The organism is Streptococcus sp. X13SY08 (assembly GCF_001182825.2).
Taxonomy (GTDB): domain Bacteria; phylum Bacillota; class Bacilli; order Lactobacillales; family Streptococcaceae; genus Streptococcus.
Genome location: NZ_LFYO02000004.1, coordinates 1 through 57,671, shown reverse-complemented (window position 1 = coordinate 57,671; position 57,671 = coordinate 1). Strand labels below are relative to the sequence as shown.

At 41.9% G+C, this 57,671-nt stretch carries 48 protein-coding genes, 3 tRNA genes, 16 pseudogenes and 1 riboswitch (1 of these 68 running past the window's edge); of the genes and pseudogenes, 15 read left to right on the top strand and 52 right to left on the bottom strand.

Annotated features, from left to right (window positions below):
* On the bottom strand, positions 1-707 hold the 5' portion of the coding sequence (locus AEX56_RS09155; protein ID WP_236683034.1) for a hypothetical protein. The gene continues 142 nt to the left of window position 1, outside the view; 707 of the gene's 849 nt are visible here — the first part of the coding sequence; its start codon is at positions 705-707; its stop codon lies beyond the left edge, outside the window.
* 169 nt (positions 708-876) lie between these two features.
* Complete coding sequence (locus AEX56_RS07675; RefSeq protein WP_049618650.1) at positions 877-1,371, bottom strand: DUF536 domain-containing protein; 495 nt, start codon at positions 1,369-1,371, stop codon at positions 877-879.
* A 95-nt stretch (positions 1,372-1,466) separates the two neighbouring features.
* Between AEX56_RS07675 and AEX56_RS07670 the strand changes: the two genes are divergently transcribed.
* Positions 1,467-2,648: an NAD(P)/FAD-dependent oxidoreductase gene (locus tag AEX56_RS07670; RefSeq protein ID WP_049618603.1), complete on the top strand. Its 1,182-nt coding sequence runs from the start codon at positions 1,467-1,469 to the stop codon at positions 2,646-2,648.
* A gap of 161 nt (positions 2,649-2,809) precedes the next feature.
* Here AEX56_RS07670 and tsaD read toward each other — a convergent pair whose 3' ends face one another.
* From tsaD to tsaB, 3 genes are read right to left on the bottom strand one after another with little or no spacing between them, the layout of a single operon-like run.
* A complete protein-coding gene (gene tsaD / locus AEX56_RS07665) occupies positions 2,810-3,820 on the bottom strand; it encodes a tRNA (adenosine(37)-N6)-threonylcarbamoyltransferase complex transferase subunit TsaD (RefSeq protein ID WP_049618602.1) in 1,011 nt (336 codons plus the stop codon).
* Entirely contained in the window at positions 3,817-4,230 is a 414-nt protein-coding gene (rimI, locus tag AEX56_RS07660; protein ID WP_330218261.1) for a ribosomal protein S18-alanine N-acetyltransferase, read from the bottom strand. Before rimI ends, tsaD begins: the two co-directional genes overlap by 4 nt.
* A 1-nt stretch (position 4,231) precedes the next feature.
* Positions 4,232-4,924 (bottom strand): tRNA (adenosine(37)-N6)-threonylcarbamoyltransferase complex dimerization subunit type 1 TsaB, encoded by a 693-nt coding sequence (gene tsaB / locus AEX56_RS07655; protein ID WP_049618600.1) that lies wholly within the window; start codon positions 4,922-4,924, stop codon positions 4,232-4,234.
* Positions 4,925-5,174: 250 nt separating this feature from the next.
* Between tsaB and AEX56_RS07650 the strand changes: the two genes are divergently transcribed.
* The 4 genes and pseudogenes from AEX56_RS07650 to AEX56_RS09560 all read left to right on the top strand — a co-directional run bounded on the left by AEX56_RS07650 (position 5,175) and on the right by AEX56_RS09560 (position 6,816).
* Positions 5,175-5,405 (top strand): DNA-directed RNA polymerase subunit epsilon, encoded by a 231-nt coding sequence (locus AEX56_RS07650; RefSeq protein WP_049618599.1) that lies wholly within the window; start codon positions 5,175-5,177, stop codon positions 5,403-5,405.
* Positions 5,406-5,408: 3 nt separating this feature from the next.
* Positions 5,409-5,735: an MBL fold metallo-hydrolase gene (locus AEX56_RS09570; protein WP_443031024.1), complete on the top strand. Its 327-nt coding sequence runs from the start codon at positions 5,409-5,411 to the stop codon at positions 5,733-5,735.
* Positions 5,736-5,890: 155 nt separating this feature from the next.
* A pseudogene (locus AEX56_RS09565) lies at positions 5,891-6,453 on the top strand (MBL fold metallo-hydrolase RNA specificity domain-containing protein); the annotation flags it as partial.
* The gene (locus tag AEX56_RS09560) at positions 6,445-6,816 is read left to right on the top strand and encodes a hypothetical protein (protein WP_443031025.1); all 372 of its coding nucleotides are present in this window, start codon (positions 6,445-6,447) and stop codon (positions 6,814-6,816) included. The pseudogene AEX56_RS09565 and the gene AEX56_RS09560, both read left to right, overlap by 9 nt.
* Positions 6,817-6,933: 117 nt before the next feature.
* On the opposite strand, the gene AEX56_RS08310 is transcribed toward AEX56_RS09560, so the two are convergent.
* The 7 genes and pseudogenes from AEX56_RS08310 to AEX56_RS07610 form a co-directional block, all read right to left on the bottom strand.
* Positions 6,934-7,524, bottom strand: a complete 591-nt coding sequence (locus AEX56_RS08310) for a CHAP domain-containing protein (protein WP_236683033.1) — start codon at positions 7,522-7,524, stop codon at positions 6,934-6,936.
* Positions 7,525-7,722: 198 nt separating this feature from the next.
* Positions 7,723-9,014: pseudogene (gene glnA, locus AEX56_RS07635) on the bottom strand (type I glutamate--ammonia ligase).
* 30 nt (positions 9,015-9,044) lie between these two features.
* Complete coding sequence (locus AEX56_RS07630) at positions 9,045-9,410, bottom strand: MerR family transcriptional regulator (protein ID WP_049618598.1); 366 nt, start codon at positions 9,408-9,410, stop codon at positions 9,045-9,047.
* Positions 9,411-9,501: 91 nt separating this feature from the next.
* Positions 9,502-10,014: an FUSC family protein gene (locus tag AEX56_RS07625; RefSeq protein WP_049618597.1), complete on the bottom strand. Its 513-nt coding sequence runs from the start codon at positions 10,012-10,014 to the stop codon at positions 9,502-9,504.
* Positions 10,015-10,410: 396 nt separating this feature from the next.
* A complete protein-coding gene (locus AEX56_RS07620; protein WP_049618596.1) occupies positions 10,411-11,607 on the bottom strand; it encodes a phosphoglycerate kinase in 1,197 nt (398 codons plus the stop codon).
* A gap of 173 nt (positions 11,608-11,780) precedes the next feature.
* The gene (locus AEX56_RS07615) at positions 11,781-13,001 is read right to left on the bottom strand and encodes a hypothetical protein (RefSeq protein ID WP_049618595.1); all 1,221 of its coding nucleotides are present in this window, start codon (positions 12,999-13,001) and stop codon (positions 11,781-11,783) included.
* A 413-nt stretch (positions 13,002-13,414) separates the two neighbouring features.
* Complete coding sequence (locus AEX56_RS07610) at positions 13,415-15,286, bottom strand: heavy metal translocating P-type ATPase (protein ID WP_049618594.1); 1,872 nt, start codon at positions 15,284-15,286, stop codon at positions 13,415-13,417.
* 186 nt (positions 15,287-15,472) lie between these two features.
* Between AEX56_RS07610 and AEX56_RS07605 the strand changes: the two genes are divergently transcribed.
* Positions 15,473-16,021 carry a TetR/AcrR family transcriptional regulator gene (locus AEX56_RS07605; RefSeq protein ID WP_049618593.1) on the top strand — a complete coding sequence of 183 codons (549 nt, stop codon included), beginning with the start codon at positions 15,473-15,475 and terminating at the stop codon, positions 16,019-16,021.
* A gap of 76 nt (positions 16,022-16,097) precedes the next feature.
* Here AEX56_RS07605 and gap read toward each other — a convergent pair whose 3' ends face one another.
* The 8 genes and pseudogenes from gap to ssb all read right to left on the bottom strand — a co-directional run bounded on the left by gap (position 16,098) and on the right by ssb (position 23,764).
* Positions 16,098-17,108, bottom strand: a complete 1,011-nt coding sequence (gene gap / locus AEX56_RS07600) for a type I glyceraldehyde-3-phosphate dehydrogenase (protein ID WP_049618592.1) — start codon at positions 17,106-17,108, stop codon at positions 16,098-16,100.
* Between the two features lie 200 nt (positions 17,109-17,308).
* Entirely contained in the window at positions 17,309-19,387 is a 2,079-nt protein-coding gene (gene fusA, locus AEX56_RS07595) for an elongation factor G (protein WP_049618591.1), read from the bottom strand.
* A gap of 231 nt (positions 19,388-19,618) precedes the next feature.
* Complete coding sequence (gene rpsG, locus AEX56_RS07590) at positions 19,619-20,089, bottom strand: 30S ribosomal protein S7 (protein WP_049618590.1); 471 nt, start codon at positions 20,087-20,089, stop codon at positions 19,619-19,621.
* Positions 20,086-20,544, bottom strand: a complete 459-nt coding sequence (gene rpsL, locus AEX56_RS07585) for a 30S ribosomal protein S12 (protein WP_049618648.1) — start codon at positions 20,542-20,544, stop codon at positions 20,086-20,088. The genes rpsG and rpsL overlap by 4 nt, the downstream gene beginning before the upstream one ends.
* Positions 20,545-20,760: 216 nt before the next feature.
* Positions 20,761-21,138: a GNAT family N-acetyltransferase gene (locus tag AEX56_RS07580; RefSeq protein WP_053093954.1), complete on the bottom strand. Its 378-nt coding sequence runs from the start codon at positions 21,136-21,138 to the stop codon at positions 20,761-20,763.
* Positions 21,139-21,200: 62 nt separating this feature from the next.
* On the bottom strand, positions 21,201-22,826 hold the full coding sequence (gene groL / locus AEX56_RS07575) for a chaperonin GroEL (RefSeq protein ID WP_049618589.1): 1,626 nt from the start codon (positions 22,824-22,826) through the stop codon (positions 21,201-21,203).
* 120 nt (positions 22,827-22,946) lie between these two features.
* On the bottom strand, positions 22,947-23,234 hold the full coding sequence (gene groES / locus AEX56_RS07570) for a co-chaperone GroES (protein WP_049618588.1): 288 nt from the start codon (positions 23,232-23,234) through the stop codon (positions 22,947-22,949).
* Between the two features lie 198 nt (positions 23,235-23,432).
* A pseudogene (ssb, locus tag AEX56_RS07565) lies at positions 23,433-23,764 on the bottom strand (single-stranded DNA-binding protein).
* Between the two features lie 63 nt (positions 23,765-23,827).
* Here ssb and AEX56_RS07560 point away from each other — a divergent pair.
* From AEX56_RS07560 to AEX56_RS07550, 3 genes are all read left to right on the top strand, one after another.
* A complete protein-coding gene (locus AEX56_RS07560; protein WP_049618587.1) occupies positions 23,828-24,538 on the top strand; it encodes a class I SAM-dependent methyltransferase in 711 nt (236 codons plus the stop codon).
* A gap of 81 nt (positions 24,539-24,619) precedes the next feature.
* On the top strand, positions 24,620-24,847 hold the full coding sequence (locus AEX56_RS07555) for a hypothetical protein (protein ID WP_049618586.1): 228 nt from the start codon (positions 24,620-24,622) through the stop codon (positions 24,845-24,847).
* Complete coding sequence (locus AEX56_RS07550; RefSeq protein ID WP_049618585.1) at positions 24,844-25,353, top strand: DUF2785 domain-containing protein; 510 nt, start codon at positions 24,844-24,846, stop codon at positions 25,351-25,353. The genes AEX56_RS07555 and AEX56_RS07550 overlap by 4 nt, the downstream gene beginning before the upstream one ends.
* A 32-nt stretch (positions 25,354-25,385) precedes the next feature.
* Here the strand turns inward: AEX56_RS07550 and AEX56_RS07545 are convergent.
* The 9 genes and pseudogenes from AEX56_RS07545 to AEX56_RS07505 form a co-directional block, all read right to left on the bottom strand.
* Positions 25,386-27,041: pseudogene (locus tag AEX56_RS07545) on the bottom strand (ABC transporter permease).
* Positions 27,041-28,052 (bottom strand): annotated as a pseudogene (locus AEX56_RS07540) (ABC transporter ATP-binding protein). The pseudogenes AEX56_RS07545 and AEX56_RS07540 overlap by 1 nt, the downstream one beginning before the upstream one ends.
* Positions 28,053-28,061: 9 nt before the next feature.
* Positions 28,062-29,096, bottom strand: a complete 1,035-nt coding sequence (locus AEX56_RS07535) for an extracellular solute-binding protein (protein ID WP_049618584.1) — start codon at positions 29,094-29,096, stop codon at positions 28,062-28,064.
* Positions 29,097-29,161: 65 nt separating this feature from the next.
* Entirely contained in the window at positions 29,162-29,926 is a 765-nt protein-coding gene (locus AEX56_RS07530; RefSeq protein WP_049618583.1) for a helix-turn-helix domain-containing protein, read from the bottom strand.
* Positions 29,905-30,222 carry an ATP-binding protein gene (locus tag AEX56_RS07525; protein WP_049618582.1) on the bottom strand — a complete coding sequence of 106 codons (318 nt, stop codon included), beginning with the start codon at positions 30,220-30,222 and terminating at the stop codon, positions 29,905-29,907. Before AEX56_RS07525 ends, AEX56_RS07530 begins: the two co-directional genes overlap by 22 nt.
* A 67-nt stretch (positions 30,223-30,289) precedes the next feature.
* The gene (locus tag AEX56_RS07520) at positions 30,290-31,570 is read right to left on the bottom strand and encodes a sensor histidine kinase (RefSeq protein ID WP_160315183.1); all 1,281 of its coding nucleotides are present in this window, start codon (positions 31,568-31,570) and stop codon (positions 30,290-30,292) included.
* Positions 31,571-31,660: 90 nt separating this feature from the next.
* Entirely contained in the window at positions 31,661-32,287 is a 627-nt protein-coding gene (gene ytpR, locus AEX56_RS07515) for a YtpR family tRNA-binding protein (RefSeq protein WP_049618580.1), read from the bottom strand.
* 2 nt (positions 32,288-32,289) lie between these two features.
* Positions 32,290-32,607, bottom strand: coding sequence for a thioredoxin family protein (locus AEX56_RS07510; RefSeq protein WP_049618647.1), 318 nt, complete (start codon positions 32,605-32,607; stop codon positions 32,290-32,292).
* Positions 32,585-32,887 carry a DUF4651 domain-containing protein gene (locus AEX56_RS07505; protein WP_049618579.1) on the bottom strand — a complete coding sequence of 101 codons (303 nt, stop codon included), beginning with the start codon at positions 32,885-32,887 and terminating at the stop codon, positions 32,585-32,587. The genes AEX56_RS07510 and AEX56_RS07505 overlap by 23 nt, the downstream gene beginning before the upstream one ends.
* Positions 32,888-32,942: 55 nt before the next feature.
* On the opposite strand from AEX56_RS07505, the gene pepA reads away from it, so the two are divergent.
* Positions 32,943-34,034, top strand: a complete 1,092-nt coding sequence (gene pepA, locus AEX56_RS07500) for a glutamyl aminopeptidase (protein ID WP_082326207.1) — start codon at positions 32,943-32,945, stop codon at positions 34,032-34,034.
* Here the strand turns inward: pepA and AEX56_RS07495 are convergent.
* Positions 33,989-34,364: pseudogene (locus AEX56_RS07495) on the bottom strand (hypothetical protein). The gene pepA and the pseudogene AEX56_RS07495 overlap by 46 nt on opposite strands.
* A gap of 47 nt (positions 34,365-34,411) precedes the next feature.
* Positions 34,412-34,501, bottom strand: a riboswitch (THF riboswitch).
* 108 nt (positions 34,502-34,609) lie between these two features.
* Between AEX56_RS07495 and AEX56_RS07490 the strand changes: the two are divergent.
* Positions 34,610-34,825 carry a hypothetical protein gene (locus tag AEX56_RS07490; protein WP_049618578.1) on the top strand — a complete coding sequence of 72 codons (216 nt, stop codon included), beginning with the start codon at positions 34,610-34,612 and terminating at the stop codon, positions 34,823-34,825.
* A complete protein-coding gene (locus AEX56_RS07485) occupies positions 34,822-35,262 on the top strand; it encodes a hypothetical protein (RefSeq protein WP_049618577.1) in 441 nt (146 codons plus the stop codon). The genes AEX56_RS07490 and AEX56_RS07485 overlap by 4 nt, the downstream gene beginning before the upstream one ends.
* A gap of 74 nt (positions 35,263-35,336) precedes the next feature.
* On the opposite strand, the gene AEX56_RS07480 is transcribed toward AEX56_RS07485, so the two are convergent.
* From AEX56_RS07480 to comGA, 9 genes and pseudogenes are all read right to left on the bottom strand, one after another.
* On the bottom strand, positions 35,337-36,404 hold the full coding sequence (locus tag AEX56_RS07480) for an acetate kinase (protein WP_049618576.1): 1,068 nt from the start codon (positions 36,402-36,404) through the stop codon (positions 35,337-35,339).
* Between the two features lie 47 nt (positions 36,405-36,451).
* Positions 36,452-37,405, bottom strand: coding sequence for a class I SAM-dependent methyltransferase (locus AEX56_RS07475; RefSeq protein WP_049618575.1), 954 nt, complete (start codon positions 37,403-37,405; stop codon positions 36,452-36,454).
* A gap of 109 nt (positions 37,406-37,514) precedes the next feature.
* Positions 37,515-37,874: a competence type IV pilus minor pilin ComGG gene (gene comGG / locus AEX56_RS07470; RefSeq protein WP_049618574.1), complete on the bottom strand. Its 360-nt coding sequence runs from the start codon at positions 37,872-37,874 to the stop codon at positions 37,515-37,517.
* Positions 37,852-38,292 (bottom strand): competence type IV pilus minor pilin ComGF, encoded by a 441-nt coding sequence (gene comGF / locus AEX56_RS07465; protein WP_049618573.1) that lies wholly within the window; start codon positions 38,290-38,292, stop codon positions 37,852-37,854. Before comGF ends, comGG begins: the two co-directional genes overlap by 23 nt.
* Entirely contained in the window at positions 38,276-38,569 is a 294-nt protein-coding gene (gene comGE, locus AEX56_RS07460; protein WP_082326206.1) for a competence type IV pilus minor pilin ComGE, read from the bottom strand. Before comGE ends, comGF begins: the two co-directional genes overlap by 17 nt.
* Positions 38,541-38,919: pseudogene (locus AEX56_RS07455) on the bottom strand (competence type IV pilus minor pilin ComGD). The gene comGE and the pseudogene AEX56_RS07455 overlap by 29 nt, the downstream one beginning before the upstream one ends.
* A pseudogene (gene comGC, locus AEX56_RS07450) lies at positions 38,879-39,193 on the bottom strand (competence type IV pilus major pilin ComGC). The pseudogenes AEX56_RS07455 and comGC overlap by 41 nt, the downstream one beginning before the upstream one ends.
* 1 nt (position 39,194) lies before the next feature.
* Positions 39,195-40,209 (bottom strand): annotated as a pseudogene (gene comGB / locus AEX56_RS07445) (competence type IV pilus assembly protein ComGB).
* Positions 40,133-41,083: a competence type IV pilus ATPase ComGA gene (comGA, locus tag AEX56_RS07440; protein ID WP_049618571.1), complete on the bottom strand. Its 951-nt coding sequence runs from the start codon at positions 41,081-41,083 to the stop codon at positions 40,133-40,135. The pseudogene comGB and the gene comGA overlap by 77 nt, the downstream one beginning before the upstream one ends.
* Positions 41,084-41,170: 87 nt before the next feature.
* On the opposite strand from comGA, the gene AEX56_RS07435 reads away from it, so the two are divergent.
* Positions 41,171-42,067 (top strand): S66 family peptidase, encoded by an 897-nt coding sequence (locus AEX56_RS07435; protein WP_049618570.1) that lies wholly within the window; start codon positions 41,171-41,173, stop codon positions 42,065-42,067.
* Here the strand turns inward: AEX56_RS07435 and AEX56_RS07430 are convergent.
* From AEX56_RS07430 to pbp1b, 4 genes and pseudogenes are all read right to left on the bottom strand, one after another.
* Positions 42,060-42,340, bottom strand: a pseudogene (locus tag AEX56_RS07430) (DUF1033 family protein). The gene AEX56_RS07435 and the pseudogene AEX56_RS07430 sit on opposite strands and share 8 nt — an antisense overlap.
* Positions 42,341-42,467: 127 nt before the next feature.
* Positions 42,468-45,818: pseudogene (gene rpoC, locus AEX56_RS07425) on the bottom strand (DNA-directed RNA polymerase subunit beta').
* Between the two features lie 125 nt (positions 45,819-45,943).
* Positions 45,944-48,919, bottom strand: a pseudogene (locus AEX56_RS07420) (hypothetical protein).
* A gap of 303 nt (positions 48,920-49,222) precedes the next feature.
* Positions 49,223-51,625, bottom strand: a complete 2,403-nt coding sequence (gene pbp1b, locus AEX56_RS07415; protein WP_049618568.1) for a penicillin-binding protein PBP1B — start codon at positions 51,623-51,625, stop codon at positions 49,223-49,225.
* A 105-nt stretch (positions 51,626-51,730) separates the two neighbouring features.
* On the opposite strand from pbp1b, the gene tyrS reads away from it, so the two are divergent.
* Positions 51,731-52,987 (top strand): tyrosine--tRNA ligase, encoded by a 1,257-nt coding sequence (gene tyrS, locus AEX56_RS07410; protein ID WP_049618567.1) that lies wholly within the window; start codon positions 51,731-51,733, stop codon positions 52,985-52,987.
* Between the two features lie 99 nt (positions 52,988-53,086).
* Positions 53,087-53,415: pseudogene (locus AEX56_RS09150) on the top strand (HIT family protein).
* Between the two features lie 20 nt (positions 53,416-53,435).
* Here the strand turns inward: AEX56_RS09150 and AEX56_RS07400 are convergent.
* The 9 genes and pseudogenes from AEX56_RS07400 to AEX56_RS07360 form a co-directional block, all read right to left on the bottom strand.
* Entirely contained in the window at positions 53,436-53,645 is a 210-nt protein-coding gene (locus tag AEX56_RS07400) for a heavy-metal-associated domain-containing protein (RefSeq protein WP_049618566.1), read from the bottom strand.
* A gap of 14 nt (positions 53,646-53,659) precedes the next feature.
* Positions 53,660-54,014, bottom strand: a pseudogene (locus AEX56_RS07395) (BlaI/MecI/CopY family transcriptional regulator).
* Between the two features lie 85 nt (positions 54,015-54,099).
* Positions 54,100-55,513: pseudogene (locus tag AEX56_RS07390) on the bottom strand (metal ABC transporter solute-binding protein, Zn/Mn family).
* Positions 55,514-55,523: 10 nt separating this feature from the next.
* The gene (locus tag AEX56_RS07385; protein WP_049618565.1) at positions 55,524-56,345 is read right to left on the bottom strand and encodes a metal ABC transporter permease; all 822 of its coding nucleotides are present in this window, start codon (positions 56,343-56,345) and stop codon (positions 55,524-55,526) included.
* Positions 56,338-56,770: pseudogene (locus AEX56_RS07380) on the bottom strand (hypothetical protein). Before AEX56_RS07380 ends, AEX56_RS07385 begins: the two are co-directional and overlap by 8 nt.
* Before the next feature lies 1 nt (position 56,771).
* Positions 56,772-57,215 carry a zinc-dependent MarR family transcriptional regulator gene (locus AEX56_RS07375; protein ID WP_049618564.1) on the bottom strand — a complete coding sequence of 148 codons (444 nt, stop codon included), beginning with the start codon at positions 57,213-57,215 and terminating at the stop codon, positions 56,772-56,774.
* A 181-nt stretch (positions 57,216-57,396) separates the two neighbouring features.
* A tRNA-Leu gene (locus AEX56_RS07370) sits at positions 57,397-57,480 on the bottom strand.
* An 11-nt stretch (positions 57,481-57,491) separates the two neighbouring features.
* A tRNA-Gln gene (locus AEX56_RS07365) sits at positions 57,492-57,563 on the bottom strand.
* Between the two features lie 11 nt (positions 57,564-57,574).
* Positions 57,575-57,647 (bottom strand) — tRNA-His (locus tag AEX56_RS07360).
* Between the last annotated feature and the right edge of the window lie 24 nt (positions 57,648-57,671).

Below are 57,671 nucleotides of genomic sequence, written 5' to 3'. Positions count from 1 at the left end.
CCAGTCAGATTCTCCTGCATGCGCTCGCGCCGTACCGCCACCATCTGCAAGAAATGGAGATACTCTTCCAGACGATCTTCCAAGGCGGAGAACTGATAAAACTGGCACAAATCCTGACCTGCCTTTTTGAGACTGGCTAAGTGATTTTTCTCCTCCCAAGCCCGCAATATATAATCCAGCGCCCAGTTCCCTATGGAGGACTTAAGGCAATCGCTGATACAATAGAGAGCCAGACGATGCTTATCATGTTCCTGCCCTGTCAGATGATAACCACGCGCTCGCGTGTAGTCAAAAGATACACCGTACTCTTGACAAAGCTCGCGCACATTTTTAATATCTGTTAAGGTCGTATTGCGACTAACGCTTAACAAATCCTGATAGTGCACATTGGAAACAAAGTCCTTCCTCATATAGGTATATAGGTAAATCAAGACCTGTCTCTCATCTTGCGAGAGATAAATATCCCGACTTCTCAACCATTCAAAAATCTCAGTTTGGTAGACCAAGTGCTGACTTGATAGACGAAAATATCCATCAGACAAGTCAATGGTCCTGATTTCATGTTCTACCAACAAATGATTGATCTGTCCCAGACTATCAAGGATATCTTCCTTGTCCATTCCCGTCTGAATCCCCAATTCATAGAGGCTCATTTCCTGATTGTTAAATAATTCCATCAATAGGGCAGTCGTACGATTTGCAGTCATCTTGACCTCCTTGTTTAAATTGTAACCCTTTTCATTTTTGATTTCTAGTTCTTTTGAGCCCAAATTCCCCTTCTTCATTTTGGAGTTTGATTGGGCTGTAAAGCGCTTGCACGCTATAAAAAAGAAAAAAGCTAGATTTGTATCCAGCTCTTCCAAAGATTGTTCTTATTTATTTGCCTAACAAGCGAGCAAAGAAACCTTTCTTTTGAGTTTCTTCCACTTCTGCTTTGGCCTGATCTAATTCCAATTTCAAAGTTTCCTTGTCTGCCATTGCTTTCAAAGTCAGTTGTTGTTGTTGGTCCAACTGCTTATCCTTCTCAGAAATTTGCACATCTTTAACCCGCAACTGCTCATCTTTTTCAGCGATTTGCTGATCTTTGGTCTTCAGTTGATCATAAAGGCGAACAATTTCCGCATTCTTTTCATCAACCAAAATTTCCATGAGTTCACGTTGTTTCACTTCTTCGCTGATAGGTTCATCCTCAAAAATGGTCGCCTTGTAAATCTCTTCCAACTTAACAAGACCAGCTCGATTGACAACCGTCACACCCTTGTCATTTTTCTCAACAAATTCTTCAGGAAGTGATTTGACACGATTGTTCATCGCCTGACGACTCACTCCTAAAATCTCAGCTAATTCGCTGACCGTTTTTTCAATTCCCATAATATCCTCAAATACTTGATTTTCTTGAAACTTTTCTATCATTAAAATCTTACCACAACCCCCTATCCCTGTCAAATTTATGGTAAAATAAGCCCATGAACCAATTTGATACGATTATTATTGGGGCGGGTCCTGCTGGGATGATGGCAGCTATCTCTTCCAGTTTTTATGACAAATCCACTCTTTTGTTAGAAAAAAATAAGCGCTTAGGCAAAAAATTATCTGGAACAGGTGGCGGGCGCTGCAATGTAACCAACAACGGTACCCTAGAAGACCTCTTAGAAGGTATTCCTGGCAATGGTCGCTTCCTCTACAGCGTCTTTTCCCAATTCGACAACCATGATATCATGAACTTTTTTGAGGACAATGGTGTCAAGCTCAAAGTCGAAGGCCATGGACGTGTCTTTCCTACGACAGACCGCTCCCAAACCATTATCAAAGCATTAGAGATGAAGATGCTAGAAAATGGTGTTTCTATCCGCACAGGCTGCGAGGTCGTTTCCGTCAAAAAAAGTGAAGAACTTTTTCATGTGAAGACCGCTGAACAAGTCTTTACCAGTCGCCAACTGATTGTCACTACCGGCGGTAAAACCTATCCCTCTACAGGATCAACTGGTTTCGGCCATGAGATTGCGCGACATTTTAAGCTTGAGGTGACTGATTTTGAAGCAGCCGAGAGCCCAATTTTGACAGATTTCCCTCACAAAAAACTTCAAGGAATTTCCCTAGATGATGTGACCTTGACCTATGAAAAGCACAGCATTACACATGATCTGCTCTTTACCCATTTTGGTTTGTCAGGTCCCGCAGCCCTTCGGCTATCCAGTTTTGTCAAAGGTGGGGAGACAGCTTATTTAGACGTCATCCCACAGATTTCTTCAGAAAAGCTAGCTGATTATCTGCAAGAACAGCGCGAAAAATCTTTGAAGAATGCCCTCAAAGAAATCATGCCCGAACGCTTAGCAGAATTCTTTGCGGAAAACCACAATATCAAGGTTAAACAAATCCCTCAGAAGGAACTGGAAGGCTTGATTCAGTATATCAAAGCTCTGCCCATTCCCATTACCGGAAAAATGTCTCTGGCACGTTCCTTCGTGACCAAAGGCGGCGTGGAATTGTCCGAAATCAATCCAAAAACCTTGGAAAGTAAGAAGATTCCTGGGCTCCATTTTGCAGGTGAGGTACTGGACATCAACGCCCACACAGGTGGATTCAACATTACCCATTGCCTTTGTACCGGCTGGGTAGCAGGAACCCAATTGCCTGACAGTTATTAAAGTATACATTTTAAAAAGAGTTTATTGTGCAGTTTAGTTCTTAAACTATTGAAAAAGTCTAAGGTGGAAAATCATGAGCTGCAAAGCCACTCACCCCTCTAATGCACTGATCAATCAACTTTTTTAGCCCTAAACGAAAGTATCGAGCGAAACTCTCTTATTTATTCTATTCCTTCAAAAGCCAGACTTGGCTTAGCATTCAAATCCAATTCTGCAAAGTGTCCCTGCTGATATTCCACAGCTGCAGCCAAGGCAATCATACCAGCATTGTCCCCGCAAAGGCGCAAGGGCGGAATAATGACTTCCGTATCCGTGATTTCCTGCGCCAAACGCTCACGCAAGCCTTGGTTTGCTGCAACACCACCCGCTACAACCAATTGCTGTACTGGATAGCGTTCCAAGGCTTTCTTGGTTTTGGCAAGTAGAATATCCATGACTGCTGCTTGGAAAGATGCACACAGATCCTCCACATTCAAGTCTTCCCCTTTTTGCACCGCATTGTGGTGCAAGTTAATAAAGGCAGATTTGAGACCTGAAAAAGAAAATTCTAAATGGTCTTCCTTGATCATTGCTCGTGGAAAATCGTAGACATCCTGACCTTTATGTGCCAATTGGTCAATTTCACGACCAGCTGGATAGGTCAAGCCCATGACGCGACCGACCTTATCGTAGGCCTCTCCAACCGCATCATCTCGCGTCTCACCGATAATGTGGTAAGAGCCAGCTTCGGGCACGTAGACCAATTCTGTGTGACCACCAGACACTAAGAGCGCCATCAAGGGATAGTGTAATTCTGCCACTTCACGCGCTGCCATCAAGTGCCCCGCCATGTGATTGACAGGAATGAGTGGCAAGCCATATGCCCAAGCAAAAGCCTTAGCCGCCGCCATTCCGACAAGAAGCGCACCAACCAAGCCAGGTCCATAGGTCACTGCAACAGCATCCAGCTCATCCGCCCTTATACCAGCTTCCATGAGAGCATCCTCAATGCAGGTTGTGACCACCTCCACATGGTGACGACTAGCAACTTCAGGTACTACACCCCCAAAACGCTTATGACTTTCAACTTGGCTAGCGATAACATTGCTAAGCAGCTCCGTCTCATTTTTTAAAACAGCCACACTAGTCTCATCACAAGACGACTCAATGGCTAAAATATAGGTATCTTTCATTCTTCTTTTCCTTCACGCACCATGACAAGGGCGTCCTCAATGGGCTCATGGTAGTAGCTTTTACGTCGCCCAACTTCCTTAAAACCAAATTTTTTATAAAGGGAAATAGCAGAGCTGTTCCCCACTCTCACCTCTAAAAAGATGGTTTCCACTCTAGCAGTTAATTTTTCCATCAACTGACTAGCAAAGCCTTGACCCTGATAATCCTTGGTCACCGAGATCTGAGTCAATTCCAACTCACCAGCCAAATCCTGAATAGCACAAAATGCCACAAGACGATCATCTTGCCAAATCAAGTTATAGTCTGTCTGGTCTTGCTGCATATCTGCCGCAATCTGCTGCATCGTCCAAGGCGACTGACCCCCGTAGACCTCTGTCATCAATCCATAAATAGCTTCTGTATCTGTCATCTTAGACTCGCTTAATATAGTCCTGATCATCCACTGCCGTCTGGCCTTGTGCTTTAAGCCAGTTTTCCTCTGCCTCAACACGTTTGAGGTAAGATGGTTCAAAAGCATGTACATTAACTGGCTCTAATGATTGTCCCAACCTACCAATCAGCTCTGCAGATTGCAAGGTCGCTTGAATAGTTGCTTGTGGACAGCTTTCTTTGATTTGTTCTTCAAAAGCTGCGACTTCCCCAACAAAAGTCACATGATCAAAACCAGCTGCTTTTTCCAAGACCTCTTCAAATGCTGCATGTCTATCTGGCTCAAGTGCTCTGCCATTTTCATAGAAGCCAACATAGACATGATTGCGACGGGCATCCATAATAGGAACTACCACTCCCTGCGCATCCGTATCTGTCAGAGCTAACAAACTGGAAATCCCTACTAAGTCAATCTGGAGAGCGTAAGCCAAAGTCTTAGCTGTCGCCACCGCGACTCGTAAACCTGTGTAAGATCCTGGTCCCTGTGCTACCACGATACGCTCCAAATCTACTGGTTTCCAGGTCAACTGTGCCATTAAAAAATCAATGGTCGGCATCAGGCTAATGGAATGGTTTTTCTTGATATTGAGGGACGTCTCCGCCATCAGCTTGTCATCTTCCAAGAGAGCAACAGACAGAGCTTGACTGGACGTATCAAAGGATAAAATCTTCATTTATTTTCCATACTTTCTGGGCATTCTATCCTTCTATTTTATGACATTCTAGCACTTTTTTCAAATCTCGCCTTCCAAGTCTTTGAAAACTCATTTGCAAATCTTCTTTTTTCCATTTTCCCCGCCAATTTTTTTCTACAACTAGGGCTTTTATGATATAATATTAGTAATTGCTACGTTTCAATCAAAAAGAAAAGGGACTCATAAAGGTCTATTTTATCGTCTCTTTCGTGCATCAGAAAGGAAAAACATGATCTACAAAGTATTTTATCAGGAAACTAAAGACCGCAGCCCACGCCGTGAGCAAACTCACTCACTTTACTTGGAAGTTGATGCTGCTAATGAACTAGAAGGTCGCATTGCTGCGCGTCAATTGGTTGAAGAAAACACAGCCTACAATATTGAATTTATTGAGTTGTTATCTGAAAACCACCTCGAGTATGAGAAAGCTCATGCTGATTTCAAATTGACGGAGTTCTAATTTATGTCATCAGTCAATCTAAAACCTCAAGAAGTTGGTGTTTTCGCCATCGGTGGTTTGGGAGAAATCGGGAAAAATACCTATGGTATTGAATACCAAGATGAAATTATCATCGTAGATGCTGGCATCAAATTCCCCGAAGATGATCTACTCGGGATCGACTACGTTATCCCAGACTACTCTTATATTGTCGACAATTTGGACCGCGTCAAAGGTCTCGTCATTACTCACGGTCACGAGGACCATATCGGAGGAATTCCTTTCCTTCTCAAACAGGCAAACATTCCTATTTTGCAACTTTGCATGAAATTAACCATAAAACAGAATTAACCTTCAAAAATCTCAAGGTATCTTTCTTCCGCACAACGCATTCTATTCCAGAACCTTTGGGAATTGTCATTGATACCCCTCAAGGAAAAATTGTCTGTACAGGTGACTTCAAATTTGACTTCACTCCAGTCGGTGAGCCAGCTGATTTGCATAAAATGGCTGCGCTGGGAGAAGAAGGCGTTCTCTGTCTCCTGTCAGACTCTACCAACGCCGAAATCCCAACCTTTACCAATTCCGAAAAAGTAGTCGGTCAGTCCATCACTAAAATCATTGAAGGCATTCACGGACGGATTATCTTCGCATCCTTTGCATCCAATATCTTCCGTCTCCAACAAGCAGCTGAAGCTGCCGTGAAAACTGGACGAAAAATTGCTGTATTTGGACCTTCATTGAGCCAAATGCTATCAAAGAATATCCAGCTAGTGACATGATGATTCTCTGTACAGGGAGCCAAGGGGAGCCAATGGCTGCCTTGTCTCGTATCGCCCATGGAACACACCGTCAGGTACAATTGCAACCAGGCGATACCGTCATCTTCTCTTCTAGCCCAATTCCGGGAAATACTACAGGCGTCAACAAACTGATCAATATCTTGATTGAAGCGGGTGTTGAAGTCATTCACGGTAAGGTCAATAATATCCATACTTCTGGTCACGGTGGTCAGCAAGAGCAAAAACTCATGCTTCGTCTCATCAAACCCAAGTATTTCATGCCAGTTCACGGTGAATACCGTATGCAAAAAATCCATGCAGGACTAGCTGTTGATACAGGCATTCCAAAAGACAATATCTTCATCATGGAAAATGGCGACGTACTTGCCTTGACTAAGGATTCAGCACGTTTAGCAGGCCACTTCAATGCGCAAGATATCTACGTAGATGGAAATCGTATCGGTGAAGTTGGTGCAGCCGTCCTCAAGGATCGTCGCGAGTTGTCCGAAGACGGCGTCGTACTAGCTGCTGCAACGGTTGATTTTGATAGTCAAATGATTTTAGCAGGACCAGACCTCCTCAGCCGAGGCTTTGTCTATATGCGCGAATCTGGCGACCTCATCCGTGAAAGCCCAACGGCGCCATTGTGAACGCCATCCGACCATTCCTCTACGAAAAAACAGAGCGCGAACCTATCATTATCCCAATGGTGCTTACGCCTGATAAAGAATAAGAATAATAAAAAGCAACACCAGAAGGTGTTGCTTTTAATTTATCTGTGTTGGTGCATAAATGTATGAGATTGCAGCGTAGGCCGATTCTACTGCCGGATCAAACCAGCCTCGGTAATTTCCAACCGCTGGATTCCCAGCATAGTTCGCTTCTTGCACTTGAATCATGCCATCAGCTGCCACATCCGTCACTATCGCTACATGACCATAGCCACCGTCCGACCAGACCATTACCGCACCAACCTTAGCGCTTGTTCCAATGTCAAAACCAAGTGACAGTGCACTAATAGCCCAATCATTAGCGTTTCCCCAGTTATTTCCTATCCAAGGAGCTAATTCCTTTGCTCCCCATGTACATTGACCAACTGGATAAGTATTGGGACTATATTCAATTTTAGGAGCAATACTTACCGCCACAGCTCGTAGGGTTTGCTCTTGTGCTGACATAATTTTTTGTACAGGTTCTTTTATGGATTTCTCATAAAAGTAGGATGCCTGTACAGCACCTGCTGCACTCTTAGCATTCGGAAAACCAACAGTCACAGCACTGGCTTTTTGACCACTAAAGCCAAAGACCATTCCCATCATAATAATCCGTACGATATTTCTTATTACTTTTTTCTTCACAATTAAATTTCCTCTCAAATGTCACAGAGTCCAGCATACGCCATTTATGTAACAATTTGATGTGTTTTAGGCAAGAAATGTTACAAAAAGATTATATTACAAAGTCTATTACAAGTCGTTTGAGAGTTAAAGGCTTACATTTTGGGAAAATAAAAAGAGTATGGAACTACTTTTTGTCCCAAACTCTTCAATTCTGATTTAATAAACATCCAAATAATTATCAATTTCCCATTGAGAAACAAAGGTTGCATAACTTGCCCACTCAATACGCTTGGCTTCAAGGAAATTGGTATAAATATGTTCACCTAGAGCACCTTTAATAACTTCGTCTTCTTGAAACGCTCTTCAGGTGTCATTGCATAGACATTCGTTTCAATTGGTGCAGGAGCATCGATTTTATTTTCAATACCGTCAAGACCCGCTTCAAGAAGCACTGCTAACGCCAGATAAGGATTAGCTGTCGGATCCACAGAACGCAATTCCAGACGCGTTCCCATACCGCGAGAAGCCGGTACGCGAATGAGTGGTGAACGATTGCGACCAGCCCAGGCAACGTAAACTGGAGCTTCATAACCAGGAACTAAGCGTTTGTATGAATTAACCGTTGGGTTGATAATCGCCGTGTAGTTGTAGGCATGCTTCATCAAACCACCCAAGAAATAATAAGCATCTTGAGATAATTGCATACCACGAGGATCAGATTCATCAAAGAAGGCGTTATTCCCATCTTGGTCGAAGAGAGACATATTGCAGTGCATGCCACTTCCAGCGATACCATATTTTGGTTTGGCCATAAAGGTTGCGTACAAACCATGCTTACGAGCAATCGTTTTTACAACCAGCTTGAAGATTTGAATATTATCACAAGCTTTCAAGACGTCGGCATACTTGAAATCAATCTCATGTTGTCCAACAGCTACTTCATGGTGTGACGCTTCCACCTCAAAGCCCATTTGCGTCAAGACATTGACAATTTCACGGCGAGTATTGTCCGCTAAATCTGTCGGTGCCAAGTCAAAATACCCACCACGATCGTTGACTTCTAACGATGGATTTCCATGTTCATCCATCTTGAAGAGGAAGAATTCTGGCTCTGGACCCAAGTTAAAGGATTTGTAGCCCACATTTTCCATATGTTTCAAAGCTCGTTTGAGATTACCACGCGGGTCACCAGCAAACGGTTGACCTTCAGCAGTATAAATATCACAAATCAGACCTGCAACAGCACCATTTTCATCGCCCCAAGGAAAGACTGTCCATGTGTCCAAATCAGGATAGAGATACATATCCGATTCGTTAATCCGAACAAACCCTTCAATAGAAGAACCATCAAACATCGCTTTATTGGATAACACTTTTTCCAACTGTTCTTCTGTAGCAGGAATTTCTACGTTTTTCATAACTCCCAAAATATCTGAGAACATGAGACGCAAGAAAGTAACATTTTTTTCTTTGACTTCACGACGAATATCAGCAGCCGTAATAGACATTGGCAACTCCTTTTTAAAAAACCAGCATGATTATTTCATGCGAAATGTATCGAACCCATTGGGCGCAGTGGTAAACCGTCCCACCTTGGATAACTCATCGTGCAGAAGTTGTCTCACCTGACTATCGGATAGGGATTTCTGCTTGGCTTTTCCCTTAGCAGCATACTCTGACTTGATAGCTGCAATATTGTAACCATCCGCAAGATAATCCTTGATTTCCAAAAGGCGATCCATATCGTTTAGCGAATACATTCGTCGATTTCCCTCGTTGCGGTCAGGCTCTATCAAGCCCTGCTCCTCATAATAACGAATCTGACGGGCAGTCAAATCAGTTAATTTCATGACACTGCCAATCGGAAAGACGGATAACGTTCTGCGTAATTCTTTTTCTCTCACGAGAGCTCCTTTTACTCTACCCATTATAGGGAAATTCTAATTGTTCGTCAAGTGCCAATGTTATATTTTCTGACATCGTTCGGTTTTAATTTTATTTTTTCAAGATTTTCTTGATTTGTTCCATATCATAATTGACCAAAATAGCTATAAAGACACCAACAAAAGTCTCAAAAACACGAGTCAGAGCATAAATAATGGAATCCCCTGCTGGAATGGATAAGGCGATAATCAACATAGTAGCCACTCCACTGATGACACCGGTCGTATTATTAAAGGACACGTTGGTCATAATGGTTAACATGGTAAAAATGGGTACAAAAATCAGGGTCACCCAAATATGATGGGAAAAGATATCACTTAAAATAAAAAAGAGAAGTGCATAGAAGCCACCAATGGAATTACTAAGAATCCGAGAAGCTCCAAAATTAATACTTTGCCCAAAGTCTTCTCGCAAACTGAAGACAGCTGCCAGCGCAGCAATTTGTACGCCATCCCGACCAATTAAGTGAAATAGCAAGATCACCAAGAAAACGGCAATCCCCGATTTGAGCGTTCGCATACCCAATTTAAACTTGGCTGGATCAAATGTATATTTCTTAAACATAGTTTTATTGTAACACGAAGTCCGTTTTTTAGGGTAAAAATGCTGATTTTTTGACCATTATTTCTTGTCACAGTCGATACTCAAATGGGGCACTCACTTCATTCTCCTTGTCTCTTTTATGACCACTATCTGAGCAGATAGGAGAGTCAATAGTAGGCTGAACAATCTACGTAACATTTTCTTCAGGAACACGATTCGCTAGTGTAGCGTAGGATACAGTTTTACTACAATTTATCAACATCACGATGATAAATTGTCCTATTTCAAACCCAAACCGCACCAGATATCTCAGACAATCTCTTCCGTAATATTGTCTAAAAATCCAACCACGTCCTATCCTATTTCCTTCTTATACTCATACTCAAAAAAGACGGTTGCCCGCCCTTAGATTGTTCATCATTTTTCAGTTAGTGCAGCTAAACCAGGTAGTACTTTACCTTCTAATAATTCCATTGATGCTCCACCACCTGTAGAGATCCATGAGAATTTATCTGCACGGCCAAGGTTGATCGCTGCAGCCGCAGAGTCACCACCACCGATGATTGATTTCACACCAGGTTGTTTCACAATGGCATCCATAACACCAATTGTACCTTCTTGGAAATCAGGGTTTTCAAATACACCCATTGGACCATTCCAGACAACCGTTTTAGCACCTTCAAGCGCTTCTTCAAATTTAGCGATTGATTTTGGTCCGATATCTAAACCTTGGAAACCATCTGCAATATCGCGGCCTTCTGTTATACGGATTTCAGTATAATCATTAAAGCCATTAGCTTCTTTGTAGTCAACCGGCAAGACCAAACGATCGCCGGCTTTTTCCAACAATTCTTTTGCCATAGCAACTTTGTCTTCCTCTAACAAAGAGCCCCCTACAGCATGCCCTTCAGCTTTATTGAAGGTATAAGTCATACCACCACCGATAATGACCTTGTCAGCTTTTTCCAACAAGTTTTCGATGACACCGATTTTATCTGAAACCTTTGCGCCACCCAAAATAGCTACGAATGGACGTTCTGGAGTTTCAACCGCTTCTTGGATGTAGGCAATTTCGTTTTCAAGAAGGAAACCTGCCACTGCTTTGTCAACATTTGCTGAAATACCAACGTTTGATGCATGCGCACGGTGTGCTGTACCGAAAGCATCATTTACAAAGATACCATCACCAAGTGATGCCCAGTATTTACCAAGTTCTGGATCATTTTTAGACTCTTTTTTACCATCAACATCTTCAAAACGAGTGTTTTCAACCAAAAGAACTTGACCATCTTCCAAAGCCTCAACAGCAGCTTCCAATTCAGCACCACGAGTTACACCAGGAAAAACAACTTCTTGGCCTAATTTTTCAGAAAGATCTTTTGCAACTGGTGCAAGTGATTTACCTTCTTTATCCGCTTCTTCTTTTATACGTCCAAGGTGAGAGAAAAGAATGGCACGTCCACCTTGCTCGATGATGTACTTAATCGTTGGAAGGGCCGCAGAGATACGGTTATCATTAGTGATTACGCCATCCTTCAAAGGTACATTAAAGTCCACACGAACAAGAACTTTTTTTCCTTTCAAGTCAGCGTCTTTAACAGTCAATTTAGCCATTAGGTTAAACTCCTTAATCTTTTAATCTTCCTCATTATAGCACAGTTTGTCATATTTTTCCACGATAATTCTCTATTTGTGACTATTATAACGAAATGTTCTCTCAGAGAAATCTGAAAACAAAAAAGACACCTAGAAAGGCTATTTCTAAGTATCTTTTAAATTTTACCGGTTTATTCCAAACCTGTTAAGTCGTCTAAGCCATATTTGATGGAAAGCATAGCAAGATCTTGTAATTTCGTAATTTTAGCTTCCAAATCATCTGTTGTTTCTGATTGCATATCAAAATTGAGTTCTGGAATATAGAAATTATATTCAATTTCAGGCATTTCAGGTGCTATTGGAACTTCTTCATGTTTGATCGGTGCTACCAAGACAGATGCGTCGTATGTTTCAGGAGCTTGTGGTGCAGCTGGGCTTTCCACTGGAGGGTTCACCATATCTACTTCAGATTTTTCTGTCGTTTCGATAGTGATTTCATGTACTGGCTCTGGTTGTACTTCTGCAGTGAAGACGCCGTCTTTGTATGTCCAAGTTGCATCCATTTTCTTGTCATTTGCAAACATTTTGAAGATATGTTCTGCTTCTGAAAGGGTTGTGTCTTTCAAGACAAGAGCTGGTACTTGACGACCTTCTACTTTAAGCGTGTAATCTGCTACTGGTTCTTCTGCTTTTGGAGCAGGAGCGATGTAAGCTTTGAAGGCTTGATTTTGCTCGTCGTATGACCAAGTGATGGTCAAAGCTTTGTCTTTTTTATTGTAGACATGGCTCTTGGCAGTAGCATCAGCATGAGTTTCTTGGTCTTGCTCTGGATAGTTTGTGCTTGGAGCTGCAGGTGTCTGGTCAGGAGTTTCGATTGCAGGGCCTGCACTTGGAGAATCTGATTCTGATGGTTGAGGAGCTTTTTGGTCAGAGTCGGTAGCTGGCACTGAGTTTTCAGGACCTTTTTGCATAGTAATATCAGCAGCATGCCCACTCTCATCAGCTGGTAATTTTTCCTCTGGCGCTGGTGCAGCTGGCGTTGGTGTTGCAGTTTCAGCTGGGACATTTTTAGGATCCACTACAGTTTCTGACTCCGAAGAATCTGAAGTTTCTTCTTTATCACTTGGAGTTGATGGGGGAGCTGCGGGTGTTGGCGCTGGTAAAGTTGTTGTTGAACCACCATCACTTTGCGTTGTTCCATCTGGAGAAGTTGGCGTAGAAGCCGCTTCTGCCGCCTTGCGTTTTTCCTCTTCTTCCATTTCCTTTTCTCGTTTTTCCCATGTTTCTTTACAATTTTCTCTCTTGTAAGGTCCGGCATCTTTACCTACAGTACAATCAGTTGTAGTCCAAAGAGTCCCAAGTCTAGTAGGGGCAGCTTCTGCGTTTTGTGGGTTTACTTGTGCTGCTAACAAAGCAGCCCCCAGAGTTATGGCACTGTATACAGCGACTTTAGCTAATACATCGCTGTGTTTACAATTTTTTTGCTAGTCGTTTGATGTTCTTTTTTCATGTTTACTCCATTTCCCTCTTTGAGGATTATTTTTTATTTCGCTTTTTCTCAGCTTACATATTTTATTATTTTTGAACCATTTGGTCAATGTTGTTCAAACATATTTCTTTATTTTTCGATATATTTGTATAATAAATGCCTAAAAAATGAATGAAACTCCCCTATGACAGGACAGAAACTCATTTTAGAAAGATTTACCTTTCAGTTGAGCGCACAAAAAAACTCTAGAAAGATCTTGCTCTTTCTAGAGTAGGTCATATTCATTTTGCTAAAACGACTAGTTTTCTTTCCCATCCTTCACAGGATAGAAGGTCTCTATTTGCGAACATTGTAACGAAGTAAACGAAGGCTGTTGAGAATCACTAAAATCGTAGATCCTTCATGCCCTACCACACCTAGCGGCAAACTGATATTTTGGAACAAGTTGCTAATGATGAGACTGACAATAACCGTCAGTGCAAAGACAATATTCTCCGTCACAATCAGGCGCATTTTTTTAGAGAGGGAAATAGCAAAGCTGAGTCGACTGAGATCCTCCATAATCACTACATCTGCGCTTTCGATGGCAATATCAGTACCAGACCCGACCGCAAATCCGACATCCGCAACCGCAAGGGCTGGTGCGTCGTTTATTCCATCTCCGACCATTCCCACATAACCATATTGTTCTTTCAAGTTTGCAATATGACGCGCTTTATCAGTCGGTAAGCAATTAGCCAATACATAATCAAGCCCGAGTTCTGCAGCAATCGCCTGTGCTGTTTTTTCTTGGTCTCCAGTTAGCATAATGGTCTTGATGCCCAAGTCTTTCAAGTCTGCAATGACTTGCTTACTCTCAGCTTTAACAAGGTCAGAAAGAGCATAAATAGCTTGGAGAGTGCCTTTTGTTGCCACATAGACCAAGGCGTCGCCTTTAGCAGCTTGTTTCTCCATAAATTCGATAGAATCTGCCGAGAGGACAACTTCCGCGTCTCCCAGAATAAAATCCTTCTTACCAATCCACCACGCTTCCCCTTGATAGCTAACTTTGAAACCTTTACCAGTCACATCCTCCATGGCACCTAGCTCCGCCATGTTCCAACCGCTATAATAATCCAAAATTGCTTGAGCAATCGGATGACTAGACTTACTTTCAGCAGCAAAAACTACGCTAGATATAAGACCTTCGTGACTAGATTCTGAAAAATATGTAGCTCCTACAGTTGGTTTTCCCATCGTCAAGGTCCCTGTCTTATCAAAGACAATTGCCTTCAAACTTGCCAAATTATCTGCTGTATCTCCACCCTTAATAATCATCCCTTTTTTAGCAGCACGACTAATAGCTGAAAGACTGGCCGGAGTGCTACTAGCAAGTAAAGCACATGGAGAAGCTACCGTCAGTAAAATCATGCCACGGTAAAATGCTGTCTGCAATTCCCATCCCAAAACCAAGTAAGTAAAGAGAATAAAAGTTGGCACCAAGACTAAAACAACTTTTACATAAGTATTTTCCAAACGTTCAATAAACGTTGAGGTCTTACTTTGACGTGTCTGAGCTTCTTCGACCATGTTGACAATTTTGGCAAAAAGGGTATCCTTATTTTCCACCAAAACTTCCATCTCAACCGTTTCGCTTTGGTTAATGGTTCCACCAATGATGGTTTCACCCTTTTCTTTTTCCGCTGGCAATAGTTCGCCCGTTACCATGGACTCATCTAGCACCGTACGCGGACTAAGAAGAGTTCCATCAATAGGCACCGCTTGTCCTTTCAAAACTTGGACATGGTCTCCAACTTTCAAGTCTGCAGTCGCTACAACTGTCACTTGACCGTCTTCGTCCAATAGCCGAGCTTCATCGGGTGTCATAGACATCAGTGAAGAAATGGCTTCTGTACTCTTTGCCATGGCAAGAATTTCTAAAGTGGAAGAAAGAGAGAAGATAAAAATCAGGAGAGCCCCTTCTAGCCAATAACCAATAATCCCTGCACCCAACGCTGCCAAGACCATGAGGATATCCACATTGAGATGTTTATCGTAAATTAATTCTTCCACACCTTCTTTAGCTGAGCAGTAACCGCCCACCAAAAAAGCTGCAATAAAAAGCCAAGCTTCCCAAGGACTTTGTCCCAGCCACTGTGCTAATAACCCCAAAACAATTAGTCCTGCACAAGTTGCAGTGACCATGATACTTTTTCTAGATTCTGTCATCCTATCCATACCTCCCAGCTCTAAAAGCTGATTTTATCTAAGGAAAATTTAGGACTTGTCAAATCCCCTAAACTCCTCTACAATAGTAGTATGACAGGTTTTGACCTAAAAAAACAGATACAAAACAATCCATTTGTATCTTACTGAACAGTATAATAAAATTGTCTATGAATTAGAAGGAGTCCCATGGATAAACGGAGCCAGAAAACCCAAACCGCCATCTTTGAAGCTTTTTTCGACCTACTCAATTCCCAATCTTTCCAACAAATCAGCGTTGGTCAAATCATCGAAAAAGCTAATATTGGTCGCAGTACTTTTTATAGCCATTTTACCAGTAAGGACGACCTTTTAGAAGTTGTCTGTCAACACCTCTTTGAACATGTTTTCTTAGATGCGTCCTACGACGAGTACAATAAACATGCTTGGGATTCAGAAAAAGATTCACTGGTAGATCGTGTGACCCATCTTTTCCATCATTTCAAAGCTAACGATGAGAAGGTTCTCACGCTCTTCAAGCTCAATGATGACTATTTCAGACGTAGTCTTCGCCAACAATTAGCAGAACATCTGGCACCTGCTATCCGAGAAACCTACTTTCCTCAATCAACACTTCCCGATAGTCTCATTACCCACCATATTGTATCCTGCTTTATTGCCTGTCTCAACTGGTGGTTACATTCTGCACCTAATCGAACAGCAGAAGAAATGAGCCAGTATTACTTAGAACTTGTCTGATCATACACAAACCAGCTTGGCTGGTTTTTTTGTATACAAAAAAGAACCCCAAAGGGCTCTTTTCGTTCAACAATGATTATTTAGCGATTTTCGCAAAGTACTCAAGAGTACGAACCAATTGTGAAGTGTATGACATTTCGTTGTCATACCATGCTACAGTTTTAACCAATTGTTTGCCATCAACGTCAAGGACTTTAGTTTGAGTTGCATCGAACAATGAACCGTATGAGATACCTACGATATCAGATGATACAATTGGATCTTCAGTGTAACCGTATGAATCGTTAGCAGCAGCTTTCATAGCAGCGTTAACTTCTTCAGCAGTAACTGGTTTTTCAAGAATTGAGAACAATTCTGTAACTGAACCTGTTGGAACTGGAACACGTTGTGCAGCACCGTCAAGTTTACCGTTCAATTCTGGGATTACAAGACCGATTGCTTTTGCAGCACCAGTTGAGTTAGGGATGATGTTTGCAGCACCAGCGCGAGCACGACGAAGGTCCCCACCACGGTGTGGACCGTCAAGAATCATTTGGTCACCAGTGTAAGCGTGGATAGTTGTCATCATACCTTCAACAACGCCGAAATTATCATGAAGTGCTTTAGCCATTGGAGCCAAGCAGTTTGTAGTACATGAAGCACCAGAGATAACTGTTTCAGTACCATCAAGTGTGTCATGGTTAGTGTTGAAAACGATTGTTTTAACGTCGTTTCCACCAGGAGCTGTGATAACAACTTTTTTAGCACCATTTTCATGGATGTGTTGTTCAGCTTTTTCTTTAGAAGTGAAGAAACCAGTTGCTTCAAGAACGATTTCTACGCCATCAGCTGCCCAGTCGATGTTTGCTGGTTCGCGTTCAGCAGATACTTTAACGAATTTACCGTTAACTTCAAATCCACCATCTTTAACTTCAACAGAACCGTCGAAACGTCCTTGAGTTGTATCGTATTTCAACAAGTGTGCAAGCATTGCTGGGTCTGTAAGGTCGTTAATACGAGTTACTTCAACACCTTCAACGTTTTGGATACGACGGAAAGCAAGACGACCGATACGACCGAAACCGTTAATACCAACTTTAACTACCATGTATGATTTCCTCCTTATGAAAATCGGGTTATTTATTTTAAAAGGAAAACCCTTTTAATCCATTTGTGAAAATTGTAACTTGCAAACATACAAATCACTTTTCAACGTTATTATTATACCTCTATTTAGGAAAAATTGCAAGAACCTACCACTTTTCAGAAAACGAAAAAGACACCTGATAGGCGTCTTTTTCATGGCAATTATTGTCCGCCATTTTTCTTGATGATTTCTTCTTGTACAGATTTTGGTACATCTTCATAGTGGTCAAATACCATCATGAAAGTACCACGACCTTGTGATGCTGAACGAAGAGTTGTTGCATAACCGAACATTTCAGCAAGTGGTACATAGGCACGAACGATTTGGCTGTTACCATGTGCTTCCATACCATCAACACGTCCACGACGAGCTGTTACGTGACCCATAACATCACCCAAGTTTTCCTCTGGAGCTGTGATTGTTACAAGCATCATTGGCTCAAGGATGGCTGGTTGTGCTGATTTAGCAGCTTCTTTAAGGGCAAGAGATGCTGCCACTTTGAAGGCTGTTTCAGATGAATCGACATCGTGGTATGAACCATCGTAAAGTTTCGCTTTAACGTCAACAATTGGGTAACCAGCAAGAACACCGTTAGCCATAGATTCTACGAGACCTTTTTCAACGGCTGGGATAAATTCGCGAGGAACCACACCACCAACGATACCGTTCTCGAACTCAAATCCTTTACCTTCTTCATTTGGTGTAAATTCGATCCAAACGTCACCGAATTGACCTTTACCACCAGATTGGCGTTTGAAGAATCCACGTGCTGAAGTTTGTGCACGGAATGTTTCACGGTAAGATACTTGAGGAGCACCAACGTTTGCTTCAACTTTGAACTCACGACGCATACGGTCAACAAGGACATCCAAGTGAAGCTCTCCCATACCAGCGATAACTGTTTCACCAGTTTCAACGTTTGTTTCAACGCGGAATGTTGGATCTTCTTCAGCCAATTTTTGAAGAGCGATACCCATCTTATCTTGGTCAGCTTTTGATTTTGGCTCAACCATCAATTGGATAACTGGTTCTGGAACGTTGATTGATTCAAGAATGATTTTCGCTTTTTCATCTGTCAATGAGTCACCAGTAGTTGTATCTTTCAAACCAACAGCTGCGGCGATATCACCAGCGTAAACTGTTTCGATTTCTTGACGGCTGTTCGCGTGCATTTGAAGGATACGTCCGATACGCTCACGTTTACCTTTAGAAGTGTTCAACACGTATGAACCTGAGTTAAGGACACCTGAGTACACACGGAAGAATGTCAAACGACCTACGAATGGGTCAGTCATGATCTTGAAAGCAAGAGCTGCAAATGGCTCTTCATCAGATGCTGGACGAGTTTCTTCTTCATCTGTATCTGGATTGATACCTTTGATCGCAGGGATATCAAGTGGGCTTGGAAGGTATGAAATAACCGCATCAAGCATCAATTGAACACCTTTATTTTTGAAGGCAGAACCACACAATACTGGGAAGAACTCAACGTTGATGGTTGCTTTACGGATACCAGCCATCAATTCTTCGTTTGTGATTTCTTCACCTTCAAGGTATTTCATCATCAAATCTTCGTCAGTTTCAGCAACTGCTTCAACCAATTTTTCACGGTATTCTTCAGCTTGTTCAAGATATTCAGCTGGAATATCTTGAACAAGAATGTCTGTACCAAGGTCATTAGTATAGATTTCAGCTTTCATCTTGATCAAGTCGATTATGCCACGGAAGTCATCTTCTGAACCAATTGGCAATTGGATTGGGTGAGCATTTGCTTGCAAACGATCGTGAAGTGTTTGTACTGAGTAAAGGAAGTCAGCACCGATTTTATCCATCTTGTTGGCAAATACGATACGTGGAACTCCGTACTCAGTTGCTTGACGCCAAACTGTTTCAGTTTGTGGCTCAACACCTGATTGTGAGTCAAGAACAGTCACGGCACCATCCAATACACGGAGTGAACGTTGTACTTCGATAGTGAAGTCCACGTGACCTGGTGTGTCGATGATATTTACGCGGTGACCATCCCATTGCGCTGTTGTCGCAGCAGATGTGATGGTGATCCCACGTTCTTGCTCTTGCTCCATCCAGTCCATTTGTGATGCACCTTCGTGAGTTTCACCGATTTTATGGATTTTACCAGTGTAGTAAAGGATACGCTCTGTAGTTGTTGTTTTACCGGCATCGACGTGGGCCATGATACCGATGTTACGAGTTTTTGCTAGTGAAAATTCGCGAGCCATTAGGTTTGTTCTCCTATATTATTTTTAGTTTGATTCTTATTATACAATTATTTAGAAAAAACGGATAGGCAGGACCTACCCGTTTTTCCTTCTTATTTTTGGTGATAATGTTTTGTTGGTTGATGTACGAATTGCATACTTTCAGTGAAAAAAGATGAACTTCCTCATGCGCAAGCACATAGCGTCACTTCTCTATTTTTCACCGGTATGCTAACTCTTTGCATCTTATTCTTACCAACGGAAGTGTGCGAAGGCACGGTTAGCTTCAGCCATACGGTGTGTGTCTTCACGTTTCTTAACAGATGCACCTGTGTTGTTAGCGGCATCCATGATTTCTTTTGCAAGGCGGTCAACCATTGTGTGCTCACCACGGTTACGTGAGATTGTTACCAACCAACGAAGACCTAAAGTTGTACGACGTTCTGGACGAACTTCAACTGGGACTTGGTAGTTAGAACCACCGACACGGCGTGCACGTACCTCAAGTACAGGCATGATGTTTTCCATTGCTGATTCAAATACTTCAAGTGGCTCATTGCCAGTTGCTGCTTTGATTTGGTCAAATGCACCATAAACGATTGATGCAGCAGTACCACGTTTACCGTCCAACATAAGACGGTTGATCAATCGAGTTACCAATTTTGAGTTATACAATGGATCTGGCAATACTTCGCGCTTAGGCGCTTGATTTTTACGACTCATTTATCTACTCTCCCTTCTTGCCCTTTTGGACGTTTTGTACCGTATTTAGAACGGCCTTGTTTACGATCAGTTACACCTGCAGTATCAAGTGCACCACGAACGATATGGTAACGTACCCCTGGAAGGTCTTTTACACGTCCACCACGAAGAAGAACCACGCTGTGCTCTTGCAAGTTGTGACCGATACCTGGGATGTAAGCAGTTACTTCAATCAAGTTGCTCAAACGTACACGAGCAAATTTACGAAGGGCTGAGTTAGGTTTTTTAGGTGTCATTGTTCCGACACGAGTTGCAACACCACGTTTTTGAGGTGAAGAAAGGTTTGTTTGAACTTTTTTGCGGCTGTTGTAACCAACGTTCAAAGCTGGTGATTTAGATTTTTCTACTTTTGATTTACGCGGTTTGCGAACCAATTGGTTACCCCCATCCGGGTGTACTTTTGCAACATTTGTCAGCACGTCTCTGTACACTTTTGAGAGACCAAAAGTAAAAAGTACCGTCTATCATCATATCATAAACGGCATTCATTGTCAATGGGATTTTCTTGTATTTTTGGAACTAAACTAATAGTCAAAGGCATGCTCGCCAACTTGAATTTTACTAGCGGGATCTTCGCCTTGGTATGGTTTTCAGATTTCAATTAAATTTAAAACAGTATAGCCCTTCTTCGCTCAAAAGGAAATCATTTTATCATTATTTGGATGAACATTATTAAATACAGTCTCTCCTCCGAGTTTCTGGGCTAAGAGCTCTGCTTTTTCAAATAGTGATTGTGCAAAACCTTTGCGCCGATGATCTGCTACTACAAAAATCTGCTCGACCCAAACCGTGCCATCACTAACCTTACAGACCAGGTAACCCATGATCTCTCCAGCCACCTCAGCGATATAGACAGGAAAGTCGTTCTCCAGAAAATAATCCACTTCCTCTTGAGCATCTTCAAGGGATGTCGGACGTTCGATCCCCTTAAGGCGGCGCAAGGCAGTTCTAAATTCGGCTAAACACACTGCTAAAGCCTGACCATCCTGCTTGATTGCTTCTCTAATCATTCTCTCACTTCCTTTTCTTAAGTATAACAAAAAGATAGCCCGCAAGCTATCTTATTTTCATCTTAATATCCCATACCACCCATTGGGTCCATGCCTGCTGGCATTGCTGGAGCAGCTGGCTCTGGTTTGTTGGCAACCACAGCTTCTGTTGTAAGAATGAGGCTAGCAACTGAAGCCGCATTTTGAAGAGCAGAGCGTGTCACCTTGACAGGATCAATAATCCCAGTTTCAATCATGTCTACCCACTCACCAGTCGCCGCGTTAAAGCCCGTTCCAAGTGAACTATTTTTAAGCTTGTCAATCACAACTGAACCCTCATAACCGGCGTTGGTTGCAATTTGGCGAACAGGCTCTTCCAAGGCACGAAGAACAATGTTGCGACCTGTCGCATCATCTCCGTCAAGCTCAAGCGCTGCTACTTTTTCAATGACGTTGACAAGAGCTGTTCCACCACCGGCTACAATACCTTCTTCAACTGCAGCGCATGTAGCGTTTAGAGCATCTTCGATACGAAGTTTCATTTCTTTGAGCTCAGTTTCAGTTGCGGCACCAACCTTAATCACTGCAACACCACCAGCTAATTTGGCCAAGCGTTCTTGCAGTTTCTCGCGATCAAATTCAGAAGTGGTCGTTTCCAATTGAGATTTGATGAGATGGACACGGTTGGCAATAGCAGAAGCTTCACCAGCACCTTCTACGATGACAGTAGAGTCTTTATCGACAGATACTTTAGCAGCTTGACCAAGCGCAGCCATTGTCGCATCCTTCAACTCAAGACCAAGGTCTTCTGTAATGACTGTACCACCAGTTAAAACAGCGATATCTTCTAGCATGGCCTTACGACGGTCACCAAAACCTGGCGCTTTTACCGCCACAACATTGAAAGTTCCGCGAATCTTGTTGAGAACAAGAGTTGGGAGAGCTTCGCCATCCACATCATCTGCAACGATGAGAAGCGGACGGTTGGTTTTAAGAATTTCTTCCAAAAGCGGCAAAACATCTTGAATGTTGGAAATTTTCTTGTCGGTGATAAGAATAAACGGATTTTCAAGGTCGGCAACCATTTTTTCGTTGTCTGTCACCATATACTGTGACAAGTAACCACGATCAAATTGCATCCCTTCCACCACTTCAAGTTCCGTCTCCATACCGCGAGACTCTTCAATGGTGATAACGCCGTCTTTACCCACACGTTCCATAGCTTCTGAAATGTACTCGCCGACTTTTTCAGAACGCGATGACACTGCGGCTACCTGAGCAATAGCTTCCTTATTAGCAACAGGTTGAGCAATGGCTTTCAATTCTTCAACCGCTGTGGACACAGCCGTTTCAATCCCGCGACGAATACCGATTGGATTGGCACCGGCCGTCACATTTTTAAGTCCTTCACGAACGATCGCTTGTGTCAAAACAGTCGCGGTTGTTGTACCGTCACCAGCGATATCATTGGTTTTTGATGCTACTTCAGATACCAATTTGGCACCCATATTTTCAAAATGGTCTTCCAATTCAATTTCTTTGGCAATCGTCACACCGTCATTTGTAATCAGTGGTGAACCAAAAGCTTTTTCCAATACCACATTGCGTCCTTTAGGACCAAGCGTAACCTTAACAGTATCCGCTAAAATATCCACACCGCGGACCATGCTCTCACGCGCATCCGCTGAAAATTTAATCTCTTTTGCCATAATTATGATACCAAGACCGCCCGTAATTGGAACGAAAATGAGAAGTCTGACACTGGAAAACACTCCAAGCAAGACTATCTATTTGACGTCCATTACGAGTCAGGTTTAAATCCTTTCTTTTTATTCCACAATGGCTACAATATCAGACTCACGGATGATAGACACCTTTTGGTCTCCATCTTTGACTTCAATACCAGCTCCATTTTCTACCAATACAATCTGATCCACTACGACACTAGGTTCTACCAAATCTCCTGTCAATGTGCGAATCCCTTTTCCTATGCCAAGCACACGAGCACGCTTAGTTGCAGCATGGCTATTTCCAGCAAGGACAAAGCCACCAACTGATGTTTCTTCTGTTTCTTCAAACGCGACCACCACACGATCGCCTAAAGGTGTTAAACTCATATCGTTTCCTCCATACGGGTATTTTTTTGATAATAGCAAAGCTGGAAAACAGCTCTCTTAGCACTCATGTATGTAAAGTGCTAACTTTACTTCTCTATTCTATCACTTGGTCAAAAATAGTCAAGAATAATCCCTGGATTTTTTGCAAATCCGTCTGAGGGCGGACAAAAGAAAAAGTCAGCGCAGCTGACTTCAACCTTAAAACGGTAACTCTTCCTCATCGAGCACCAGATCTGCTAAATACTCGGCACCATTGTTTTCACGCATGGCACGTTGAGCACGACTTTCCAACGCGCCCGCAACTCTCCATCCAAAGAAATCAGACTGCCTTTGCTAGCGTAAGATGCCAAGGTTTCTGCTAATTTGCCCCAGAAAACAACCTGTAGGAAATCAGCTTCACGCTCCCCATTTTCCGCCTTAAATCGACGATTGACTGCAAGAGTCACACGACAAACGCTTTTTTGATTAGGTGTCTGAGTCACTTCTGGAGCCGCAGTCAAACGGCCAATTGCGATAACTTTATTGTACATTTTATATCCTCCTACTTTATTCATTCGTAAAATTTTTGGTAAACTAAACAAAAGGAGAAAAATATGACAAATGTAGATGCTTATCGCCAAATGCTAGCGCAACCTTGGGGCAAAATCCAATACGAAATCACCTTTTCGCAACTGGCTCACTTGGAAAATAAAGAGATTTTAGATTTTGGTGCTGGTTTTGGCTTGGTCAGTCAATTTCTATCTCAAAAAAATAAGGTAATAGCTGTCGAACCAAATGCGGACATGCTTTTTGCGGATGATTTACAGACCTTTACCAAATTACATGGCAGTTTAGATGTCTTGGAAAGCTTTGCCGACCAAACATTTGATGTTATTTGCTGCCACAATGTCATGGAATATATTAAACCACAAGAACGTCAAACTTATTTTGAGCAGTTTCTGCGTCTCCTAAAACCAAATGGGCAACTATCTATCATCAAACACAATCCAGTTGGCAAAGTACTTCAAGCTGTCGTATTTTCAAACGATACCGAGCTGGCTCAAGATTTGTTAGATGGTAAGGAATTTCATAGTCAATCTTTCGCCCAAGGTAACACCTACTCCATGGAAGATTTGATACAGTGGAGCCAGATGAGTTTGGAAAATTACCTAGCTATCCGAACTTTTTACAGTTTACAACCAAATGAATTTAAAACTGAAGAGGATTGGTTGGAAAAAATGACCAAGATAGAATTGGCTGTCGCAGACCAAGAGCCCTACAAAGACATTAGTTTTTTGCAACACATTTGGCTAAGAAAGAAATGAATAATGTTTTTAATGAGAAACACCATCAAGAGATTGATTAGAGTGACCACTTAATCTAAAAAAGATTAAGAAAGGAAAAAAATGAACCATCAATTATACGAAAAATTACAGAGCACTGAACCTTACTCACGCGAGGAATTAGGCTGGCTGCTAGACCATATCGGGGCCGCTGATGCATCTATCCGAGACGATTTGGTCTACGCTAGTTTTTGCCATGCCTTGCTGGACGGCTTAGTTACTAGGACAGATCTTGACTGGCTAGCTGGTGAAATCATGAAGCGAAATCTCCTCTTTTATAGACGCTCTTGATTGGACTAGATGGAGATCAACAATCAATCTACAAAACTGCTCTTTCTAGCAACCACCGATTAACACTCTTCCAGCTGGCGTTGCAGTATCTGACAAAAGAAAGTGACGCGACTGGTTGGTCTGCTGAATCTGGCTGGGTCCATGCCTTTGCACATGGCGCAGATTTCTTACTCTACGCTAGCCAACATCCCGATTTCCCAGAAACTTATGATGCTATCTGGCAAACTATTATTATGGTCTTTAGAAACCAACAACAGGTATTCACAGCAAACGAAGAAAAACGTTTGGCGATTGTCGTTAGCCAGCTTGTTTTACAAGAAAAGATTGGTCAGCAAGATCTGTTCAACTGGATTACAAAAACTGATTTTCCAAAGGTTCAAGACCAAGATTACTTGCGTTGGCTCAACTATCAAAACTTCTTACTGAAAATCTATATGGACCTGGACCAAGCAGATCAGCTCTGCCATGATCTAAAAGAAAGCCTCCAACAAGCCTGCACTGAATAAGCAAAAAAAGAACTGGAAATCCAGTTCTTTTTTTACATGGTGATGCTATCACTCTTAGAAACTTTCATAAATAGGAGGAGAGAAAGTACGGTAAAGAGGGTCAGAATCGTTGACAAGGCTGCTGCAATACCGTAATTACCACGTAGAACCTCTGTATAAATGGCAACCGTCATGGTTTTAGTACGGATATTATAGAGCAGGATGGAGGTTGACAACTCTGAAATCATGGTAATCCATGAAAGAATAGCACCTGAGACAATCCCTGACATCATCATTGGAATGGTGATTTTGACAAAGGTATTGAGACGAGAACTTCCAAGACTGGATACTGCTTCTTCAATACTTGGCGAAATCTGATGAAGGGCTGCTACCGATGAACGAATAGTATAAGGCAAGCGACGAACAGACAGAGACACAATCATCACAAAAGAAGTACCGATAATAGCAAGAATCCCAACACCTGTATTCAAGGCGGTGATAAAGGCAATCCCCATAACCGTATCAGGTACAATATAAGGGACCATACTCATGCTGTCAATAAGTGATGTAAAAACATTGCGCTTGCGAACGCTGAGGTAAGAGATAAAGATCGCAAAGACCACCACCACTACCAAAGCTAGAAATGGAATACGTAAAGTATTCAAGATACTGGACCCCATACGATCAAAAGCTTGACGATAACTATCCAGAGAGTAACCTGGTACAAAAATCATACCCGAAGTCTTGAGGAAAGATGTGTAAATAAGGTACATCTGTGGCAAAATAGATAAGAATACCACGCCATACACAAAGGTGCTAACGCCAGCTTTTTTAGTCCGGTAATTTTCTTTGGCTCAATCGGATGAAGGGAGTTCATGCTGAAGCTATTTTTTTTGTGCGAGATATTTTTGTATCAAGAAAATCGTCAAAGCAATCACAATAGCGATTATAGCAAGGGCAGATGCGAAGGCAGAGTTGCCACCAACCTCACTGATGAACTCCGTGTAAACAAGAACCGGGAATGTCCGATAGCCCTCACCAATCAACATAGGGGTTCCAAAGTCAGAAAAGGCACGCATGAAGACTAAAAGTGCAGCAGCAAGAAGGGTTGGCACCAAGAGTGGCAAAACTACGCGTGTGAGGCGTTTCATCCCTTTTGCACCCATACTTTCTGCGGCTTCCAAAAGAGAATTATCGACACTCTTAAAGGCTCCACTGACATAGAGGAAGACCAAAGGAAATAGCTGCAAAGTAAAGACCAGTACGATACCACCAAAACCATAGATTTCCAACTTAGGCAGACCAAATGTATTGGTCAAAAATTTGGTGATGACCTCATTCCGTCCTAAAAGGAGGATCCATGAGTAAGCTCCGACAAACGGCGCAGACATGGAAGCAATGATAATCAAGATTTGCAAGAGTTTTTTGCCATTGAACTGGTACATTGAAAAGCAGTAAGCCAGTAATGTCCCTACTAAAAGGGCTAAAACGGTTGCTGTAACAGAGACTTTGAAACTGTTAAAGAGGGTTTCAAAATAGTAGCCTTTTGAGAAAAAGGCTAGAAAATTACCAAAAGATAATTGTCCATCCACAAACAAAGCCTGCTGCAAAACGGTGACAATGGGATAGATCAAAAAGATTAGGTAGGTCACAAAAATCACGAGGGATGAAAGGACCCAGATATTCATCTTTTGAAGTGCTTGTTTCATCATTCCACCTCCAAAAGATTCACCATACCATCCGCTGTAAAGACGTTGATTTTTTGAGTATTGATGGCTAAGCGCACTTGGTCACCTGCCCCCAAATCTTCATCCAAGGTAGACTCTTCCGTTACTTGAACGCGGGCCGCAAACGGTGTTTCCATGATATATTCCGTATTGAGACCCAAGTAAGTGCTGTCCTTGATAGTTGCCACAATATCGCCTGTTTCCGAACGGATAAATTCTTCTGGACGAATGCTGACGCGCACATCCTTCTCTTCTAAGTGAGCAAGTGCTGAAAAGGCAATTTGATAGCCTGTCGCAAAACGCAAGTAGGTTTGTCCTTCCTCATGCACCAAGCGAGCTGGAATAATATTGGTACGGCCGATAAAGGTCGCAACAAATCCATTGCTTGGACGGTGATAGGTTCTTTTGGCTTACCGATTTGCTGGATTTTACCAAGATTCATAACAGCGATTTGATCTGAAATGGCCATAGCTTCTTCTTGGTCGTGGGTGACATAAAGCGTTGCAATGCCCACTTCACGTTGAATTTCTTTAATGGCTTGACGCATATCAAGACGCAATTTTGCATCCAAGTTACTCAAGGGTTCATCCATCAAAAGCACATCTGGACTGATGGCCAAGGCACGCGCCAAAGCAACCCGCTGCTGACCCCCACTAAGATTTTCAGGTTTCCGATCTTTGAACTGATCAATTTGCATCAATTTCAAGTATTTATCCACACGCGTCTCAATGTCATCCTTGGCTAACTGAAGTTGTTTCAAACCAAAAGCCACATTGTCTTTAACGCTCAAATGCGGGAAGATAGCATAGTTTTGGAAACCCCACCTTCGATGGAATTAAAACCAGCAATCATACGGAGCAAGGTCGTTTTCCCACATCCAGAAGGACCCAGCAAGGCAAAGAGGGGCCCATCTGGAATATTGAGGTTAAGATTTTCAATGACGGGCGTATCGTTATAGATTTTTTTCGCCTGATCGATTTTAATCTGACTCATGAATTTCTCCTATTTTGATTGCAAATCAACAAAGATTTCGTTGTAGTGTTTAACCAATTCTTCCTTGTGTTCGATAACGTAGTCATAGTCTTCCACTAAGGTCTTAATTTCATCCAAGCTCTTCATATTTTCGCTCACTTTTGCGTCTTTACGAACTGGACGGTTGGTTGTTTCGCTACCAAGAGCATCTTGTGCTTCTTTTGAAATGATAAAGTCAATAAATTTCTTAGCATTTTCTTCATTTGGAGCATCTTTGATGATGGCTGCGCTGGCTGAAAGGAAAACAGAACCTTCTTCTGGGTAAGCCACTTCAGTATTGGCACCATCATTGAGCAACTTCACACTTGGATCTTCATACGAAAGTCCAACTGCCATTTCACCGTCTGCAACTGTTTTGTAAACGTTAGATGAACTAGAATTGATTTTTCCATCAATCAAGGTAAAGAGATCTTTGACGTATGTCCAGCCCTCTTCACTATCGTAACCTCCGTTAGCCTGAAGCATATTAGTCAATTGAGCAAAAGTGCTTGATGAATTAGCAGGATCAGCTGTCGCAATTTTACCTTTTAGCTCAGGATTGAGCAAATCTTTATAGCCTTTTATATCCATTCCTTTTGTCAGGTCAGGATTGACGACAAGAACACTACCATCTAGGGTATAAGGAGTCGAATAGCCTGTTGTATTTTGATAATCTGCGATGACATTGTCATTTTCTTTGGACACATATTTCTCAAACAATTCTGGGCGTTGAGCATGTTGAGTATAAGAACCACCGAAAATCACGTCAGCGATTGGTTTACTAGCTTCAGACTCTACTTTTTTGAACAATTCACCTGTACCAGCTTGAATCAATTCAACCTTGATACCATATTTTTCTTCAAAAGCCGGAATGGTCGCATTAATCAAACCTTCTGAATTTGGAGAATAGATGACCAAAGTATCGCTTTCGCCGCTAGTTTTGCTACCTTCTGAACTTGAACCACATGCTGCCAAAGCTACCAAAGCGGTTGAAGCCATCATCAATGTTGCTAATTTTTTATGCATAATCATGCTCCTTTGTTTTGTTGACTTCATTGTATAAAAGAAAGCGTTTTATTTATAGAGCAATTCTATCCTTTATAGGTAGAATTCTCTCTAAATTCTGTAAAACTAAGCCCTGTATATTTGCGAAAAACCTTGCCAAAATAATTGTAGTCCGAAAAACCAACCGCTTCTGCGATTTCATACACCTTTAAATCTGGTTGCGCCATCATTAGCTCAATAGCTCGCTTCATCCGGTAACGATTGAGATAGTCCTTGAGCGTGATGCCGAATTCTTCCTTAATTTTCTTATAAAAATAGCTTTCACTATAGCCAAAATGATGAGCAATTTTCTCAGTTGAAATGGTTTGATGATAATGTTGGTGGAGCCATTCCAGAATGTCTGCAGCCCAGTGAACCGCATCCACTTGAGGTAGCTGCAAGAGTGGCAATTCGTCATTGGTAACATCTACACCGGCCTTCTCCTGCTTCAAATCTAGACAAATCTGCCAAAGGCGTTCGCGTAATTCCTCCACATCAATGGGCTTTTCCAAAAAGTTATAGACACCGTATCGCATAGCTGTTTTGGCATGCTGAAAATCACTATAACTGGACAAAATAATCTTTTCATAGCTACAATCTTTGGTCGCTGCAAACATATCAAATCCAGTCATATGTGGCATCATGATATCGGTCAAAACGATATGCGGGCGCAGTTGACTGATGATCTCCGCACCTTCTCGTCCATACGAAGCAAGAGCCACCACTTCAATTCCTAAACTACTATAATCAATAGCTTGTGCCAACCATTGCCGAATCAAGGTTTCATCCTCTACAATAATGAGTCGATACATAGTTGCCTCTTTTCTATCCATAATTGTACTTTATTCTCTTCATTTGTTTGTCTAATTCTAATTTTGCTACTGGAGTAAAGCGTTTCTAAACGCTTATAACTGTTGATTAAGCCATGTTGACTCCCCTTTTGCTTCAGATAAGTTGGGAAATAATCCAAAAATTCTTGAGAAAACCCTGAACCATCATCTACAACTTCAAAGATAACCTGCTCTGCGATTTCCAAAAGCGAAATACGTATAGACAACTGCCGACGATCTTGCATAGCGTATTTTAAAACGCTTTCAATCAGCGGCAATAAAAATAGCTTAGGAACCCGAAGTCTAGCCAAATGTTCTGGATAAGTAAAATCATAGCTCAGCCCTTCAAAACGAATGCTGTTTGAGAAAATCTTCTAGTATCTCAAAGTCTTCTTCCACCGTCGAAAATTCTTTATAATGAGCAACACTGTAGCGTAAAACGCGGTTCATTGCTAAAATCATTTGCTCTGCCTTCTTGACATCAACGGTCATCAAGATTTTCAGAGATTCTAAACTGTTGTATAAGAAATGAGGATTAAACTGAGCTTCCAGCAATTGCCGTTGATACTGAGTTTTTTCCTGTTCCAAGCGTAAAGATTGCTGGAAAATCCGTTGCAATGTTTCCATGACACCATTCATTTTCCGCGCCAGATAACCAAATTCATCATCTGTCGTGATAGATAGTTGCGTCTGATATCCCTTAACAATAAGATTCAGCTCTTCTACCAATACTTCTACTGCATCACTACTATGCAGAGAGATATTTTGAGACAATCGTTTAGCAGCGCGTGATAGCATCCATATCATGAGAAGAGAAACACTAATTGCAAATATAAATAAAGGCATCACTGGAACCGTCAAAATAGAGCTGTATAACCAAATATTTTCTACCAATTCTTCCTTACTGGTCATATAAAGATTCCCAGACTGCAACAGAAAGAAGGAACTGAAATAATGCGTGTCTACCTTACGTTGATCCTTGGTTAAATACCGAGTATTGTTGGCTGTTAGATAATTATCAAAACGATCTGCCAATAAGAAATGAAGTGATTCTGAATCTAAGCTAGCCTCCAAATCCTTGGCATCCATGCAAAGTACCAAATAGGCAAGTAATTTATTTCCTTCCAACACTGGCAAAATCTCAAACAAATAGCGATTGCCACGGTGGTCACTAGTAACCTTGTTGACTGCTTGCTCTTCGACTGTCGGCAAGACAATTTTTACAAAACTATCGTCTGGTAGACCGTCTGGACTAGGCTGGCGTGTACTAAAGATTCTCTGAAAATCAGGGCTATAAATGGATAAGGAAGCATCAAATGGCAAGCGATTCTTTTCTTCGTAGGCTCTACGGTACATATCTCTTTCAGATAAAGTCTGTGTCAGAAATGCTGGTACATCTGCTTCTTCTAAGTGTTTCAATACCCGCTCACTTTTCGTATGAACAGTTTTGAAACCATTTCGAATATCTAGTCGTCCTTGAACAAATTGAGTATAATGAGTTGTAATCACAAAAAGGCTCAGAATCAATAAATAACTAAGCCCAATTAGAAACGACAAATGCCTTAGTCCTGTAAATATTTCCCCACGTAGTTTATCTTTAAAGGGGACCAACTCTTTCTTTCTCATCTCATACCTCATCAAAAGAAAAAGCTATTGAAACGATTTTAGAAGATCATTCAATAGCTCATACATCTTGTGTAACAAAAGGGAAAAAGTCTAGTTTTTCCAATGTTTTTCAGGGTCAAATGCCTCGCCGACTACAGCATCGTCGCCGAGTTCAATAATGCCACGGACCTGCGGTGCATTTGGCAAAGCCAATTCACGTGGGCTACACATCATGCCAAAGCTGTCTTCTCCGCGAAGTTTTCCAGGGAAAATGAGGCTTCCACTTGGCATCATAGCTCCTGGGAGTGCAACAATCGTTTTGAGACCGATAGCAGCATTGGGCGCGCCTGCTACAATTTGGACCGTTTGGTCAGCCCCAATCTGCACTTGGCAAATATTGAGGTGGTCACTGTCTGGATGAGCGACCATTTCTATGATTTGACCAACTACAAAAACAGGTTTTTGGCTGACTTCCAATCGCTCTACAAAACCTTCTTTTTCAAGCTCCGCATTCAAGATTTCCAAGGCTTCTTCAGTCGGAAATACTTGACCATTGCCTTCAAGTGACATCAAGTTTGACACTTCAAAAATATTCCATGCCACGGTTTGACCAGATTCTTCTAAGTAAACACGCGCCACATTTCCTTTACGCTCAACCGTACGTTTTTGGTCCTTGACTTCCTTAACGATGACCATAAGAACATCGCCGACTTGCTCTTTATTGTATGTAAAAATCATTCTTACTTTAATCCTTCTAAAAATTCAATAATTTGATTCTTGGTCTTGCGATTCTTATCCACAAACCGACCAATTTCTTGTCCATTCTCAATGATCACAAAACTTGGAATCCCAAAGATATCCCATTTTTGGGCCAGCGGCGTAAAGTCATCGCGATCCAATTGTACAAATGTCATTTCAGGGAAAGTTGCTTCAATCTCAGGCAGGTACGGCTTTAAAAAGCGACAATCACCACACCAGTCCGCCGTAAATAAAAAGACAGTTTTCGTTTCAACTGCTAGCAAACTAGCAACTTCCTCAAGAGTTTCTAGAATCAGCAGCTTCTTCCTCCTCATATACTATTTGACCATTTTGGTAATCAAAAAGATAGACGGGACCACCCTCCATGACAACACCACCTGTCAACTGACGAGCGTTGGAGTCATTTTCATAGACAAAAACAGTGGCAATAGTCCCAAAATCCGCAAAAAATCGACGCACATGAGCCAAAGCTTGTGCTTTTTTGACTTCTTCCTGAGCCTTCATATAAAATCGTGCACTGGCAGCAAGAATCCCAGTCCCCACAATACCAGCCACAATCGCTGCTTTTTTCTTGTTCATACTGACCATTCTATCATAAAACATGTTAAAATAATAGCTACAAGGAGGTCAGAAAATGACAAATCACTTATTTGAAAAGATTAAAGAAGTCACTGAATTGTACGGCGTTTCTGGTTTCGAGGGTCAAGTTCGCGATTACCTACGCAACCGCCTGACACCACATGTTGACCGCATAGAGACAGATGGAATCGGAAGCATTTTTGGAATTAAAGAAACGACTGTTGAGAACGCTCCTCGCATCATGGTTGCAGGGCATATGGATGAAGTTGGATTTATGATTAGCGATATCAAAACCGATGGAACCTTCCGAACGGTAGCTCTCGGTGGATGGAATCCTTTGGTTGTTTCTAGTCAACGTTTTACCCTTTATCTTCAAGATGGTCGCCAAATCCCTGTCATCTCAGGCTCTATACCACCACATTTAGCCAAAGGAATTAACGGAGGAAATGGTCTTCCTTCTACAAATGATGTGATTTTTGATGCAGGATTTGCTTCTAAGGAAGAAGCTTTTTCGTACGGTGTTCGCCCTGGCGATGTCATCGTTCCCATCAGTGAAGCCACTTTAACAGCTAATGGTAAAAACGTGATTTCAAAAGCTTGGGACAATCGCTATGGTGTCTTGATGGCTGCCGACTTAGCGGAAAATGTCGCGGAAGAAACTCTCCCTAACCAACTCATTGTCGGAGCAACTGTTCAGGAGGAAGTTGGTCTGCGCGGTGCTCATACTGCTGTCACTAAATTCAATCCGGATATCTTTTTAGCGGTCGATTGTTCGCCTGCTGGTGATGTTTTTGGAGATCAAGGTGCTATCGGAGACGGAACCTTGCTGCGTTTCTACGATCCAGATCACATCCTATTACCAAATATGAAGGATTTTCTGTTGACTACAGCCGAGGAAGCTGGTGTAAAATTCCAATATTATTGTGGAAAAGGTGGAACGGATGCTGGGGCGGCACATATGAAAAATCACGGTGTTCCTTCGACAACTATCGGCGTTTGCGCACGTTATATTCACTCTCATCAAACACTGTACAGCATGGATGACTCATCAAACATTATTAAAACGCTAAAAAACAGCAACGGGGTGAGTTGCTGTTTTCTTTATTTTGAAATATTTGCCAACTTACGCAATTCTGGGATGCGCTGAAGAGCTGGAATAATGGCCATGGTAATGATAACACGCATTGGAATCTCAAAAATTTTCAACCAACGACCTGCGATAAATTGCGCAATAATCGGTGTTCCGTAGTAAATTTGAATCAAAAGCGGCGTGAAGATAAAGGTTCCAATCAACATAATCACTAGTGTTGCCATTGTTACGTGCAACCAATCTTTCTTGTTGGACCAGTCCAATTTCTTACCTCAATTGCTTAGGAATAACGGCAATAGAGAATTTGCTCACGATGAGAGTGAGAGCAATCAACATAGCGAGCGACACCAACCGAAGCAGGGTCATTTGAGGATTTTTGTTTTGCATAAATGCTCCTTTAAATATAATGGAGCTGTCACAGAAAACTTTCTTTTGACAGCGGATGCAATGGCTTACCGCGCTTTCGCTTCGTTGTGTGGCAACACCCCATCCACACACACTTAACGCAAACCATCTACTCTGTGCAAATTTCTTTGCTCATCTATTGTACCATAGCTTAAACTAGCTTGCTATACCTTTTGTTCTACGGTATAATAAAAATGTATTCTAGTTCATATTCTAAGGAGGAATATATGAAAAGAAATGTATTACAAGGAGCACTATTAGGTTTGGTATTTGCCATACTCCTATCTATTAGCTCTTTGGCCAAAGCAGATGTGGCTGTCTACCGTCTCTACAATCGTCAGAATGGAGAGCACCTCTATACGACACGGCTCCTGAAGAAGGAACACCCGTCTATCGTCTTTATAATAAGGGACTCCAAAACCACCTTTACACATCAGACATGAATGAAATCAATGTCTTAACCAGTCGACATGGCTGGACAAAGGATAACGGTGGACGTCCAGTGTTTTACTCAGGTGGAAATGTCAATATTTATCGAGTGTACAACCAAAAACTTCGTGGCCTTCATCACTGGACAACCGATTCGAATGAATATAATGTATTACCAGGTCATGGATGGTCACAGGAAGGAGTCAAATTTAAAGCAACTTATACAGGCCGCCAGATTCGTACTCACTTTTTCGATCCATATGCTCGCGTTATTGAAGGTTATGTCGAAAATTCCGACATAATCACTCTTAAAGCCGAAGATGCTTATGACTGGGCAGACTATGTCATCAATGACCCAGAATCTGATTTCTCAGGATTTAATTCATTTGAAATCATCACCATTAAAGCATCTAATGGTGGAATTACCCATTCCGTACAATTCTCTTACTAAAACACCCGGCTTGCTAGAATACAAACCAATATCAACAGAAAAATCCTGAGTTTCCTCAGGGTTTTTTAATGTTCTTATTTTTTCAAACGTTCAACTTCACGCGCGATTACGAGTTCTTCGTCAGTTGGAATAACTAAGACTTTTACTGTTGATTCAGGCGTTGAAATATCTCCTACGTATCCGAAGACATTTTTCTCAGGATCAACTTCCATTCCAAACCATGATAAACCTGCGATAACATCACGACGCATGTCGGCAGCATTTTCACCCATACCAGCTGTAAAGATGATTGCATCCACTCCATTTAATACTGCTACGTATTGACCGATAAACTTCTTAATACGGTCTACAAACATTTTGTAGGCAAGAGCGGCACCTTTTTCAACACCAGACAAGATATCACGCATATCGCTCGATACACCAGAGACACCAGCAAGACCTGATTGTTTGTTTAGCATGTTAACAACAGCTGCTGCATCGTCTAAATCATCTGCGTGTTCTACAAGATATGGAATAATAGCGATGTGAGCTGTAATCAATTTCAATTCTTCAATTGGGCGTTCCAACATTTTAGCCGCTTCATGTGCTACATAGAAATGACTTGTTCCGTGAGCCCCGTATTTACGAACTTGATTGTCAGTATAATATTTTTGTGGGATTGGGTAAAGGTAGGTATAGTCTTCCATTGTTGTGTGGAAGGCAGTATCGAAGACCGCTACACTTGTGATGTCTGGCAAAATATCTTTAAAAGCACGAATCCCCGCAGCATTTGCTGGGTTATGAAGTGGTGCCAAAGCAGATAGTTTTTCAATTTTAGCAAGTGCTTCATCATCAATTACAACAGATTCTTTGAAGTCTTCACCACCTGCAACTACACGATGGCCAACACCTATGATTTCGTTGTAATCATTGATAATGCCATGTTTAAGCAAATCATCTAATACGATTTTTACAGCTTGTACATGATCAGCGATATCCAAGGTTTCAACTTCTTTATTTCCATCAAATTTAACCGTTGAAATAGAATCTTTCAAACCGATACGTTCGATAATACCCGCAGCCAACACTTCTTCTTGTGGCATATTGTATAATTGCCATTTAAGGCTTGAACTACCAGCATTGATTGCAATTGTTTTTGACATAATATTCCCCTTTAAGCGTTTCCCTATCTAGTATACCAAATTTTGACTCAAATTGCATGCTCAGCTTTCCATTTTTTGAAACTGTCCGCAAAATCATGCATAGCCTCTACATTTTGCAAATCCTGCAGTGGATAAACAAAAGCCTGACTGGTCTGCTGCATTTTTTTCTGCAAAACAAAGATGGATTTTGCCATCTGTTGATTTCCAAATAAATTAGTCGGTAACGTCACCATAGCTACCAAACTAGCATGGTCTTTAATCCACGTCTTGAGCAAATCACTCTGAGGACTGGTTAGAAGATCATTGGGTGCCAAGAAAATCGCATAACCGTCCTGCTCCAGATATTTGAGCGCCTGCTCCATCAATAGGTGATGGGCATAGGTATGTTCTGTTGAACTAGCTACCTGATAACGCTTAGCGACGGCATCATCTGGATAGTAACCGATGGGCAAATCACTGATAACGACCTGACTTTCCTTTAAAATCTGTGGTCGCGCCGCATCACCTTGTGCAAAACTAATTGCTGAGTGCATCACATCTGCCATGCTAGCTGATAAATCAATCAACAAGTCATCTACTTCGATTCCCAGATAATCTATTTTCTTTTGGCTATGATTGAGAATGGTTTGTGCAAGATTTCCCGTTCCAGAACCAATTTCTAACACACTGACTAAATCACCTTGCACCAACTCATCCAACAAAAATGTTACCAAAAACCCGATAGAATCTGGTGTAAATTGATGATTGTATTGCAAAGGCTCCGTCTGATTGGCCTTGATAAAGAGAAACTGAAAGGCCCGACGCCACTCTTCAGCAGTCAGGTTGAGGTTTTTCAGTTTTTTATTATTTGTCAGCACCACTTCCTGTTCTGCTTGGTCCGCAAGATAAGCTACATTTTGCTCAATCATCGCATCATAAATATTGGTTCCAAGCGCATTTTGGATTGTCTGAACATTTTCTAATAGGAGGTCATACGCCTCTTCAATTTTTTCAAAATTCATACCTCTATCATACCAAAAATCAAGGGTTTTCGCTAGATTTTTCGCTGGAAATGGCAAAGCTGTATTGGTAGTTTTTACCTGAATTTAAGGCAACCTTAACCAGCAATTGTCACCCCTTTTCCATATAGGTTACTTCCCCATCTGTAAAGGATTGGGAACCTGAAAGAGACACATGATTGGTTAATGGGGTTTCTTCCTGTTTCCTTGGAATGTTGGAAGCGGAGGTAGTTTTCGACGACATATTCGGCTTTTCTGAAACTTCCTCTACTTTCGAGATTGGTGATTTGGTAAGATCTTCAACCGTCCAGAGCGCCATCACATAAGCCTGACTAGATTCCTTCAAAGCTCTGCTATTGTGCGCTCGCGCAATTTGGGTTTGCAAGTAAAACTGCAGAAAAAGAGTGAAAATACTAAGCATGAGAAGTGCATATAAAAGGATCCCCGCTTTAAGGCGTTTCTGTAAAATCATAGATTAAACTCCTTTCTAACCCATCCTTCATGGTCACTTTGGGCCTGACCATCTGACCATCTTGTCCCACGTTCGATTGAGCTATGCCATACAACATCGGCTGATACCCTTGTCCTTTCTCATTGGTCTTTCTAAAATCATCCTGTTTGGACTGACCAAAGGCTAGGTTTTGCCCATTTTTGTTCACATATATGCGGTTTTGTTCCACTTTGATCAGCTCGACACCTTGCCATTCTGCTAATAATTGCTCCGAAAACAGCAGCCAATCTTTCTGACAATTTGTCTCCTGCCATTGGATTTCTTGGCTCAAAATCTTTGTCAATCCATCAAAAACCAGCACACTTCCTGATAAAACGATTAAAGAAATCAAACATTCAAGAAGAGTAAAAGCTGCCATTTTTCTAGTTTTTCTCAACATAGAGCACCTCCTGCCCTTGATGATAAATTTGTAAACTGTTAGATGATTTTTCAACCGTAATCTCAAATCCATTGATAGTTAGAGTGGATTGCTTAGTCTGAACTACCATCTTAGCTGCTTGCAAAATTTCCTGCTCTTTGAGTAGTCGCTCCTGTTGCTTACGCGCCTGCCTTAATCCTGTCAATAAAAGAGTGCAAATAATAGCAAAAACTCCTAACGCAACTAGACTTTCCCAGAGGATGTAGGCTTCATTTTTCCGATTTTTTATAACGACCACTCCTTAAATATAATTGATAGTGCACGACGGTATGACTAGTTTGAAACTGAATATTGCCCAAGGTAAGCAGGAATCGTTAAGTTTTGTTGACCATTGCTGATAGTATCGGATGCAATCTGAAGATCAACAATTTGTCCCGACGATACTGCTAAACTCTGACTTGCCTTATAAAACTGTTCAAACTGCAAGAAAAAAATCTGCTCTTGAACAGAGTTAAAGCTTGTCTTGACTGATCCCGAAAATAACAGAGTTAAAAAGGCAACAACAAACAGCGTCAACAGACTTTCTAGTAAGGTGAAGGCTGGGTTTTTATGGGTTAACAGCACGTGTTTTGTCTGTGTTTTTTGCATAGTATTCATTGTAAGCATCTGCTTGATCTTGGGTGATAGCTTTATCTGATACCAGTTAAGACAGATTGGTGTTGCCAGTGTGACCTAGACTATGAAGCTCGGCTTGACCTTCCACCGCCTTAACAACAGCAGCACCTCCTGTCTCTTTGATGGCTTCCTTTTGCTTGCTTAAATTAGGCACAAAGAGCAATAAAAGAGCACTGATGATGATTAAGACCATGAGCATTTCCACAAGAGTGAAACCTTTTACAGTATAGTATTTTATTTTTTTCATATTAGATCTCCATATTTTGATAGATTGGTAAGAGCATAGCTGCATAAATCAAAACGATAATCAGTGCCACAAAGATAAAAACAATCGGTTGGATCCATTGCATAGCAGACTGTATTTTCCGGAAAAATTCTTCCCAAGATTCATTAGTGTAGACTTCTAATTCACTTCCTAGTTTAGATTTGACCTGACCATATTCGATAATGAGACTGAGTTCTCGTTTAAAAAAAGGATAGGTTTTGATTTGATCATGGAAGGCCATTCCGTTGTAGAGGGCAGACTCCATATCCGCACCTATTTCGCGAAAAAGAGCTGATTTTTGGTCTTGCATAATGGTCAAAATTTGCGTCATCTCAAGATCCTTTTCCCCACTCACGCGCATAATAAGCTGTTAAGTAAGATTGAACAAAACTTCCTAAAAGTGGAAATTTGACTAAAAAGCGATAGACCTTTATTTTATTGTTTTTCCGATAAAGATGGATACTACCGAAACATAACATAGCGATAAGGAGACCAGACCCTAGGAAAACGACAGGTAGGTGACCGATGACAGCTGTAGCTAGATTCCCCTTGTCCATTTGCGGTAAAAGATAGCCCTTCAAACCGAGCATAATGAGAATCAGAAATCCCACTAGCATAAGAGGATAGGTCCCTACTTCCACCAACTTCTTACGCACACGCGCTAAATTTCCTAGATAATCTTCTATTTTAACCAAACTCAGGCTGGTATTGCCGTGAATTTCCGCTAAAGAAACCTGTGTAACGACACTATCTGGAAACTGCAAATCAGATAGTAGTTGTGAAAAAGGCTTTCCCGCTATGAGCCTTTCTTTCACGACTTCTGTATAAGCATCTGCAAGTAGCTGACTTCGCCGTAAAAAATCAATAATTTCTCCCAAATGAAAACCACTGGCAAATAAATTATTGAATAGCTGAATCATTTTACGCTGATGTTCCAAGGACAATTTTCTCGGTTTCTGCCTGCCGAAGATTGAGATGTCCTGCTGCAAAAAGTTCATCAATTTGCTGATTCCACTGGTCCGGCTTATGCTGTCGGTAGTCTTCTTTGGCATAATCCACCATCCCCTTTCCGTTTAATAAACGCTGATAAGCAATCCCTTGGAGAGCATTGTCTAGTTCTTCTTTAGCGACACCAATCTCCAACATGCGGGCATAAACACCCGAAATACTCTTGGCGTGAACCGCTGAAAATACCGTTGCACCAGTTAAACTCGCTCGAATAAATGCTCTGGCGGTTTCTTGATCACGGATTTCACCAATAATCAGCAAATCTGGTCGATGGCGGAGCGATAATTTAATCAGATTATCGTAGGTAGCACCGATTGCCTCATTGAGCTGCAGTTGCAACATATCAGACTGTTTGATTTCTACAGGATCTTCAATGGTTAAAATTTGCTGGTCTGGAAATTTCTGCTTAGCAAGATGGTACATGAGCGTGGTCTTGCCAGAGCCGACTGGACCCGAAAAAAGATAAAGCCCCCGTCCTCGAATCTCTTTGGCGATTTGTTCTGCTGCATCAAACCAAAACTGCAAGTTATCTTCCTTATGATAAAGAAAGCGAATCACTAGACTTTCCTTACCACGGTAATCACCTACGGTAGATAAACGTAGTGAAATCTCCCCGTTTCCATAATCATAATCACAGAATCCCTGCTGATTGCGTCGCTTTTCTCCAACATTCATCCCTGCTACGAATTTAAAATGACTAATCAAGGACGAAAAAGTTTCCACATCATATTGCCCAACAAATTGCCGACAATCCATCTTTCGCTCATACAGTTGATAATGGTCCTCTTTAGGAATGAGGTACAAGTCACTGACCTGTCCCTTCACTGTCTTTTCGACGATTTCTTTGGCTAGTTCTTGAATCATAAAGCCTCCTTACCTAATTTATTCGCAAAACGTCTTGCTTTTTAAACATCTTTTTGCTAGAATAAGAAAAATTTTAAGGAGGTGTCTATGAAATTATTGAAAAAAGGTGATCACATTCGCGTGCTCAGCCCATCTTCTTCCATTCAACATATAGGTGGTTTTGAAGCTAATCTTTCTGCAAGAGAGCGTCTCGAAAAACTGGGCTTTCGAGTATCTTTTTCCAAGCACTATTTAGAGCACGATCTCTTTGATTCTGCCCCCATTGCCAGTCGCGTAGAGGATTTACATGAAGCTTTCGCTGATGACAGCGTTGATGCTATCCTTGCTACCATCGGTGGTTTTAATTCCAATGAACTCCTACCTTATCTAGATTATGACTTAATTGAAAAACACCCCAAAATCATTTGTGGATATTCTGATACAACGGCGATTTTGAATGCTATTTATACCAAAACTGGCATGAAAACCTATATGGGATACTCCTACTCAAGCTTTAAAATGGAGGCTGGTCAAAACTATCAAACTACTGCTTGGCTCAATGCTGTCACACAAGAAAAATACCAGCTAACACCAAGCCAAGAATGTTCCAGTGACCCCTGGTATGATCCTAGTCAACCACGTCACTTTATGCCAACGGAGTGGAAGGTCTACAACCACGGGAAAGCTCAAGGGACCGCCATCGGTGGCAACCTGTCCACATTTTCTCTCCTACGTGGAACACCTTACACTCCTCAAACAGAAAAGTACGTCCTCTTTGTTGAAGAAGCTGAAGGTTATCCTCCTGAACATTTCTTACGAGAGCTAGCAGCTCTCTTACAAGCCTATCCAAACCCGCAAGCTGTCCTCATCGGACGCTTTTCTAAGGAGTGTCAGATGACAGAAGAAATCTTATTGGCTGTTCTGGACAAACATCCGATTTTACAAGAAATCCCTGTCCTCTACGACTTGGACTTTTTCACTCCTCACTCGTCTTTTTTTATTTGATTTGACATGGGCGGATTTGTCGCCCGCGTGTATGCATACATTTTTGAACACTTTGACCTTCTGCCAACTCCATGACTATCAATGAATGGAATCGTTGCAAATATTCTGCGCATTCATCACACCAACCTCTGCTAAGCTCTGCCGTTCCTTATGATAAAAAGCCACAGCCTCTTCATAGTCCTTGAATTCTTTAGCAGCGACAATATCTTCTTCCCATCCTTCTAAAAACCACCAGGGTTCACAATCGCCATACAATTTTACAACACAATACATACACTCATACTCCTCTAGGACTTCCTATTATAGCGAATTATCTGAAATTATGAAAAGATTCAGCTTGGGAAACCTATCACATGGAAGGATATAAAAAATCCCACTCCTAGGAATGGGATTTAATGGTTTATTCAGTGACCATTTCTTCAGTCGTTTCTTCCACATCTGCTTCTTCAATGATTTCAACCTCATTGATAGCTTGTGGTTCCAAGTTACGGTAACGAGGCATACCTGTACCGGCTGGAATGATTTTACCGATGATAACATTTTCTTTAAGCCCAAGAAGGTGATCACGTTTACCACGGATAGCGGCATCTGTCAAGACACGAGTTGTTTCTTGGAAGGATGCGGCAGACAAGAATGAATTTGTCTCCAATGAGGCTTTGGTAATACCCATGAGAACTGGACGTGCAGTCGCTGGAATACCACCTGAAATAACCACTTGTGCATTGGCATCTGTAAAGTCAGTGATATCCATAAGAGTCCCCATAAGAAGATCTGTATCACCTGGATCCATGACGCGTACTTTACGAAGCATTTGGCGAACCATTACCAACTTTCATACGAGCTGTAAATGGTACCACATATTCGCCTTCGCCAGTTTGACCTTTGACAAATACTTTCTTGGTACGAGTTGACGCATCCTCTTCGATAGCAGTAACTTCACCTTTGACCTCGGTGATAACAGCTTCCCCTTTAGGATTACGTGCTTCAAAGATTTCTTGGACACGAGGAAGACCCTGAGTGATATCGCTGTTAGATGCAACACCACCCGTGTGGAAGGTACGCATTGTAAGCTGTGTACCAGGCTCACCGATAGATTGAGCGGCGATTGTACCAACTGCTTCACCCACTTCAACCGCGTCACCAGTTGCCAAGTTGATACCGTAACAGTGACGGCAGACGCCATGACGAGTATTACATGTAAAGACAGAGCGAATGGTTACTTGTTCAACACCAGCGGTGACAATTTGACGCGCAATATCTTCTGTAGTCAATTCATTAGGACCGATGATGAGTTCGCCAGTTTCAGGATGTTTAACAGATTTCTTGGTATAACGACCTTGCAAACGCTCTTCAAGCGGCTCGATCATTTCCTTGCCATCTGTAATAGAGCGGATATCCAAACCACGGTCTGTTCCACAGTCATCTTCGCGGATAATGACATCTTGGGCAACGTCAACCAATCGACGAGTCAAGTAACCAGAGTCGGCAGTCTTCAAGGCCGTATCAGTCATACCTTTACGGGCACCGTGAGTTGAGAAGAACATTTCCAAAACAGAGAGACCTTCACGGAAGTTAGACAAGATAGGCAATTCCATGATACGTCCGTTCGGAGCTGACATCAAACCACGCATACCGGCAAGCTGGGAGAAGTTGGAAATGTTACCACGGGCACCAGAGTCCATCATCATAACGATTGGGTTCTTTGGATCTTGTGATTCTGTCAATCGTTTTTCCAATTTCTCCTTAGCAGAACGCCATTCATCTGTAACAGCTGTGTAGCGTTCATCTTCGGTAATCATACCGCAGCGGAATTGTTTCTTGATTTGTTCTACACGTTCGTGCGCTGCATCGATGATTTCAGCCTTGTTGTCGATAACTGGGATGTCGGCGATACCCACTGTCAAACCAGCAAGTGTTGAATGGTAATAACCAAGGTCTTTCAAACGGTCCAAGAGAGCAGATGTTTCTGTTGTACGGAAACGTTTGAAGATTTCAGCGATGATATTTCCAAGGTTTTTCTTCTTGGAAGACCTTCAGGCATAATGGCATTGAAGAGAATCTTACCAACCGTTGTCATCATGACTTTATGTTTTTGGAAGTCAGTCCAAGGTTTATCCAAGCTATCTGTTGCAATACCGACGCGAGTATGCAAGTGAACATAGCCATTGCGGTATGCCACAACAGCTTCGTCCGCATCCTTGAAGACCATTCCTTCACCCTCACGACCAGCTTCTTCCATGGTAAGGTAGTAGTTCCCCAAAACCATATCCTGAGAAGGGGTTACAACTGGTTTACCATCTTTAGGGTTTAAGATGTGCTCAGCAGCAAGCATGAGGATCCGTGCTTCTGCTTGCGCTTCTTCTGACAATGGAACGTGGATGGCCATTTGGTCACCATCGAAGTCGGCATTGTAGGCTTCACAGACAAGCGGGTGAAGACGGAGCGCTTTACCATCGATAAGGACTGGCTCGAAAGCCTGAATTCCCAAACGGTGGAGAGTAGGTGCGCGGTTCAAAAGAACTGGGTGTTCTTTGATAACCTCTTCCAAGATATCCCAGATGCGGTCATCGCCACGTTCAATCAATCGTTTCGCTGCTTTGACGTTCCCTGCGATATCGCGGGCAACAATTTCACGCATGACGAATGGTTTGAAGAGCTCGATAGCCATTTCACGTGGCACACCACATTGGTACATTTTAAGAGTTGGACCAACGGCGATAACGGAACGTCCAGAGAAGTCAACACGTTTACCGAGCAAGTTCTGACGGAAACGACCTTGTTTACCTTTGAGCATGTGGCTAAGTGATTTGAGCGGACGGCTACCTGGTCCAGTAATTGGACGACCACGGCGGCCATTGTCAACCAAAGCATCCACAGCTTCTTGGAGCATCCGTTTTTCATTTTGTACAATAATACCTGGAGCATTAAGTTCCAAGAGGCGTGCCAAACGGTTGTTACGGTTAATGACACGGCGGTACAATTCATTCAAGTCTGATGCCGCAAAACGTCCACCATCCAATTGGACCATCGGACGAAGATCCGGTGGAATAACTGGCAAGATATTGAGAATCATCCATTCAGGTTTGTTGCCGGATTTCTGGAAGGCATCCAAAACATCCAAACGACGAACGGCTTTGATTCGTTTTTGACCACTTGCAGTCTTCAATTCTTCTTTAAGGGCAGCAATTTCAGCTGAAAGATCCACTTGTTTCAAGAGCTCTTGAATGGCTTCAGCGCCCATTTTGGCTACAAATGAACCATGTCCATATTCACGTAAACGCTCACGATACTCGCGTTCTGTCATGATAGACTTATGTTCAAGTGGAGTTTCTTTAGGATCAATCACCACATATGCCGCAAAGTAAATCACTTCTTCGAGGGCACGTGGGCTCATATCCAAGGTCAATCCCATACGTGATGGAATACCTTTGAAGTACCAGATATGTGAAATCGGTGCTTTCAACTCGATATGTCCCATACGTTCACGACGTACTTTAGCACGAGTTACTTCCACACCACAGCGGTCACAAACAATCCCTTTATAACGGATTCGTTTGTATTTACCACAGGCACATTCCCAGTCTTTTGTTGGACCAAAGATGACTTCATCAAAGAGTCCATCACGCTCTGGTTTGAGCGTACGATAGTTGATTGTTTCAGGTTTTTTAACCTCACCGTAAGACCATGAACGGACCTTACTTGGTGACGCTAAAGTGATTTGCATACTTTTAAAACGATTTACGTCAACCACTTAATATCCCTTTCTTCTTCTGATTCAGCACATTTTTGTAAAATGTTGCTCGGAGATGTCATAGGCACTAGACTGGGTCAACCTGACCCAGTCTAGTGCCTATATTTTTTCAGAGTGTTGTTTGATTACTCATCAGCTTGTGCAAATGCCGCTGCAGCATCAGCTGCTACTTTCGCACGTGCTTTTTCAAGGTCATCTACGTGGATGATATCATCATCTTCTCCTTCATCAAGATCACGAAGTTCTACTTCATTGTCATCTTCATCAAGGACACGCATATCTAAACCAAGTGATTGCAATTCTTTGACAAGAACGCGGAAAGATTCTGGAACACCTGGTTTTGGAATTGGTTTACCTTTAGTAATCGCTTCATAGGCTTTCAAACGTCCTGTGGCTGTTGCGTAACGAGTGAGTAAGGACCAACTGAACGGGCGTGCAATTTATCATCAACCATGTGGTGGAGTTTGATCATGTACATGACACCAACGGATACACGGTTGTCAAATGGCTCACCTGTCCGTCCATCATACAAGATCGTTTTGGCATCAGAATCCATACCTGCTTCTTTAACCGTATCCCACAAATCTTGTGAGCTAGCACCGTCAAAGACTGGCGTTTGTCCCATCTGGTAGATAAGGCATATCCTCAACAGGAACAATACGTGAAACGACACCCTTGTTACCGTGACGACCGGCCATCTTATCTCCGACCTTAATTTTACGTTTTTGTGCGATGTAAACACGAACTAACATGTTAACACCTGATTGCAATTCATCGCCGTTGGCGCGTGTAAAGATTTTCACATCACGAACAACACCATCGGCACCGTGTGGTACACGAAGAGAGGTATCACGTACTTCGCGAGATTTATCTCCGAAGATAGCGTGGAGGAGACGTTCCTCAGCTGATAAGTCTTTTTCACCTTTTGGTGTAACCTTACCAACCAAGATATCGCCTTCTTTGACTTCTGCACCAATGCGAATGATACCTATTTCATCCAAGTTGCGAAGAGCATCTTCACCAACGTTTGGAATTTCACGAGTAATTTCTTCAGGGCCTAACTTAGTATCACGTGTTTCTGATTCGTATTCTTCCAAGTGAACAGATGTGTAAACATCATCTTTCACAAGACGCTCACTCCAAGCGCCATTTCGCCGTTTTCCATAGAAGGACCGTCTGCGATGAAGTCGCCTTTTTCAACGATATCGCCTACTTTAACCAATGTACGTTGATTGTAAGCCGTACCTGAGTTTGAACGACGGAATTTAGACACATGGTAGACATCGAGTGAACCATCTTCACGACGAACTTCTACCTTGTCAGCATCTGAATAAGTGACTTTACCATCGTGTTGGGCGATAATCGCCACACCTGAATCGTGGGCAGCTTGGTATTCCATACCAGTACCAACGTAAGGCGCTTTAGGATCAATCGCTACGGTCAATCTTACGATAAGGTGTTTGAATGAAGCCGTATTTATTGAGATGTCCATAAGAAGACAAGTTATTGATCAAACCGATGTTTGGTCCCTCAGGTGTTTCAATCGGACACATACGACCATAGTGCGTATAATGCACGTCACGAACCTCGTAACCAGCACGGTCACGTGTCAAACCACCAGGTCCTAAGGCAGACAAACGACGTTTGTGTGATAACTCAGAAAGCGGATTGTGTTGGTCCATGAACTGTGACAACTGTGAAGAACCAAAGAACTCTTTGATTGCAGCTGTTACAGGGCGGATATTGATGATTTGTTGCGGTGTCAAGACTTCGTTGTCTTGCACAGACATACGCTCACGGAGGTTACGCTCCATACGTGTCAAACCAATACGAACTTGGTTAGCCAGCAATTCACCAACAGCACGGATACGACGGTTACCTAAGTGGTCAATATCGTCTACACGGCCCAAGCCTTCTGCCAAGTTAAGGAAGTAGCTCATTTCAGCCAAGATATCTGCTGTAGTCACCGTACGGATGTTTTCAGCAGGCTTTGCGTTACCAATCACCGTCACTACACGATCTGGGTCAGTTGGTGCCACAATCTTGAACTTTTGCAAAAGAACTGGCTCAACTACAACCGCAGAATCATTTGGAATGTATTCTACCAAGTTGAGTTGATCAAACTGTTCTTCAACAGACTCAATCACATCACGCGTCAAGACTGTGCCAGCTTCCAAGACGATTTCGCCAGTTTCACCATTGATGATATGTTCAGCCAAAGTTTGGTTCAGGAGGCGAGTACGCAAGTTGAGTTTTTTATTAATTTTATAACGACCAACAGGTGCCAAATCATAACGACGTGGGTCGAAGAAACGTGCTGTCAAGAGGCTACGTGAGCTTTCAGCCGTTTTTGGCTCACCTGGACGAAGGCGCTCATAGATTTCTTTGAGAGCTTCATCTGTACGTGAATCTGCTGGATTTTTATGGATATCTTTTTCCACAGTGTTGCGAACTAATTCACTATCCCCAAAAATATCGAAGATTTCATCATCACCAGAGAAACCAAGTGCACGCACAAGCGTTGTAAATGGAATCTTACGCGTACGGTCAATACGTGTATAGGCAATGTCTTTTGAATCCGTCTCAAGTTCCAACCATGCACCACGGTTAGGAATAACAGTCGAACCGTAACCAACCTTGCCATTCTTGTCTACTTTATCGTTAAAATAAACACCCGGTGAACGAACGAGCTGAGATACGATGATACGCTCTGCACCATTGATGATAAAGGTTCCCATCTCAGTCATAATTGGGAATTCACCAAAGAAGACTTCCTGTGTTTTGATTTCACCAGTTTCTTTATTAATGAGACGGAATGTCACAAAAATCGGTGCTGAGTAGTTGGCGTCGTGAGAACGCGCTTCTTCCAATGTATATTTTGGTTCTTTTAGTTCATAACCCACAAATTCCAATTCCATTGTATACGTGAAGTTAGAAACTGGAAGTACATCTTCAAATACTTCCTTCAAACCATTTTCCAAGAAATCTTGGAAAGAATCCGTTTGGATTTCAATCAAATTTGGTAAGTCAAGAACTTCTGTGATTCTTGAAAAACTACGACGGGTACGATGTTTCCCGTATTGAACGTCATGTCCTGCCAAGGCAATTCTCCTCTATTTTTTAATATGGGATACGGGCGAAAATCAGCCCTTGCACAATTCCAGCTTTCGCTGACTCTTTCTATCTAAAAAAGATAGTTTTGTCCATTTTCTGAATATTTAGTAATTTTAAGAATAGGTAACAAATTCATCAAATCGAGCTAAATAGACACAAAAAGAGCAGCTAAATCTTCCTTTTAAAAGTTTGATTTAACTGCTGCAAGCCTTGTCTGGACAATATTTCAAACAAGGCACACGACAAATTATTTCCCTCTATTATAGCATAAGAGAGGATAATTTGCAAGTTTATTCTTTTTCTTCACTAGCAGCAGGTTTGGTTGAACTGCTAGGTGGAGTTGATGACGAAGAGGAAGAAGAATTTGGGCTCTTTGTACTGCTGGATGGTTTTGTTGGTGAACCAAACAAAGTGTTCCAAGCAGTTGCTCTATCCCCATCTGTACCACCAATCATGAAGTTGTAGCTGGTAACAGGCGCTCCATTTTTCGCCCAATAACTCGTTGTCAACGCACCCGACACTGTTACAGAACGTCCGTTGACTTGGACCGCTCCAGAACGCTGACCAGTAGAGCGCAAGACACTAGAGGCAATGACACTCTCATCAATTGCAAATTCTCCATCAAACAAGCCTGCATCTGTCTGCTGTAAGGCATTGACCACATAGGCTACATACTGAGCATTGTTGTTGTAACCTGTCAGCCAATCCATCCCCGTGTTATCATCATGTCCTGCCCAAGTCCCAATCGTAATATCTGGCGTTAATAACATGAGCCACACGTCTGCTGTATCATTACTTGTCCCCGTTTTACCAGCGAGAATTTGACTAGAAGCCAGTTGTGGATTCAAGGCTGCCAAACGGCTTGGGAAAGTCGTCGTGGTTCCTGATGAGATAACCCCACGAAGCATTTGCATCATAATACTTGATGTTGCTTTTGAGTAAACCTGCACAGGCGCGGCTTCATGTTGGTAAATTACTTCGCCATCCGGACCTGTAATTTTTTCCACAATGTAATGTTTATTGTAAACACCGCCATTCACCAAAGCTTGATAAGCATTCGTATTATTAGCAACGGTGGTTTCAATCCCTCCACCAAGTGGCAAACTTTCAATATCATACATGGAAATATCATAATTCATCTTATCCATATAACTTTTAACGTTGACGCCATTGTATTGAAGCATCTTATAAGTCCAGAAGGCTGGGATATTGGCAGAAGTATTGAGCGATTCTTGCAGGTTCATCATCCCTGTCCCCTTACTGCTTCCGTGCATGATTTGCGTGCCGTCAGAGAAGGTCGTTGGGTAATTAGACAAAATGCTAGCAGATCCCATTAAGCCTTGGTCAATGGCAACACCATATACCAAGAATGGCTTGACTGTTGATCCTGGTGAACGAACCGTATTCAGAGCATGATTGTTTTGATTACTTGCATAATCACGTCCACCAATAAAGCCAAGAATGGCACCCGTCTTATTATCCAAGACAACGCTACCTGTTTCCACTAAGCCACCGCCGCTATCAAGCGCTCCTCCGTAATTTGCCACAGCATCCTGCAAAGCTCCATACAAATCCTTCCGGACTGTACTAGTAATGGTGTAGCCACCTTGGCTTATTTCCTGCTGTGCCAACTCTTTGTAGGCTGCAATCGTTTCATCGTTTTTCAAATCATGCTCTGAAACCTGATCACGTTTAACCAAGTAATCATACATAATTTTTTCCGTTTCTTCTAAAACAGCATAGTACAAGTACCCGTTTGTATCTGCTGTAACCGGTGATGGGGATAAGAAATCCTGCTTAATATCGTAGGCTAAATAGGTGTCATAATCTTCCTTGCTCAAATAACCATTACGAAACATATTATAGAGAACATCTTTTTGACGGGCAATCCCATAGGACATGTTCTCCTCATTTTTCATAGTCCCATCTGAAGCATAAGGAGAGTAGACAATGGGACTCTGTGGCAATCCAGCAATAAAAGCTGCCTGCGGAATCGTCAAATCCTTAGCTGATTTCCCAAAAATCCCTTGAGCCGCTTCCTCGACGCCCGCAATATTTTGACCATGATTATTGCGACCAAATGGCGAGACATTCAAGTATGTGGTCAAAATCTCATCCTTACCCATGGAGCGCTCTAGAGCCAAAGCCGAAACAATTTCATTTGCTTTCCGACTGAAAGTCGGAGCATCTCCAACAATTTGTTGCTTGATTAACTGCTGAGTTAAGGTCGACCCACCACTTGAAGAACCAACCCCCGCTGATCCTAGGGCTGCACGTAAAACAGCCTTTGGCACAATCCCGTTGTGAGATTCAAAAGTCGCATCCTCTGTTGCAATAACAGCGTGTTTGATATTATCAGACATGGCATCTCCATTAACAGGAGTCCGAAGCAAATCTGAATTGACCTCAGATACCAAACTGTTATCTGAATAAACTACTTTCGAAATCTGACTAAGTTTTGTCATCTGGTCAACGATTTCATCCTTACTGAGCACTGTCACTTGGTCAAACAAACTAGCAACATAACCAAAACCAATTCCAGCACCAAAAAGACCAAATAAGAACACTAAAACACCGATAAAGTTTGCTAACATCTTCAATGTTCGCAAAATAATAGCACCGATATCTCCAATCGTTAAGGCTTCTTCTTTAGTTTTTTTTGTAGTTTTCTTTTTTTTCAGTTTTTCTATCATAAATAACCCCTTATCTTCCCTATTCTACCACATTTTCCGGTATTTGACGAAAAATTCCTATCTGTTATAATAGTAAGATAAAAAAAGATGAAAAGAGAAACGTCTATGAACATTTTTGAAGAATTAAAAGAGCGTGGTCTGATTTTCCAGACAACAGATGAAGAAGCACTTGTCAAAGCATTGACCGAAGGTCAAGTTTCATACTATACAGGTTACGATCCAACTGCCGACTCTCTCCATTTGGGTCATTTAGTGGCAATTTTGACGTCTCGTCGCTTACAATTAGCTGGTCACAAGCCTTATGCTTTAGTTGGTGGTGCGACAGGTCTCATAGGCGATCCTTCTTTCAAAGATGCTGAACGTAGTCTTCAAACCAAAGAGACTGTTGATGGCTGGGTTGAAAAAATTCAAGGTCAATTGTCTCGCTTCCTTGATTTTGAAAATGGCGATAACAAAGCTGTCATGACCAACAACTACGATTGGTTTAGCGATATAAGTTTTATTGATTTCCTACGCGATGTTGGAAAATATTTCACTGTTAACTACATGATGAGTAAGGAATCTGTTAAAAAACGCATTGAAACAGGAATTTCTTATACAGAGTTTGCTTACCAAATCGTGCAAGGTTACGACTTCTTCGAACTTAACCGCAAATACAATGTCTCGCTTCAAATCGGTGGATCTGATCAGTGGGGAAATATGACTGCTGGTACAGAATTACTGCGCCGTAAAGCAGATAAAACTGGCCACGTTATTACCGTGCCACTCATCACCGATTCAACTGGTAAAAAATTTGGTAAGTCCGAAGGCAATGCTGTCTGGTTGGATGCTGAAAAAACTTCCCCATACGAAATGTACCAATTCTTGCTCAACGTGATGGATGACGATGCCGTTCGTTTCTTGAAAATCTTTACTTTCTTATCTCTTGATGAGATCGCGGAAATCGAAGAAATATTCAACAATGCTCGTCACGAGCGTCTGGCACAGAAAACATTAGCCCGCGAAGTAGTGACCTTAGTGCATGGTCAAGAAGCCTATGCACAGGCTCTTAACATCACGGAACAACTCTTTGCTGGCAATATTAAAGCCCTTTCTGCCAAAGAACTCAAACAAGCCCTTCACGGCGTTCCTAGTTATGCTGTAAAAGCTGAAGATAATCTCAATATTGTTGAACTCTTGGTAACTTCAGGCATTGTAAACTCTAAACGCCAAGCCCGCGAAGATATCCAAAATGGTGCTATTTATATCAATGGCGATCGTGTTCAGGACTTGGAATACATCCTTTCCGATACAGATAAAATTGATGGCGAACTCACTGTTATCCGTCGCGGTAAAAAGAAATATTCTGTGTTAACTTACTAAGAAAACAAAAGAGCCACTCGGCTCTTTTTCATATCTGCAAAAACTTTCATCACCATTGATCCCATGGTATACTGGAAAAAACATTTACGGAGGATTCCTATGTCGTGCATCTTTTGTCACCATCTTGAAGCAGAACAAATCATTTACGAAACGAAATATTTTAAACTTATCTTTGACATCGATCCTATTCAAACAGGCCATCCCTACACGAATCGATTGAAGTAGAAGTTAAAATAGTTAACCTTCTAGAAGAACAACTTCCCATTAGCGGTGTAACAATCGCTAGTAACGACAAAGAGCTCATGGACGACGGGACGCATTTCCATGTTCATCTCATTCCTCGAAAGAAACATGATGGTTTTTGGGATCTACTTGATCTCAACAAAGAAAATTGGGATTTAAAAAACTTTCTTGACCAACTCAATTAAAAAACGCCAAATGGCGTTTTTTAATTGACAGCAATTGCTTTATAAATAGTATCTTCCAGAGCTGCTTGATAATCTTGCAAAGAATGCTCTTGATTCGTTTCAACTTGAGCGACATTGTCTTCTAAGCTCACTTCTACTTGGCTAACTCCAGGTAATGCCTTCAACTGCTCTGTCACATGTTTGGCACAGTTCTGGCAGGACATATTCTCAATCGAAATTACTTGTTTCATACTCCTTCTCTTTCTTAGCGGTGACAACCACAGGTACATTGACCCTTCAAGCAGTGACAAGCCACACGCTCTGGGGCCAGTTTTTTCTGCTCTCTAGCCCTATTTTCAATCGCAACCAAATCCTTTTGCGAAAATTGCCCTGCTCAAGGGACGATAATGGTAGGTAGTCTCAATTTTTTCCATTTCGAGATAGCCCTTTTTGCGCAAACGCCCTAGTAAAGTCTTAATAGTTGCTGGCTGCCAGTCAAAGCCTTCTTGCAAAGTCCTTATGATGTAATTTGAAGTAGATCCAGAATGTGCCCATACAACCCGCATGACCTGCCATTCCGCAGCAGAAATTGATTTTTCTGACATAAGGTCTCCCTTCATAGTGATCGTTATCTATTATTTTAGTTTACAATTGTAATCATTCTTTGTCAAGAAAAAACGCTAAATCTAGCGTTTCCTCTTATGATTAGTGGGCTAACATTTCTTGAGCAATTTCAAGACCTGTCAAATCAGTATCATAGTATGTTGCCCAGTTGTCCATTTCTTCCAAGAGTTTTTCTTGGCCCTCACCACCATAGAAAATATGGAGGTGTTCTGTATCAACAGGGGCAATGTTATGGTCACTGAATTGAACATATTTGTAAGCACCAGCATTCGCATCGGTCGCTTCGAACAAGAAACGAACCCCACGATTACCTTTTTTATAAGTCAAAATTTTATAACCAACATATTTATAGGTATACTTGTGTTTCTCACCATTCACAACAAATTCCATGGTATCGCCATCAATGTTGATGTGGTCTACATCTGTTTTGTAACCAGTATCGTAGTATTTTTTGTACTCTTCAGCAGTCATAGAACCTGTCAATTTAGCTTTGTAGTCCCATACTGGATCCAAGGTTCCATCCAACAAATATGGATAGACTGATTGCCATTTACCAGTATAATCTTCTAAAGTACGGTCTTTTACATCTTCATCTGCAATTGGCTAGTTGTTTTTTCTAAAGCTCTCAAGTTATCTTCCATCACAGAGATATAGTTTTCTCCATCTTTCATTGCTTCATTAGTCAAGCCTTCAAGTGGATTTAAGACTTCCAATCCCACTCCAGCTTCCTTTGCCAATGTTTCAGCAACGGATTTTGAAGCATTTTCTTCAAAATAGAGGTACTTGATGCCGTATTCTTTGACATAGTCTGTCAATTCCGCCAAACGTGCTGGTGTTGGATCTTCGTCAGCGGATACACCTGTGATAGATACTTGTTTCAAACCGTAATCCAAAGCCAAGTAAGCAAAGGAGGTATGTTGCGTTACAAAATATTTTTGTTGTGCTTGCGATAAGGTGTCTTTATATTCTTTATCTAAAGCTGTCAATTTTTCCAAATACGCTGCCGCATTTTTTTCAAATACATCCTTTTTATCAACCACAAATGGGGATCGTAAGCGTGGCTATGACCTTCATGCTCATGTTCGTGTTCATGCTCATCGCTAGCTTCTTCTTCATGTTCACGCTCTGCTTCACTACCCGGCAAGAGAACCATACCTTCTGTGGCATTCACAACGGTTACTTTTTCTTGATCCACTGATTCTAGAGCTTCTGGAACCCATGTTTCCATGTTTTCGTTCTCGTATACAAAAACATCGGCATCTTGAATCTCGGCAATATTTTTTGCAGATGGTTCAAAATCATGAGGCTCTGTCCCCGCTTCAATCAAGAGGTCAACATTGGCTTCATCACCCGCAACTTGTTTGGTGAATTCGTAGACAGGGTAGAACGTCGTTACGATATCTACTTTCCCATCATTGTCAGAAGCTGCTTGATTTCCACAAGCCGCTAAAGCTAAAACAGATAAACTAAGACCTAGAGTCGCTAATTTTTTCAATTTATTTCTCCTATTTTTTTATCTTATAAAATATATTAACCAGTAAGAAAATACTGATGAAAATCAAAGTAATACTTGCACTAGCCGGAGTTTCGGCATGATAGGATGTAAAAAGTCCTGTAACCATACCAATAAAGCCCAACCCCATGCCAAGAAAAATAACTGATTTGAAGCTTTTTCCGATTCGAAGCGCAATCGAAGCTGGTAGCACCATAATTGTGGATACCAAGAGAGCTCCCGCTGCCGGAATCATGAGGGCAATAGCAACACCCGTTACCATGTTAAAAGCAATGGACATAAGTTTTACTGGTAACCCATCAACAAAGGCTGTATCTTCGTCAAACGTTAAAATGTACATAGGACGCAAGAAAAGTAAGGTCAACAGAATGACAATCAAGGCAATGGCAAATAAGGCAATTCCCTGATCCTGACTAATAGTTACGATTGAACCAAACAAGTATTGATCTAAACTAATACTACTAGATCCACCTGCACGATTCATCACAATCAAGGAAATTGCAAGACCAGTTGACATCAAAATTGCCGTTCCAATCTCCATAAAATTCTTGCAAACAGTCCGAAGATATTCCAAAAATATGGCTGCTACCAGAACAATGAGTACCGTAGAAACAGTCGGTGATATCCCTAGCACCAAACCAAAAGCAACCCCTGCCAAGGAAACGTGACTAAGTGTATCACTCATCAAGCTCTGACGACGCAAAATCAGAAAGACACCCAAAATAGGCGAGAATAAACTCATCGCAATAATAGCCCACAGAGCGCGTTGCATAAAATCATACTGAAGGACGCTCAAATCAAAAAGATTAGCCATGGCTCACCTCCTCGTCCGCTGCATGAACATTGAAACATCTCCAAGGTGATTTCTGATCCCGAATCAAATAGATGTTGCGATCTGCATAAGCCGCTAGCTCGTCAGGATCATGCGTAATCATAAGAACAGATTTCCCATGTTTCTTAGCAGAATGATGCATGAGTTCATAAAACTGACCTTGATATGCTCCTCATCATGATTAGTTAATCTACGAAACCAGCCCTGTCTAGGATAACGCCCAGATTTAACAAATTCGTAGACTGTACTTGGAAAACCTGCATTAAAAGACGCAATCTGTTGCGGCAAATAGGCCAATCGCAACTTCTTCCCATCAACAGCTGTATCGCCAAATGATAATGAATATGCTCTAAAACAGGTTCATTATCATAATGGAAGGACAAATCCTCTACTGTAATATACCTCATATTATTTACTAATTTTCTCCACTAATTCCTTCAAAAATCGACTGATTATCATTTGCTCATCGCTGGAATACCCAGCAAGAAGCTCGTCATAAGATTCTAAAGTATGCTCATGATGATGAGTATGCTCTGCTGCAATTGGCTTGGCCACATCCGTCAATTCATAATGAATGACACGAGCATCGCGAGCATCACGGACAGCCATTAGCATTCCCTGCGCAATCAGAGACTTAATAGCCTTTGTAATCGCAGCCTGACTCACATCGAGCTGTTTCGCTATTTCCGAATTTGTAAGCGAACTGTTTTCAATTAGCATTAAAATATGTTCCTGTGTATTGGTCAATGTCACATTGCTCTGACAGGTCCCAACCAAAATCTCTAATTGATTTTCAGAACACAAAACGATATCACGCAAAGCCTGATCAATTTGCCCAGCGAGTTTATTCATTAGAAGCACCTCTGTTTATTTACTAGTTAATTAACTTGTTAATTATACTACAAAAAAAAGAATGTGACAAGTTATTTACCTAACGTTTTCAGAAATAAATTAAATCAAGACAGATCCTATATTTAATTAATAAATAAAAAAGAAGTCTTGTTATTACAAAACTTCTTCATACTCTAAGCAATACCGGCGGCCGGGGTCGAACCGGCACGTCCGTGAGGACACTGGATTTTGAGTCCAGCGCGTCTGCCAATTCCGCCACGCCGGCTTAAAGTTTAACTGGGGTAGCTGGATTCGAACCAACGCATGAGGGAGTCAAAGTCCCTTGCCTTACCGCTTGGCTATACCCCAATAATAAAATAGGCGAGTGATGGGAATCGAACCCACGAATGTCAGAGCCACAATCTGATGTGTTAACCACTTCACCACACCCGCCATATTTATAACACGGGCAGTAGG

Coding starts and splice junctions, on each gene's coding strand:
- AEX56_RS07400 (WP_049618566.1), bottom strand. CDS start 53,645: ATGAAACAAGTAATTTCGATTGAGAATATGTCCTGCCAGAACTGTGCC.
- tsaD (WP_049618602.1), bottom strand. CDS start 3,820: ATGAAAGATACCTATATTTTAGCCATTGAGTCGTCTTGTGATGAGACT.
- AEX56_RS07530 (WP_049618583.1), bottom strand. CDS start 29,926: ATGTATCGACTCATTATTGTAGAGGATGAAACCTTGATTCGGCAATGG.
- AEX56_RS07435 (WP_049618570.1), top strand. CDS start 41,171: ATGAAATTATTGAAAAAAGGTGATCACATTCGCGTGCTCAGCCCATCT.
- AEX56_RS09560 (WP_443031025.1), top strand. CDS start 6,445: ATGCCAGTTCACGGTGAATACCGTATGCAAAAAATCCATGCAGGACTA.
- fusA (WP_049618591.1), bottom strand. CDS start 19,387: ATGGCTCGCGAATTTTCACTAGCAAAAACTCGTAACATCGGTATCATG.
- tsaB (WP_049618600.1), bottom strand. CDS start 4,924: ATGAAGATTTTATCCTTTGATACGTCCAGTCAAGCTCTGTCTGTTGCT.
- AEX56_RS07670 (WP_049618603.1), top strand. CDS start 1,467: ATGAACCAATTTGATACGATTATTATTGGGGCGGGTCCTGCTGGGATG.
- rimI (WP_330218261.1), bottom strand. CDS start 4,230: ATGACAGATACAGAAGCTATTTATGGATTGATGACAGAGGTCTACGGG.
- AEX56_RS07675 (WP_049618650.1), bottom strand. CDS start 1,371: ATGGGAATTGAAAAAACGGTCAGCGAATTAGCTGAGATTTTAGGAGTG.
- AEX56_RS07480 (WP_049618576.1), bottom strand. CDS start 36,404: ATGTCAAAAACAATTGCAATCAATGCTGGTAGTTCAAGCCTTAAATGG.
- AEX56_RS07505 (WP_049618579.1), bottom strand. CDS start 32,887: ATGAACAAGAAAAAAGCAGCGATTGTGGCTGGTATTGTGGGGACTGGG.
- AEX56_RS07620 (WP_049618596.1), bottom strand. CDS start 11,607: ATGGCTAAATTGACTGTTAAAGACGCTGACTTGAAAGGAAAAAAAGTT.
- comGG (WP_049618574.1), bottom strand. CDS start 37,874: ATGATTTTACAGAAACGCCTTAAAGCGGGGATCCTTTTATATGCACTT.
- AEX56_RS07555 (WP_049618586.1), top strand. CDS start 24,620: ATGAACCATCAATTATACGAAAAATTACAGAGCACTGAACCTTACTCA.
- ytpR (WP_049618580.1), bottom strand. CDS start 32,287: ATGATTTTTACATACAATAAAGAGCAAGTCGGCGATGTTCTTATGGTC.
- comGF (WP_049618573.1), bottom strand. CDS start 38,292: ATGTTGAGAAAAACTAGAAAAATGGCAGCTTTTACTCTTCTTGAATGT.
- AEX56_RS07610 (WP_049618594.1), bottom strand. CDS start 15,286: ATGACAGAATCTAGAAAAAGTATCATGGTCACTGCAACTTGTGCAGGA.
- rpsG (WP_049618590.1), bottom strand. CDS start 20,089: ATGAGTCGTAAAAATCAAGCGCCTAAGCGCGAAGTATTGCCAGATCCA.
- AEX56_RS07520 (WP_160315183.1), bottom strand. CDS start 31,570: ATGAGAAAGAAAGAGTTGGTCCCCTTTAAAGATAAACTACGTGGGGAA.
- AEX56_RS07475 (WP_049618575.1), bottom strand. CDS start 37,405: ATGAATTTTGAAAAAATTGAAGAGGCGTATGACCTCCTATTAGAAAAT.
- AEX56_RS07375 (WP_049618564.1), bottom strand. CDS start 57,215: ATGAATAAACTCGCTGGGCAAATTGATCAGGCTTTGCGTGATATCGTT.
- AEX56_RS07490 (WP_049618578.1), top strand. CDS start 34,610: ATGAAAAGAAATGTATTACAAGGAGCACTATTAGGTTTGGTATTTGCC.
- pbp1b (WP_049618568.1), bottom strand. CDS start 51,625: ATGATAGAAAAACTGAAAAAAAAGAAAACTACAAAAAAAACTAAAGAA.
- comGA (WP_049618571.1), bottom strand. CDS start 41,083: ATGATTCAAGAACTAGCCAAAGAAATCGTCGAAAAGACAGTGAAGGGA.
- AEX56_RS07560 (WP_049618587.1), top strand. CDS start 23,828: ATGACAAATGTAGATGCTTATCGCCAAATGCTAGCGCAACCTTGGGGC.
- AEX56_RS07385 (WP_049618565.1), bottom strand. CDS start 56,345: ATGGCTAATCTTTTTGATTTGAGCGTCCTTCAGTATGATTTTATGCAA.
- AEX56_RS07535 (WP_049618584.1), bottom strand. CDS start 29,096: ATGCATAAAAAATTAGCAACATTGATGATGGCTTCAACCGCTTTGGTA.
- AEX56_RS07485 (WP_049618577.1), top strand. CDS start 34,822: ATGAATGAAATCAATGTCTTAACCAGTCGACATGGCTGGACAAAGGAT.
- gap (WP_049618592.1), bottom strand. CDS start 17,108: ATGGTAGTTAAAGTTGGTATTAACGGTTTCGGTCGTATCGGTCGTCTT.
- AEX56_RS07650 (WP_049618599.1), top strand. CDS start 5,175: ATGATCTACAAAGTATTTTATCAGGAAACTAAAGACCGCAGCCCACGC.
- groES (WP_049618588.1), bottom strand. CDS start 23,234: ATGAGTTTAACACCTTTAGGCGATCGTGTGGTGGTCGCGTTTGAAGAA.
- AEX56_RS09570 (WP_443031024.1), top strand. CDS start 5,409: ATGTCATCAGTCAATCTAAAACCTCAAGAAGTTGGTGTTTTCGCCATC.
- AEX56_RS07605 (WP_049618593.1), top strand. CDS start 15,473: ATGGATAAACGGAGCCAGAAAACCCAAACCGCCATCTTTGAAGCTTTT.
- AEX56_RS07580 (WP_053093954.1), bottom strand. CDS start 21,138: ATGATTAGAGAAGCAATCAAGCAGGATGGTCAGGCTTTAGCAGTGTGT.
- AEX56_RS07625 (WP_049618597.1), bottom strand. CDS start 10,014: ATGTTTAAGAAATATACATTTGATCCAGCCAAGTTTAAATTGGGTATG.
- tyrS (WP_049618567.1), top strand. CDS start 51,731: ATGAACATTTTTGAAGAATTAAAAGAGCGTGGTCTGATTTTCCAGACA.
- groL (WP_049618589.1), bottom strand. CDS start 22,826: ATGGCAAAAGAGATTAAATTTTCAGCGGATGCGCGTGAGAGCATGGTC.
- pepA (WP_082326207.1), top strand. CDS start 32,943: ATGACAAATCACTTATTTGAAAAGATTAAAGAAGTCACTGAATTGTAC.